Here is a 56552-nt window from a genome sequence, read left to right on the forward strand (position 1 = left end):
CACGGGCCGCCGGAATGATTGTGGTACTTGCAGTTACGGTTGGGGCAGTGGGGAGGCGTCCAACCGTTCGTCGGTCGATTGGTACGCATGACCCCGGATCCTTGCGAATCCGGGGCCATGAACAATCATCGAGGCAGAACCTACTACTTCAGTAGAACCGCACGCCGGATCTGTGTCCCTTCCTCCGTGACCAACCGCAGGAAGTAGACCCCGCTCGACAGGCGATCGGGTTGCCAGGTCAGGCGACGCTCGCCCGCGGGCATCACCTGATCGACCAACGTCGACACCCGGCGTCCGCGCGGATCGAACACATGGAGTTCGACACGCCCGGGTCGATCGAGCGAGAAGCTGATCTCGGTCGCCGGGTTGAAGGGGTTCGGCGCGGCGTGCAGCCCTCGATCGACACGCGTGGCATCGGCCGCGAACACGTTGCCGCTCTCGCAGGCCTTGGTCACTGCGTTCGAACCCGCGTCGTAACTCAGACTCGCGTGCGTGACGTCGGTCACCTCGAAGCACCACTCGCCCGAAGCGTTCCTGGTCTTGCCGGTCTCGAAGAAGACCGAGCCGTCGGACTGGGTCAGACCACTGAAGGTGCCTCCGACCGGACCGGTGAACACACCGGTCACTGTCGCGTTGGCCACCGGAGCCCCGCCGGAGTCCTGGATCACGACGGTGGCCTGACCGGCGTTGTTCGGTCCGGCGACCTTCCGGGTGACCGCGATCGTGGCCACCGACATGGTCCCGCCCACCGGCGCATCGGACACCGTCACGTAGTCGGTCTTCGTGATCGAATCGCTACCGATGTCGTTGCTGACGGTGAGCGACACGGTGTAGGTCCCCACGGCCTGGTAGGTGTGGCTCGGGTTGGCCTCGACCGAGGTCGTGCCGTCACCGAAGTCCCAGCTCCAACTGGTGGGTGTCCCCGTGCTCTCGTCGGCGAACTGCACCGTCAGCGGCACGGTTCCCGACGTCGGCGTGCCGCTGAAGGCAGCAACCGGAGCGGTCGGCGTGCTGCCGCCGATCTCGAAGACCAGGGCGTCGACGCTGATGGCGTCGAGGCTGGTCAGATCCCAGCTCCGGTCGGTGTCGACGACGCGCACGTAGACCGTCCCGCTGGTTCCGGCCGGCAGCGTGGCGCTGTAGTCGCTCGCGGCAGCACTGGCCACGGTGAACGCGGTGTTCCACGTGGCCTGGTCGGTCGACCAGGCGAACACGAAGTCGTCGTCGCCGGTCGAGCGTGAGGCCCGGGCCGTCAGCGTCACCTGGTCCCCCACGGGTAGATCGAAGCGCCACTGGTGCTCGGCCCAGCTCGTGACCTTGCGCGGATGATTGTCGCTGAGGGTCTCGGTGACGACCTCGGAGACGCCATCGGCGCTGTGGGTATCCAGATAGCTTCCGCTGACGGTCCCCAGCACGGGCAGGTCCTCGAGCGCCGTGGCCACGGTGGCCGAACCCGGCTCGGTCACGGTCACGTATTCGGTCTGCGTGACGGTGTCCGTGCCGACGTCGTTGCTCACGGTCAGCGACACGGTGTACGTGCCGACCACGTCGTAGGTGTACGACGGGTTCTGCACCGTGGACACGCTTCCGTCGCCGAAGTCCCAGCTCCAGCTGGTCGGAGCGCCCGACGACTGATCGGTGAAGTTCACCGTCAGGGGAGCGGTGCCGCTCGTGGTGTCGGACGAGAAGGCGGCCACGGGAGCGACGGGTTCGGAACCCGCACCCACGGCGGCCGCCGCGTCGACCATGCCGTACCCCGAGTAGCGGTCCCAACCGGTCACCGACTCGACGTTCACGATGTCCTGCGCGGTGCTGGTGAGCGCATCGCGCACCTGTAGCGGGGTCTTCGCAGGGTCGGCTGAGATCACGAGCGCGGCCACTCCTGCCGCGTAGGGCGTCGCGGCCGAGGTCCCGTTGAACCACATGTCGTAGTCGCCGGCCGCGTAGCCACCGGAACCACTGATATCGGTGGTCGGCAGGATCGTCGGAGCGATGACGTCGACGGCGCCGCGATCGTCGGGAGTCGTCGAGCCGTAGTTCGAGCCCCACCAACGCTCACCGTCACAGGTGTAGCCGTTGGGATCGGTGTTCACACCCGAGTTGACCTCGGTCCGGCTGCTGCTGCTCCGCTTGCGATCGCCACAGGGCGAGGCCGCCCCCACTCCGATCACGACGTCGTGGACGGCGGGATAGCTGATGGTGCTCGCGTTCTCGTTCCCGGTGGCGGCCAGGATCACCGACCCCGCGTCGTGGGCGTACTGCAGCGCGGTGTCGGTGGCCGGATCGCTGCTGATCGCGGCGCCCAGACTCATGCTGATGACGTCGGCACCGTTGTCGGCAGCCCAGTACAGGGCGTTCTGGATGTACGAAAAGTACATGGCGCCACTGCTGTCGGCGACCTTCACCGGCATCACACTGGAGCCACCGGCGATCCCCGCGACGCCCAGGCCGTTGTTCGCGATCGCCGCGGCCACGCCTGCGCAGGCAGTGCCGTGTCCAGGGCTCGAACTGTCGTCGTCGGGATTGCTGTCGTCGTCACCGAAGTCGTAGCCCGGCACGAGACGCAGGTCGGGATGGTTCACGTCGACACCACTGTCGAGGATCGCGACGACGACATCGGTGGCGCCGTAGACCTGTGGCTGATCCCACGCGAGCTCTGCGTTCGCATCGAAACCGACCGTTCCGACGGGTTCGCCGTTCTCGTGGCTGAAGGTCGCCCAGTCGTACGACAGCATCTGCGCCGTGTTGTCGTGTCCCCACTGGTCGGGATACATCGGATCGCTCGGGACGGCCGCGGGGAAGGCGCGCCAGTCCACGGTTGCGCGTTCCACGTCGACGGTCTCGCGCAGGTCTCGCGCGATCACCGCCGGATCGACACCACCATCGGTGTCGACGATCATCCATCGATCCACACCCAACTGCCGTGCCTTCTCCGCCCGCTGGGGCAGGGCGTAGGCCGCACGCACGCTCTGCACTCCGTGGCGACGGAACTTCTGGTCGAGCGCGAGGACACCGGTCGAACCGATCCCCGAGCCGCCGATCGAGCGACCGAGTGCCGAACGGACGGTCCGCGTGGCCTCGGGGGTGAGCCGGATCAGGACCCGATCCGGTGCGTAGGTGGTGACGTCGGACGCCTGTTGCGAGAAGCCCTGCTGCACCGGGGACCACGTGCGGGTCTGGGCACTGGCGAAGGTGCCGGCGCACAGGAGGGCGAGAGTGACGATCGTGATGCCGAATGCCGGGACGGGAGGAACCCGTTTCATGAACACTCCTCGGGACTGGATTGGCGAGATTCGCGCGAGGGGGCGGCGCACACCGGGGGACACGATCCGTTGCGGATCGATCGGCGCGATCGGGAGCGACACCGGCGATCGGCCCGACCGTACCATCCCGGACCAGCCGGAGCCACGGCGATGAGCCTCTCTCGAGAGCCGAACGGGAATCGAACGGCCGCACATCACATTTTCACAACGGATCTGCACGAGGCGCGGGCGCCACGGCCCGCCGCGGGATCACCCGTCGCGCCGTGACCTGGCGTCGGGGGTCGATTCCGCCTCGCCGCGTTCGGCCGGGATCTCCGGCGGAACGGTCCGGACCAGGTGCTCCTTGGTCCACACGCGGTGGCCCACGAACTCCGAGGCCCGCACCGGACAGTTCTCGACCGCGCACTCGGGGCACATGCGCGGCCGGCAGGGATCGACGTGCACGACGACGCTGCTACGCCGGCCCTCCGCGCGACCGATCTCCTGTTCGAGGGCCGTCGCCTCGGCGTAGCTCTGCTCGATGCTCCAGTAGCGCGGCAGGGCCATGTGCAGGTCCACGTGCATGACGTCCCCCGCCCACCACGCTCGCAATTCGTGGACGTCGATCCAGTGCGGGGGGCGGCTCTCCTGCAGTCGCTCGGACACGCGGTCGAGGACGTGGACATCGGCCTCGTCCATGAGCCGCCCCACCGACTCACGGATCAACCCGAACCCGGAGAAGAGGATCTGGCCGGCGATCAGGCACGCCACCAAAGGATCGACCCAGAGCCAACCCGTCGCGGACACGACGATCAGCGCGCCGATCGCCCCTGCACTGGTGATCACGTCGGCGAGCACGTGCCGACCGTCGGCCTCGAGAGCACGGCTGAAGTGGCGGCGACCCTGGCGCACCAGGAACAGTCCGAGGACCAGGTTCACCACGGCAGCTGCGAACACGAGCAGGAGACCGGAGTCGATCCGCTCCAGGACCGCGGGGTCGAAGAAACGCGGAACGGCGCTGATCAGGATCCCCACCGCGGCCAGGACGATGAGCGCTCCCTCGAAACCGGCGGAGAAGTCCTCGACCTTACCGTGACCGTAGGGGTGGTTCTCGTCGGCGGGGCGCGACGCGAACCAGACGCTGAACGCCGCCACGGCCGACGCCACGATGTTCACGATCGACTCGAGAGCATCGGAGAGGATCGCGGTCGACCCCGTGAGGTGCCAGGCCCAGAACTTCACCCCGAAGAGGACGACGGCCACCACGAGGGAGATCAACGATGCGCGGATCCGGGCCCGGATCCGGTGGTCGTGGGCGACGGTCAGGTCGTCAGTGCGCGCCGACACCGTCGATCCCTCCTCCGCGGCCGCGTCGCCTCTCGATCCGTTGCAGGCGGTGCAGGAGATCGGCCCGCCTCGCCGGCGCCGACGGGTCCAGCCGACGCCGATCGATCGCCGCCCGGAGTGCGCGCTGCACGACGTCTCGTGCCCGCTCGAGGTCGCCGAGTCGGTGCTCGCAGAGCTTGGCCCACTCCACGTGGGCGTCGACGTCCAGAGGTGCGGCCGCCACGATCGTCTCCCACTCCCGCGCCGCCTCGGCGAAGCGGCGCTGCCGCCGCAGGAGATGCGCCAGCATCCGGCGCGCGGCCAGGGCGACCGCCCGATCGGAGTCCTCGACCAGCCGGCACACGTGCACCCGGGCCTCGTCGGACTCCCCGCGGTGCGCGAGCAGCCGCGCGACGGCCATCCGGGCCGATCCCGGCAACCCCTCCGGCGGATCGTCGCCGACGCACCGGGCGAACCACGTGGCCAGCCGGGCGAGCCGATCGACGTCGCGTGCGTTGTGGTCGACCACCTCGCCGAGACCGGCGTCCAGACCATCGGCCAGGAGCGTCCGGTAGACCTCGGGAGCGTGCGAACCCGGAAGATCGTCGTCGCGATCGAGGCCGAGCAGATGATACTCGAGATCCACCTGGCGCACCCCGGCGAGCCACGTACGCAGGATCCGGCGTGCGGGATGGACCAGGTCGAGATGCGGTCGCTCGAGGACGTCGGCGTCGAGACGTTGCAGACGGAGGCGGGTCCGGAGCCTCGGAACGTCGAAGCTGCGACCGTTGTAGGTGACGATCAGATCGGCGTCGGCCAACTCTTCGACCAGCGCCGACAACAGGCTCTCCTCCCCCGCGGGCTCGGGCAGGAAGAGCTGCACCCGTCGTGCCCCTTCCGGAGACCAGTGGAGCAGGCCGATCAGGAAGACGAAGGTTCCCGTCCCCGACTCCAGGCCGGTGGTCTCGGTGTCGAGCACGACCCAGTGGTCGCCGAGGGGTTCCACGGCAGCCAGACGCCGGCAGGCCCGGGCCCCTACGACCTGGTGCGGCGGAGCCAGACCGTCGACGTCGGCCTCCATCCGGAGGTATCCGTCCGGCGCGGATCCGACCCACCGTGCCCCGCGGTCGAGCAATGCACGCAGCGGCTCGTTCCCACGTACGACACCGGCCACGGCCGTCCTCCGGGGCGGCCGGTCGAACTGGGCGAGGCGCTCGCGCAGGCTCTTCACGTCAGGATCCCGCGATCATCAACTGACGGTGGTCGTGATCCTCGTCGGCACGGGCCAGGGCGAGCAGGCGCGCGGTGCTGCTCTTCGCCCGATCGCCGGCCTCGAGCACGCTGCCCACGCAGCTCGGGCAGCCGTGCTCGCAGGCGCACGAATGCAGCCTCTCGTGCGCCGCCTCGAGCACGATCGGGTGCAGATCGAACAGCTTGCGGCTGAAGCCGACGCCGCCCGGGTAGGTGTCGTACACGAACAGCGTGGGACCACCGGTCATCGGCGACTTGATCATGGGCACGCTGCGAACGTCGGCGGGATCGGCCATGAGGAACAACGGTGCCACCTGCGCCACCAGGTTCGCCAGGCCCTTCAGGCCGTCGCCGAGGCTCAGGTCCTCGGCCCGCATCCGGTCCTCGAGTTCGGGCGGCAATTGCCACCAGTAGCTGGTCGTGTGGTGCTCGAGTTCGGGCAGGTGGATGCGCCCGGCGCCCAGGTTCTCGTGCGTGCCCAGCTTGATCTTCTTGAACATGGTGGCCTTCGTGATCAGGCCGATCTCGCCGTGGGCCCGCGCGCCGAGTCGCTCGGGCTCGCGCTCGAACTCGTCGAGGGCGTGGATCTCGCCCTTGCTCTGCGCGTCGGTGTAGTACTCGACCTTCACCTCGCGCACGTAGGCCTCCTTGCGTTCCCAGTCGAGCTGGTCGACGTGGTACTGGCGGCCCTGGTGCAGGTAGATGGCGTCGTCGTGCAGCAGGAGCTGCGCGCTCAGCAGATCGGTCTCGCCGATCACCTGCCGCTGCCGCGTGGTGTCGACGATCACCACGTTCTCCACCACCGCGCTGCGCAACGAGACGTCCTCGGCCGGATAGGTGTCGGCCATCCAGTGCCACTTGTCGCCGCTGCGGCTCAAGACCCGGTTGTCGGCCAGGTACTGCAGCATCTCGCCGGTGGCGTTGTTGTCGCCGAAGCGCTCGTCGTGGGCGAAGGGGATCTCGAAGGCCGCGCACTTCAGGTGGTTGAGCAGGATCGCCAGGTTGTCGGGATCGATGATCGCCTGCTCGGGCGTGGACTCGAGGAAGAACTCCGGATGCTCGATCACGTACTGGTCGATCGGCGCGCTGCTCGCGACGAGGATCGCCATGCTCTCGCTGCGCCGTCGACCCGCACGGCCGGCCTGCTGCCAGGTGCTGGCCACCGTCCCCGCGTAGCCGGCCATGATGCACACGTCGAGTTGGCCGATGTCGATCCCGAGCTCGAGTGCATTGGTGCTGGCCACGGCCAAGACCTTGCCGTCGCGCAGGCCCTTCTCGATCGCGCGCCGTTCGTTCGGCAGGTATCCGCCGCGGTAGGCGCGCACCCGATCGGCAGGGCGTTTGAGCTTCACCATCTGCTGCCGTAGATAGGTCAGGAGCAACTCCACCCGTACCCGACTGCGCCCGAAGAGGATCACCTGGACGCCGGTCTCCAGGAAGGGTCGCGCGATCCGCACCGCCTCTTTGATCACCGAACGCCGGATCCCGAGCTCGGCGTTCACCACTGGTGGGTTGTAGAAGACCAGGTGCCGCGTCCCCCGCGGCGCGCCGTTGTCGTCGACCAGCTTCGCCGGCCGGCCGAGCAGACGCGCCGCGTGCTCCTCGGGATTGGCGATCGTCGCGCTGCAGCAGATGAAGGTCGGATTGCTGCCGTAGAACGCACAGATCCGCTGCAGGCGACGGATCACGTTCGCCACGTGGCTGCCGAACACACCGCGGTAGTGATGCAACTCGTCGATCACCACGTAGCGCAGGTTCTCGAAGAGCTTCACCCACGCGGTGTGATGCGGAAGGATCCCCTGATGCAGCATGTCGGGATTGGTGACCACCACGTGCCCGCTGCTGCGGATCGTGCGCCGCGCCGCCGCCGGGGTGTCGCCGTCGAAGGTGTAGGTCTTGATGTCGGCCTCCATGGCCTCGATCAGGCCGTGGAGCTCGTTCATCTGGTCCTGGCTGAGCGCCTTCGTCGGGAACAGGTAGAGAGCCCGCGCTTCGGGGTCGCCGAGACAGCGTTGCAGGACCGGGAGGTTGTAGCAGAGCGTCTTCCCACTGGCCGTCGGCGTCACGACCACCGTGTCGCGGCCCGCCTCGGCCTGTTCGATGGCCCGGGCCTGATGGGTGTAGAGCGACGGAATCCCCCGCTCGACCAGAGCGCTCCGCAGGCGCGGATCGAGGGCTTCGGGGAAGTCGACGGTGCGCGCCGCCGCCGCGGGCACGGTGTGCCACAGGCGAACGTTGCGACCGAACGACTCGTCGGACCGCAACCACGAGATCAGCTGCTGGAGATTCACGGGTCCCCCTTCTCGGACCTACGTCCACGAAGCCGAAGCGCAGCTCGCGACGGCGGAAGGGGCGAATGCCGAGATGTGGATCCGGGAAGGCCGAGGGAGACGCCGGTTGCGATCAGTCTCGCTGGTTCGGGCCGTCCTTGCGCGGCTCCGTCGGATCACTCTCGATGTCGCCCTTGATCTCGCGGGTGGCCGACTTGAACTTGCGGATCGATCGACCGAGGGCATCGGCGATCTCCGGCAGCTTCTGCGGGCCGAAGATCAGCAGGATCACCCCGAAGATCAGCAGGGTCTCCTGCCAACCGAAGCTCGGGATGATCGCGAAGCCGGCCGAGGCCGCGTTCGTCGACACCTGCGACACCATTGCTGCCAACATCGTCATCGTCTCCTACCGCTTCGCGCGCCGGGGGGGAGGTCCGACGTCGAAGTGCCGAGGTCGTGGGCCGGGAGAACACGTCGGGGGCTCGCGACGGAGGCTTGGGTTCGACTCCTACGCCGACACGGTCCTAACGGATCCAGCGCAGGATCTGAGCCACGAGGAAGATGCCGATCACGCTCATCAGATTCACGTGAACGAACAGCCCGATCGTCACGTCGAACGCGACGAGATCGATCGGCATGGGCCCGAACCCGAAGCTCTCGTACTGGACGAAGAGCTCGTGGGCCACGCTGTCCTCGGGGACGAACAGACCGACTGCCTGCCCCAGAACGCTCCCCACCAGTATACCCACAAAGAAGGTGAGAGCCAGGAAGCCCGCTGATCTCCGCGCCAGGTCAGAACCTCCCGCTCGCCACCTGCCGGCCCGTCGAGTCCGAGATGCACGAGCGCACCTCGCCGGCTCGACCCCGGACGCGCGCGAACATAGCACCGATCCGGAGGGCGTCAACGGGCGAAGTCAGGACCGGAAACCTTCCGGAACAGGTCCAGCGATGCCCAGTCGCGGCCGAGCACCAGGCTGACGTCGGCGCGGGCGTCTTCGGTCCGTTCGAGGATCACCGTGCACGGCCCGAGCCGCTCGGCGAGACGCCGGCTCAGCGCCGGCTTGCCCCGGCGGTCGATCAGGAAGCTCGTTGCGAACTCGTGACCCGTCCACGTGTCCACTCCCACGACGTCCTGCCGGAGCTCCTGCAGCTGCCGCGCGGCGCGACGGGCGAGGCCGTTCTCGCCGCACGCGTTGAGGACCTCGACGCGCAGTGTCGGCACCGTCGTCGCCCCCCCCGACCGCAGGACGGCGAGTCCCATGGACAGCGCGCTGCCGGCGAGGGCCACGAGAAGGACGACCCGCAGGGCGTTCACGCGCGCTCGTCCCCCATCGCCTCGCGATCGCGACGGGCGCGTTCGAGGTCGTCGACGGTGTTCACGCCCTGCACCTCGCGCTCGTCTTCGCAAACGCTGGCGGCGACCACCTCGCCGTCGCCGACGAGCAGTTCGACGACGTCGGTCAGATAGTACTCGCCCTGCGCGTTGTCCCGGTCGAGCCGCGACAGGACCGACCAGAGGTGGCCGTTGTCGAAGCACCAGGTCCCGGTGTTGTACTCGCGGATCGTCCGTTGCTCGTCGGTTGCATCCTTGTGCTCGACGATGGCACGAACGCGTCCGTCGCCGTCGCGCACGATCCGGCCGTAGCCGGTCGGGTCCTCGGCGATCGCCGTGAGGACGGTCGCGGCCGCGTTCTTCTCACGCGTGGTCGCAACCAGATCACGGATCGTCGACGTGCGCAACAGCGGCACGTCGCCGCACAGCACGAGCGTCACGCCGTCATGTCCCTCGAGCTCGGGCCGGGCCATGTCCACGGCGTGCCCCGTGCCCAGTTGCTCGGCCTGCAGAGCGGTGGTCACGCCGGCGCCGACACTGATCGCCGCCACGTCGCCGGCCTGATGGCCCACGACGACGACCGTCTTCGCCGGCTCGAGCGGGGCAAGGGCCTCGAGAACGTGACGCAGCAGAGGCTTGCCGCCCAGTGGATGGAGAACCTTGGCGAGGTCGCTCTTCATGCGCGTGCCCTTGCCCGCGGCGAGAACGACGGCGTAGAGGTCTTGCATGGGTCTCCTGACCGGTTTCGGGTTCAGTCGGTCTCGGTCGCCCACCGGCGACGGACCGCCTCGGGCGTGTGCTCGTCGAGCAACGGAGCGCGACGCACGTCGTGCCCGTCGATCACGAAGCAATGGTTGTCGATCAATCGTGCCGCGCCGACGCGACCGGCCACCGCCAGCAACATGCGTCCGGTGGCCCGCTCCGGATGTATCAGGTCCGGAACGCGGCGCAACTCCGCGTAGTCGACGTCGACTCCGCGATCGCGCAGGTGCTCCGTCACGGCGCTCTCGACCGTGACGACCTCGCGTTCGCCCGTGCCGAGCACCTCCTCCCCGATCGCCAGGGCCTCGGACAGCGCACGGGCCGTGTGGCGCTCCTCGTCCTGCAGGTAGCGATTGCGGCTACTCATGGCCAGGCCATCGGTCTCGCGCCGTGTCGGCACGAAGGCCAGGTCGACGTCGAAGCGCAGGTCGGCGACCAACCGGTGCAGTACCATGCACTGCTGCGCGTCCTTCTCGCCGAACACCGCCACCTGCGGCCGGAGCACCACGAAGAGCTTCGTGCAGACCGTCGCAACGCCGACGAAGTGGCCCTCGCGGTGACGTCCGCACAGAGGCTCGGCCACGGGCCCGGCGACGACACGCGTGGAATCGCCGGGCGGATACATCTCGTCGACCACGGGAGCGAAGACACCGTGCACGCCGAGTTCGCCGAGACGCTCGACGTCACTCTCCAGGCGTCGCGGGTAGCGCTCGTAGTCCTCGCCGGGTGAGAACTGGGTCGGATTGACGAAGACACTCACGACGACCGGACCGATCGGCAGGCCGGCGCGGACCAGGTCCAGATGACCCTCGTGGAGATCGCCCATGGTGGGGACGAGGACGACGGGCGCGACGCCCTCGAGTCCGCGTCGGGCCTCGGCCACGGTCTGCCAGACCGCCGGGCGGTGCTCCCGGGGTGGCACCGTCTCACCCGTCACGTTCCGCCTCGTCGGCCTCGACCTCGGCCGCGCCCTCGTAGCTGTGGTCGAGCGTCGGGAAGGCCCCCGAACGGACCTCGTCGGCGAAAGCGCGCACCGCGCCCGTCAGGTCACCGAGGGCATCGGCATAACGCTTCACGAAACGCGGATGGAATGCATCGTCGAACCCGAGGAGGTCGTGGAAGACCAGCACCTGTCCGTCGCACTCGGGTCCTGCCCCGATCCCGATCGTGGGAATCGAGACCGCGGCCGTGATGTCGGCCGCCAGTGCGTGGGGGATGCACTCGAGGACCAGAACCGCTGCGCCCGCCTGCTCCACGGCCCGCGCGGCCTCGAACACCCGCAGCCCGGCGTCCTCGGCCCGGCCCTGGACCCGATAGCCGCCGAAGGCGTGGATGGACTGCGGGGTGAGCCCGACATGCCCCCACACCGGGACATCGGCCCCGACGATCGACTCGATGCTCGCCAGGCGCGCACCCGCACCCTCGACCTTGACCGCTTCGGCTCCGGCCTCCTGCACCAGACGGATCGCCGCGTCGAGTGCGGCGGCGGGTCCACGCTGGAAGGTTCCGAAGGGTAGGTCGGCCACGACGTGGGCACGCGGCTTCGCCCGAGTCACGCAGCGCGTGTGATAGACCACGTCGTCGAGCGTGACCGGTAGCGTGCTGTCGTGCCCCTGGACCACCATGCCCAGGCTGTCCCCCACGAGGATCGCGTCGACTCCCGCTCGGTCGACGATCCGCGCGCTCGCGTGGTCGTAGGCGGTGACCACCACGATGTGCTCACCGCGACTCCGCGCCTGCTTCAGATGATGGAGGGTGCGCTTGCTCATGTCCGCTCACGACCACGAGGGGGCGTAGTAACGCGTGCCCGTGAAGGGCTCGACGATGTTGTTCCGCAGGTCTTCGTAGTGGCGACGATTGCGGACGAAATCCAGATCGTTCGTATTGACGACGAGAAGGGGCGTCTCCGTGTAGTGGAAGAAGAAGTAGTTGTAGGCCTCGTTCAGGGTCTGGATGTACTCCGGATCCATGTTGCGCTCGAAGGCCCGACCGCGCCACGCGATGCGCCGCAGCAGGACCTCGGTGCTCGCCTGGAGGTAGACCACGACTTCCGGACGCGGGATCTTCTCGTCGAGGACATCGGCGATACGCTCGTACAACCGCAGCTCGTCCTCGTCGAGGGTGATGTTAGCGAAGATGCGATCCTTGGCAAAGAGGTAGTCCGCCACCACGCGCGGTCCGAACAGGTCCATCTGCGTGCGCGCCATCTGCTGCCGGTAGCGGCTCAGCAGGAAGAACATCTGGGTGACGAAGGCATGGCTGCGCCGGTCCTCGTAGAAGCGGCTCAGGAAAGGATTCTCCTCCACCACCTCGAGGTCGAGGTCGGCGCCGATCTCCTCGGCCAGCATGCGGGCGAGGCTCGTCTTGCCGGCCCCGATGACGCCCTCGATCGCGATGCTCCGCCACGGACAGTCCACGTCGCCTCCACTCCGGCGGTCAGACCTCAGGCACCGTCGCCGGGATCCGGCCCGAGTTCGACCTCGACCCGCTCGATCGACTGGCGGGCCACGTCCTCGCGTTCGAGCAGCGCGGCCAGGGGTTCGGACTCGCCCGGTATGGTGAGCGAAGGATCCAGATCGTACAACGGTTGCAGCACGAATCGCCGCTCGTGCATCCGCGGATGCGGCAGGGTCAGCCGCGGATCGGAGCTCCGCACCGCACCGTCGAGCAGCAGGTCGACGTCCAGGGGACGGGGTCGCATGTGACCGTTGACCGCGCGCCCCGCTCCCCGCTCGAGCCCCTGTCCGCGCCGGAGGATCTCGTCGGCGGCCGGCGCCCCGTGCAGTGCCACGCAGAGGTTGAGATGGAGTGGACCGGGCTCCGAGCCGACGTGCGTGGTCTCGTACACCGGACTCAGGTCCAGGCCCTCGACCTCCGGCCAGTTGGCGATCGCACGCACCGCGGCCCGCAGGTGGGCCGCACGGTCACCCTGGTTGCTGCCCAGACCCAGATGCACGATCCGATGCATCACCCGGCACCCCCTCGGGATCGCGTCATGTGGATCCTCACCGGCCCGGCGCCGATTCCCAGGGGAGGCGCGCACTTCTCCACCATGACGTGCGCCCGGCGGACCCGTTCGTCGGCCAGGGCGTCCTCCAGCAGGGCTCCGGCGAGGGCCTCGACGAGGTCCCACCGTTGCGACAGGACGCGCTCCCGTACGACGCGGTGCAGCCCGGCGTAGTCGAGAGTGGAATCCAGACCCCGGCCCGGTGCCATCGACAGATCCAGGTCGACGGTCAGCTCCACCCGGACGGGCTGGGTCCACTCGTTCTCCCCCGGCAGCACGCCGATCCGACAGGGCAGCGAAGGGAGACGGAGTTCGATCCGATCGTGGTTCTCGGTGCGCATCCGCGGGAAGCTACCAGCGAAGGGGCGACTTTCCAAGACCGGAGCCGACACGAAGGCGGCGGGCCCCTCCGGACCCGCCGCCCTCTCGAAGGATGTGCGCCGCCGGATCTCAGCGACCCTGACCGCTCTGCATGCGCTCGATCTCGATCAGCTGCTGCTGACGGTTGATCTCCTTGACGGCCAGCTCTCCCCAGTAGGGATCGTCCTTGGCCTCCTCGAACATCCGGATCGCCTCCCGGTAGTTCGCGTCGCGCTTCTCGAGGATCTTGCCCATGAGGAAGTACATGCTGTCCTTCTCGGGCACCTCGTCGGCCCAGTTGGCCAGAGCGTCCTGGGCCAGGGCCGCCGCCTTGTTCCACTGGTTCAGGTCCGAGTACAGGAATCCGAGACTGCTCGCCACGTCGTAGCGATCCGGCTGCAGATCCAGGGCCTCCTGGTAGGCATCGACCGCCTCTTCGAGCTTGCCGAGCTGCTGCAGGCTCTGACCCAGGTTCTTCCAGGCGGCCGCGCTCTCGGGTCGCTTGTCGAGGAAACCGCGGAAGGCGTCGGCGGCCTCCTGCCACTCCTGCCGATTGAAATGGTCGAGGGCGATCTTGAACATGCCCGTCGAGCCGCCACCGCCGAGCTCGTACCACTGCTTGGCCGAGATCGGCTCGCCGAGCGTCTCGAAGGCCTTGCCGATACGGTTGGCGATCTCCTGCTGCTTCGCCCCGGTCTCCATGGCGTAGAGCGCCTCGAGATGCTCGATCGCGTTGCGCAGATCATCGCTGTTGGTGTACGCGTACACGAGCCTCTCGTGCGCGTCCTTGTCGGCGGGATCGTGCGTGAGCACGGCCTCGTAGACCTTCTCGGCCTCCCGCCAGTTCCGGTTCTTGAGCAGGACGAAGCCGTAGGGCGCCAGGATCCGGTTCTCGACGCGCGCCAGGACGCCGTCGTACTTGCCCTCGATCAGCTTGGCGTACCAGTCGCCGGCTTCGGTGAAGGACTGCGTGCGCATCTTGGCCTGGGCCATGAGTTCGACGCTCTCCCAGTGTTCCGGGCAGGACTCGACGGCCTTCTCCAGCGAGGGGATCGCTTCGGCCCACTGGTTGGCCTGCACGAACTGGTAGGCGGTGCTGTAGCTCTGCTGAGCCGTGCTCAGCTCGCTCGGACTGCACTGGGCCTGCGCGGGGGCCGCGGCGAGCGTCGCGGCGACGACGACGGCGACGGCCGCCGTCACCCGGCGGAATTCGATGGTCATGGCGAGTCGGAACCTCCGGATTCGGATCGTGCGCGGAATCGGAACGATCCTCGGGAACACGGTGTCGGCATATCCTTCGGGGAACGCGGAACGCGGGAAGGTAGTGTCACGCCTCGCGATTCGTCAAACTCCGGCGTCGCCCGCGCACCGGATCGACGGTGCCCGCAACACCGGGTCGATCAGGACAACACCGTGGCAGCACGGAAGTTCCCGCGACCGGACCGTGGTCAGGTCTGGCCCAGCGCCTGCCGCATGTCCTGCACCACCACCATGAGCGCCGCCGGACCCAGCTGCTCGGGCGGGATCCGCTCGAGCTGGGCGAAGGCCTCGCGACCGGGACCGAGGCTCTCGAGCTTCTTCTGGGCCGATCCCGAGACGGGGAGCAGACGGAGGACCAGCCGGCTGAGCAGCTCGTGCAGCTCTCGGCGCAGCGCCCGGTAGGCCAGCGCGTCGTAGTAGGCGTCGGGCCGGAGTTCGTCGATCCAACGGATCACGTCGAAAAGACGCGAGGCACGACCCAGCGCGAAGTAGTCCGCCGCGACCGCCTTCGCCGAGCGCTTGCACTGGCCGGCGAGGTCGAGCACGACGAGCGCCCGCGGCAGGTAACGCACGTGCGCCAGCCGGGTGGCCATCTCGCCGGGGATCCCGGCCTCCGTGAACCGGAGCACGCGCTCCCGCACCCGCTCCAGCGAGACCTGGTCGAGCACCGACTCGACGTCGGACTCCAGTCCCAGGATCTTGCGGGAGTGCGGCCCGGTCTGACGCAGACCGGCCGTGATCTCGGCCTCGGACCAGTGCTCGAGCAGATGCCGGGTCCCGAGCCGCAGGGCGTGCTCGACGATCAACAGCGCCTCGTACAGGACCTCGACCTCGACCTTCCAGCCCAGGCTCCAGAGCTCGTCCTTGAAACGCCACAGATCGGCGGCTCGGCTCAGGAAGGAGTAGGCCTCGAAGGTCTGACGCGAGTTCGCACCGCAATCGGCGTGCATCTCGTGGAAGAACGTGCAGCCGGTGTGGTCGACGATCCGGTTCGTCAGTCGGGTGAGCGCGATCTCGCGGCGCAACGAGTGTTCGTCGACGGCCTTCGCGAAGCGCTTGCGGACCTTCGCGGGGAAGTAGTTCCGGAGCGCGGGGAGCAACCCCTCCATGTCGAGCTTCGGATCCTCGAGCAGCTCCTCGTAGAGCCGCATCTTCACGAAGCTGCTGAGCGTGGCCAGCTCGGGACGCGTGAGGGCTTCGCCCTCTGCCATGCGCCGGTCCATCTCGCGCACCGGCGGTAGGTCCACCTGCCGCCGCGACAACGAGAAGTAGCGGGCGATCTCGTCCATCACGCGGTCGAAGGGGGCCAGGTCGAAGCGGCTCCGCCGCTCGTCGAGCGACAGCATGCGTGCCTGGTCACCCTGGGCGACGAGAACGTCCTGGGTGACGGTGGGCTCGATGTCGGGCAGGAGCTGGTTTCGACTACGCATCGACAGACGGCCGGCCTGCACCTGTGTGGCGAACAGGATCTTCAGGTTGACCTCGTGGTCGCTGATGTTCACGCCGCCGGCATTGTCGATGAAGTCGGTGTTGATGCGCCCGCCGTTGCGCGCGAACTCGATCCGAGCTGCCTGGGTGAGGCCCAGATTGCCTCCTTCACCCACCGTCTTGCACTGCAGCTCCGACGCGTCGATCCGAACGGAGTCGTTCGCCGGGTCCGCCGCCTGGGCGTGGGACTCCTGGCTGGCCTTGACGTAGGTCCCGATCCCTCCGTTGTAGAGCAGGTCGACCGGCATGCGGAGGATCGTCCGCACCAGCTCCGACCCGCTCATCTCCGTCTCCTCGACGCCCAACATCCGCCGCACCGGGGCCGACAGGGGAATCCGCTTGGCGTGGCGGTCGAAGATGCCGCCGCCCTTGCTGATGACCGAGGTGTCGTAGGCGTCCCACCCCGAGCTCCTGGCCCGGAACAGCCGCTTGCGCTCCTTGAAGGACTTCTTCGGGTCCGGGTCGGGATCCAGGAAGATGTGCAGGTGATTGAAGGCCGCCTGGAGCTTGATCGTCGGGTGCTCGATGAGACCGTTGCCGAAGACGTCTCCACCCATGTCGCCGATCCCGGCCACGGTGAACTCGTCGGTCTCGGCATTGATCCCGGCCTCGCGCAGGATGTGGCGGACGGCCACCCAGGTTCCGCGCGCCGTGATCCCGATCGCCTTGTGGTCGTAGCCGTTGCTGCCACCGCTGGCGAAGGCATCGCCCAGCCAGAACGCCCGCTTCTCGCTGATCGCGTTCGCCCGGTCGCTGAGGTGCGCGGTCCCCTTGTCGGCGGCCACCACCAGGTAGGGATCGGGCTCGTCCCAGCAGACCACATCGCACGGGGGGACGATCTCCTCTTCGATCCGGTTGTCCGAGAGGTCGAGCAGCGACTGGATGAAGATCTCGTAGTGATCGTCGGCAGCGGCCCGGCGCGCGGCGGGATCGCTCGGCAGACGCTTCACCACGAAGCCCCCCTTCGCACCCAGGGGCACGATCACCACGTTCTTGACCATCTGCGTGGTCATCAGACCGAGGATCTCGGTGCGGAAGTCGTCGAGACGATCGCTCCAGCGCAATCCCCCGCGCGCGATCCGCCCGCCGCGGAGATGCACCCCCTCGAGGTTCGAATGGTGCACGTAGATCTCGCGCCAGGGACGACGGTCGGGCATCGAAGCCACCTGTGCGCAGTCGAACTTGTGCGCCACGCTCGGATACTCACGATCCCGGGCGTAGAAGCTGGTGCGCAGGGTCGCGTCGACGAGATTCACGAAGATCCGAAGCACGCGGTCCTCGTTGGAACTCTCCACGCGATCGACGGCTTCGATGATCTCGCCCAGCAGCGCGTCGGCGGTCTTCCGGCGGCGTGCCGAGGGCCTGGCCGGGACCCGGCCGTTGCGGGCCGGGCCGAACTTGGCTTCGAACAGCTCCACGATCCTGCGCACGATCGGTGCGTGCTTGACCAGGACCCGGTACACCGATCCCGGTGTGGTCATGTTGCCGAGCTGCTTGGCGTAGCCCTGGTAGCTGCGCAGGATCACCACCTGCCGCCAGTCGAGGCCGGCCGGGATCAGCACCCGGTTCAGGGCATCGTTGGCCATGTCCCCGCGGAAGACTGCACGCAGTGCGTCGAGAAAGGCCCCCTGTCGCTGCGGATCGTCCGCGAGCGCCGGGTCCGGGAGCTCGAACCGGAAGGTCTCGAGCGTCAGCGTCACGCCCTCGTCCAGACGTGCGTGGTTGGAGAAGCTGTTGACGACCCGCAGACCGAAGTTGTCGAGGATCGGCATGATGTCCGACAGCATCAGGTCGTGGTCGGAGTACAGCCGCAGCTTCATGGTGCCCTGCTCGACGTCTTCCTCGTCGCGGTACAGGGCCAGATCGAGTCCCGAGCCCCGCCGGATGGCCTCGAGGTTCAAGAGGTCGATGATCACCTGCGACGCCGCCGTCGAGAGCTGGTACCGGCCACTGAAGGCTCCGTGATACGTACCGTACAGGCGCATGGCCTCGTCGCGGGAGAGCGTGTCGAGCAATGCGTCGCGCAGCCGGTCCTCCCAGGTGGCCGACAGCGAGACGATCTCGGCCTCGACGTCCTTCATGGACGGCGCCTTCATGCGTCGTGGGCTGGTCAGATAGAAGTGGACGACGGCCACGCCGTAGCTGTGCAGGAGCACGCGGTGGTCGGCGTAGTTCGCCTCCAGGGTCCGCATGAGGTATTCCTGGATCCGCTCCCGGCGCTGGTCGTTGAACTGTGCCCGGGGCATCACCACGAACACGAAGGCCGTACGTTTCGAGGATCCGAGGGACAGGTACACCTCGAGCTTACGGGCACGATCGGCAGCCAACGTGCGCCGGATCAGCTCACGGATGTCGTTCGGGTCCGCTCCGAAGAGGTACTCCACCGGCAGCGAGTTGAAGGCGTTGACGATCGCCTTGTAATTGAAACTACCCGGTGTCACGTCCTCCTGCCGCACCACTTCGTTCAGCTTCTCGCGCAGGATGGGGACGATGCTCCCGCGCGATTGGATCGCCCGGTAGGTGAACAGGCCGTGGATCGCGACGGCTCCGGTCACCTCGCCGCGATCGCTGTGGGTCCGCACGAGGATCTCGTCGATCTTGCCGCTGCGGTGGAGCTCGCTCTCCTCCGAGGTCTTGCTGATGTGCACCAGGGGCCCACGCTTCGAGGTGCTCTTCAACCAACGCCTGGCATCGGGATAGGAATGCGAGAACGGATCCTCGCGGAGGCGCGACAGACCCAGTGCCTCGCCCGTGGGCTCGCCCCGGACATCGACGGGCGTCATGCCGAAGAAGACGAAGTGATCCTCGCTCAACCATTCGAGGAAGTGACGGACTTCGTCGAGCTCCTCGCGCCGGTCCGGCTGGACACTGCTCAGGAATTCCACCTGGTTCACCAGATCCTTGAGCTGGCGCAGCTGGCGGCGGAAATCTCGCGCCACGGCCTGCGCGCGCCGGAGGCGGTCCGTCACGTCCTGCTTCAGCGCGCGCCGACGCTTGGGATCTGCGATCGAGTCGACCTCGAACAAGGCCCAGCTCTCGAGCGTTCCGTCGTCGCCGACGCTGTCGCCCATGCGCGCGACCTTGCCCGCCGTGTCGCGCTCCACGGGAAGGACGACATTGACCTGCGAGTACAGCTCCAGGCCCAACTGGCGGAAGGCCAGGCGCACCGAATCGATGATGAAGGCCTGATCCGGCATGCAGGTGCACACCACGGTGTGCCCGCGGGAGCCTCCCTTCTTCCCCCCCATGACCTCGACGACGATCGTGTCGTCGCGCCGCGTACTGCCGCAGGCGAGCAAACGCTCGGTCAACTGCAACCAGAGGGTCCCGTCCTCCTGCAACAGGAAGTTCTCGTCCGCACGTTTGGCCACGGCCTGGGCCAGGTCGCGATAGGCCTGGGCGTCGACGTTCTTCGACGGCTCGTAGCTCTCGAGCGACGACTCGACCTCACGCACGAGGTCGTTGGCGGTTGGGGTGGTCATGGAATCCGTCCTGCGGTCCTAGAAGAGGGTTGCCTGCGCGTACTGGGCCCGGGTGATCCAGTCCAGGCGGAAGTTGCGATCGGTGTGGTCGCGCTCGCAGCGCGCCACGAGGAACGTCGCGCCGGTGCGGCGGATCCAGCCGCGGGGCGTGACCTCGTGCGTCTCGCTGCGACGCCCCTCGGGCTCGTACAGCAGGTTGACCCGCCCTCCGGAGACGAGGGCCTCCTCCAGGGGTCCCAGCTCGGGCGGCAACCACATCCACAGCCGCTCGTCGGGGCCGAAGGTGAGCACGCCGGAGGTCAGCGCGAAGAGCTCGTGCAACGGTCGGTCGGCCATCCCGCCCACCAGGCCGAGGAAGACGTTCATCAGGGTGACCGAGTCGGCCAGGGCACGATGGTAGGTCGGCGCGGGACAGTTCAGCGCCTTCGAGATCGTCTCGAGCTTGTGGTTCGGCAGGTCGTCGCGCAGAGCGCGCGAGATCTCGACGGTGTCGACCACCGGAACGCGCGGCATCTTCCGCGCCGACCGGTGTGCCTCGTGAGCCAGGAAGCCCACGTCGAACGCGGCATTGTGGGCCAGCACGACACTGTCCTCGATCAGATCGAGGAATCCGCCCACCGCGTCGGCGAAGAGCGGCTGGCCCTTCACGTCCGCGTCCTGGATCCCGTGCATGCGGATGGAGTCGGGCGGAATCGTCTGCTGGGGATCGATCAGGCTCTCGAAGCGATCGATCTCGCCGTCGAAGGAGAAGCGCACGCCCGAGAGTTCGATCACGCGCTCGGTCGAGGCCACGAGCCCGGTGGTCTCGGTGTCGAAGGCGACGAAGTGCAGGTCGGAGAGCGGGCGTGCGTGGTCGATCGTCGACGTGGCCAAGAGGGCTCCTTCTCCGAGGCGACGGCCGTCGCGCCGCACCTCGGGGCGACGGGAGGAACGGATGGAACCGCGACGGCCCACGCTCGCTCGCGGGAGGGGCGTGCGTCGTGGTCACGGCGGCATGATCGTGGGGCGTCGCCGACCCGGGGGTCCGCGGTGGCGGGCGGCAGTATAGGCGGGCGTCGCCGCGGAAACAACCGCCGACGCGGCCGATCCTTCAGACGTTTTCGTCCAGCCACGCCGGGTAGATCGCGTAGACCCGCTCGTCGTCGTGCCACGGCGACTCCGACTCGCCGGCGCGGTCGCGAGCGTCGGCCGTGTCGCGGCGTTCGTCGCCGAGGAGCTCGGCGAGACACACCACCGGGCGGCGCGGCGGGTCCACCAGTTCCTGCACCAGGTCGAACATCCCGTCGATGTCCCGGAAGGCGCCGAAGCCGGTGAGGAAGGGCAGCGGCCGCGCCGTCTCCGGGACCGTGGCGAGCACCGAACGCACGGCGCGGGTGACCTCCTCGGTGCGCACCCGTCGCGGGTCTCCGTCGTCGGTGAACTGCGGTTCGTCCACATCCACCACCGTCCGGGGACCGTAGGGACGCCCGACCGCGGCAAGGTTCCCCACCGCCAGCGCCAGCTGCAGACGTCGCGGCCACACCGGCGCGGGCTCGGGCTCCGAACGCAGCACGACCCCGGCCGATGCCTGGGCCTCGACGAGCAGGACCTCGGCCCCGCTCTCTCGCGCGAGCGCGTCGAGCCGTTCGGGGGCGAGACCTCCAGGACGATCGCCGTCACCCTCCCCCGTCCAGGCCACCCCGTGGGCATCGAGGGAACCGCGCACCGCCTCCTGGTCGGGCGCACACCGCTGCTCGCGCAACGCGAAGGGCACCGGATGCGCCGTGGTCTGGCTCACCAGCACCCTCGCTCCGCGCTCGCGGTAGACACGGAGCAGTCGCAGCAAGGTGGTGGTGCAGCCCCCACTCCCGGCCACGGCCACCACCGCATCACCGGCCGGGGGCAGCAACTGGTGCCAGGGACGGAGGAAGCGGAAGGAATCGTCGGCCATCGCGGGCCTCCGCGAGAAAGAGAGTGCGCGTGCCGTCGTCGGTGCCGCGTGTCCGGGTGCTACACTCACGGGTGCATCCGCGTCAAGACACCGTGCCCGCCGGGGCCGCTGCCACGAGGTCCACCGCCGTGTTCCGACCGGCCACCCTGTTGCTCTCGCTCGTCCTCGCCGCCGTCGGGGCCGACGCCGCGCCCCGTCCCGAGCCGCTCGGCAAGGGACCCTTCCTGGACGCCCTCGTGGCGCCGCCGGTCACCGCGTCCCGCACCTCGGTGCGGACCGAGACCTGGATGGACGTCCCCGCGACCGTCTTCCTGCCCGGCAAGGCCGATCCCTCCGAGTGGATGGCCACCGGCACCTGGGCCCGGATCACCCTCGACGGTTTCAGCTGGCAGTACGGCTACGACCCGCTGACGCAGACCTACGACATGATGGTCAGCGGCTACGTCGACGCCCAGACGGGGATCCTCGCCCAGGAGACGGTCGGGATCATGGCCATGCCCCTGCCCGAGGGTTTCCAGTCGGGGCAGGTCGAACGCGTCGAGGTCTGGTTCCGCGTGAAGGAGCACAACCTGTTTCCCTTCGAGATGGTCGGGATCACGGCCATGACCGACACCCAGACCCCGCGGTCGAACCTGAATTCGCTGCAGAGCCAGTTGTTGTACGAGGACGCACGGGGCTTCAGCGGAACCGCCTATGCGCTCGACCACTTCGACGCCGGCCCCCATGCGATCGACCTGGGACCGATCGCCGTCGAGGACCTCGAGGACCGCCTCGATTCCGACCGCTGGTTCGGTGTGGGTTTCGCGGCCGACGGATGGGACCTGTCCGGCAGCCTGGGCCAGCAGGTGTTCTGGCGTGTCGACGGCGGAGGAGCGCTGCCCGAGTCGAATCGTCCGTTCTTCCGCGTGGTCTACAACGCCCCGCCCGACGCGGCCGAGCCCGTCGCCCCGGTGACGGATGCCCTGCTGTCGACCACGCGTCCGCGCTTCGAGTGGACCGCGTCCACCGACCCCAACGACGACACCCCCATCACCTACCGGGTGCTGGTGGGAACCGATCCCCTGCTGACCGACCCCATCGTCTTCGACGCGGGCACCGAGACCACGGCCGAACCCCCGGTCGCGCTGGCTCCCGGCACCCTCTACTGGGCGGTCGAGGCCTCCGACCCCGCAGGCGCTCTGCGGCGCTCCACGGTGACGCGTTTCGCGATCACCACCGGTACCGATGCCCCTGCGACGACTCGTAACACGCCGTTGACGGCGGCTCCGAACCCCTTCAATCCGCGGACGTCGATCACGGCCACGTTGCCGGTCGCCGGCCAGTGGTCCTTGACGGTCTTCGATCCGCGCGGACGAAGGATCCGGTCGCTGGCCTCGGCCGAATTCCCGGCGGGCCGGCACGACTGGACGTGGAACGGTCTCGACGAGAGCGGCACGGCGGTGGGCAGTGGAGTGTACACGGCGGTTCTCCGCGGCCCGCGGAACCACCGGACGTCCACGAGGCTCACCCTCGTCCGCTGATCGACGGACGCGGGACGACCCTCACTCGATGTAGCCGAGGGATCGGAGCAGCTCCTCGTCGGCCTCCGTCATGGTCAGGTCGTCGCCGCGGAAGCGCGCGGCCAGGACCGCATTGGCCCGGTGGAGTTCGGCGAGCGGTTCGACGAAGCGGTCGAGGACCTCGGGGTGTCGGGTCAGCCCGAGGCCGCGATCGGCATAGGACCCGCCCACGCGCAGGATCCCCGACGGCTCGATTCCGAGCTCGGTCGACCAGCGATGGTGCAGACGCCACCCCTCGCGATCGGTCGCGGCGTGATCGGGCCCACTGCGGTGCAGCGACAACGAGCGTGGCGTCGGCCCCGCGGCCAGATCGTGACCCTGCGAGACCTCTTCCTCGGGGAGCCCGATCGCCCGCAGCAGGGTCGGCGCCAGGTCGACGGTCTCGGCCAGATCGGTGCGCACGGTGCCGGCCTCGCGCCGCCCGGGCCACTTGATCACGAGCGGGATCCGCAGGGTCTCCTCGATCAACAGCTCGTGCATGTAGTGATCGGCCTCGCCGAGGGCCTCGCCGTGATCGGCCACGACGACGATCGTCGCGTCCTCGTAGCGTCCCTCGGCTTTCAGGCGGTCGACGAAGAGACCCAAGGCGGCGTCGGTGTCGGCCACTCCGGCGTCGTACAGGCGACCGAGAGCCTCGCGTTGCGCCGGCGTGAACGGCCGCTCGCCGAGGTTCACCTGGTGGAGGGCTTCACTGGCCCCCACGAGGCGCGCCCACCCCCGGAACTGTTCGGCCGCACCGGGCGCGAAGCGTTCCAGCATCTCCGGCGATGCCTCGTAGGGGAGGTCTCCGGTGTCACTGTGGGGATCGTAGAAATGGAGGAACAGGAAACCCGGCCGGTCGGAGTCGGTCACCCACTTCGCGGCCCGGCGCGCGCGATCGGCCGCTTCGAGGTTGTTCTCTTCGTAGCGATCGAAACCGGCGCCGTACCCGAAGTCCGGGCTGAGCAGGAAACAGTCGTAGACCGAGGCCGCGGTCCGGTAGCCCTGATCGCGCATGCGCTCCGGAAGCGTCCACACCTCTCCGGCCAGGGCCCGGCCGAAGTCCAGGCCGTGCGCGTCGGGATAGAGTCCCGTGAGCATGCTCATGTGACTGGTGAGCGTCCACGGTTCCTGGCAGTACGCCCGCTCGAAGCGGACCGCGTCGGCGGCGAGGCGATCCAGGTTCGGCGTCAGGCCGCGCTCGTCACCGTAGGCACCGATGCGGTCGGGACGCATGGCGTCCAGCGAGATCAGGATGACGTCGCCCGTCGCCGGCGCCGGAGCGAACCAGTGCGCCGGAACGATCGAGACCGGCGCGAGCAGCAACAGCACGACACCGGCGGTCACGACCATCCCCCGCGGCGCACGGCGCGCCCTCGAGCGCGGCAGCAATCGCTCGAGGACGGCCATCAGGACGATGGCCAGCACGGCGCACCCGAGGGTCAAACCGATGTTGTTGTACCAGATCCGCGGCTCGACGAGCGCGGCGGGTACGAGGAGGTCGCCCACCTCCTCCCGACTCCGCCAGAGTCCGCCGTAGGTGAAGCGATTGAGGCGGTAACCGATCATCGCCCATGCGCCGACGGCGATCAGCACGCCCCACAGGCGGGCCAGCCGGACCGCGCCGTCCGGGCGCCGTCCCAGTCGCTGGAGTGGCAACAGGACCACCAGGATCACCGCAAGGGATCCCATGAGCGTGGTCGACGCGGCGTCGCGCCACGCGGCGACCGCGTTCGGCGTGATGGGCGCGAGCGGATAGCCGTGGAGACCGGAGGTCTCGACGGCCCGGATCACGAAGACGGCGATCGACGACATCGCGAGCAGGACGAGGGCCCAACCGGCGAGGTGGTGCAGACGATCGATGCGCGGACGGGTGGGGGCCACCGTGGACTCCCGGCGTTGTCGGGTCCCGTGGCGGCACGAGGACCTCGCGTGCTAACCTTGCGATCCACAGCGGAGCCGCGGTGATCGGCGGACCGCCCCAAAGTAGATGCGGGTCGCACGGTGCGCACCCGCGGAGACCGGTCCGTTCCCCCGCGCAGGCACACGACCATGTCCGTCGCCACCCATCTGCTCCGCTTCGCCAACCGTGTCCTACCGGCCCCGGATCTGCCCGGCGACGTCGACCCCGTGGCCTATGCGCGCTGGGAGTACGAGACCAGCCGGGCCACGCTGCGCCTGTGGGACGCGGCGGGCCCCCTCACGCACGGTGCCGCACTGGATGTCGGCTGCGGTCTCGGTGGCAAGACGCATCGGCTTCGCGAACACACGGGGAGCGCGGTCCGATGGACGGCCCTGGACATCGACATCGAGCACCTGAGGCAGGCCGGATCCTACTTCGAACACGCCGGTGTCGACGACGTCGAACGGATCGCAGGCGATGCCGCGCGTCTACCCTTCGACGATGCGACCTTCGATCGCATCGTCACCGCCGACGCGCTCGAACATCTGCCCGACCCCCGACGAGCGCTGTCGGAGTTCCGGCGTTGTCTGCGCCCCGACGGGCGCCTCGTCCTGCTGTTCAACCCCTGGGGCTCGCCGCGCGGGTCCCACCTCGGGGACCTGCTGCACCTGCCCTGGTGTCAGCTTCTCTTCTCCCGTGAGACCCTGGGACGGGCGACCCTGGCCGTCGCCGAGGAGCGCGCCCGGGAACTCCCTCCGGGCGACGCGGAGCGGCTGCGGTCTCACGGCCGTGAGCTCGTGGAACACTTCCACCATCACGTGCACCCCACGCGCATCGCGGACCTCCGGGCATGGGTCCGCGCCGACCGCACCTTCTCGATCGAGTCGGAGCTGCGCATCGGTCCCGGGCCGATCGGCACACCGGGCTGGCTGCAGGCGGGCTGGTGCGAGGAGTGGCTGAGCGCCACCTACGGGGCCGTCCTCGAACCCATGGCCGCGTCCGCGAGCAGCGCCTCCAACCGATCGAGCGTGTGCTCGAGTTCGTAGAAGGCGCGGACCCGGCGACGCCCCGCCTCGGCCAGGCGCCGGGCGAGATCGTCGTCGTCGTGGACCCGCTGGAGGGCATCGCGCAGGCCCTCCACGTCCCCACGGTCGACGAGCAGGGCGGTCGAGCCGTCCTCGTGCACCGAGACCACGCCTTCGGAGGCCCGCGCCACCACCAGGGGCAGTCCGGCCGCCATCGCCTCGAGCTGCACGAGGCCGAAGGCTTCGCTCGGCGCCTGGCTCGGCAGCACGAAGGCGCGGGCCGCCGCGTACAGGGCAGGGAGCGTCTCCGAGCTCACTTCTCCCAGGAAGCGGACCCGCTCGGCCAGACCCAGGACCTTGCTCAGGGTCTCCCACTCGGTGCGCATGGGACCTTCGCCGGCGATCACCAGGCGTACGTCGTTGCCCCTCAGGGCCTCCAGCAGGACGTCGATGCCCTTGTAGTAGACCAGGCGCCCCACGAAGAGCACGAAGCGGGGCCCGAGGTCGTCGATCCACTCCTGCACGCGGCCGGGCGCGGGCCTCGACCAGTGTTCCGTGTCCACACCCAGCGGCACCGCGTGGCACTTGTCGCGCCAGCGTGCCAACGTGCGGCTCTGCGCCGCCAGCGCTTCGCTGGTCACGTGGATCGATGCCGCCCGCCGCAGCACCCGGTCTCCGATCGGCGCGTACAACGCACCCAGCGCCCGCTGCCGAACGATGTCGCTGTGGTAGGTGACGACCAACGGCCGTGCGTCGCGTGCGAGGAGCCAGGCCACCGCACCGAGCGGGTGCGGAAGATGGAGATGCACCACGTCGGGGTCGAAGTCGCGCAGGGAGGTCCGGACCTCCGAGGGCAGGGACGGACACACGGGGACCGAGCGGATCGTGCCCCAGTTGCCCAGACGCCGGACCTCCACCCCATCGAGCGTCTCGAGGACCGCGTCCTCGCCGGTCGCCGCCACGATCGCCCGCACGCGGTGATTCCGGCGCACCAGTCCGACCGACAGGTCGTGCAGGACCGTCTCCATGCCCCCGCGCTGGGGCGGATAGAACTTCCCGATCTCGAGGACCTTCATGGCGCGGGCAGTCTAGGCGACCGACCGCATCTCGTCTGCTGCGGATGTGTCCTTGCTCGCGACCGTCCCGTGTCGCATTCTGCGCTCGGAGTCACCGGCCGGCGGCACCGCGGGTCGTCCGCGACCACCGACCGGAGTGCACGGGGAGCGCGGTGATGCAGGAACCCGGTCCGAAGGACCCGACGACGCGTGCGGACTACGAGAGCTCCTCGCTCGACCGGCAGGAGTACATCTCGGCGATCGTCCATCTCTACCGCGGGGAACTGGATCGCGCGACGGCCTGGCGCGTCCGCCTCGACAACACCACCAATTGGTCGATCATCACCACCGCCGCCCTGCTCACCTTCAGCTTCGACGGCCGCAATCACAGCCACTGGGTCCTGCTGGTCGGCATCTTGTTGTTGACCTCGTTCCTGAGCATCGAGGCCCGCCGCTTCCGCTTCTTCGACGTGTGGCGCTACCGAGTCCGGAAGATCGAGGAGAATTTCTACGGACCGATCCTCCGGCGCGAGGTGATCAGTCCCGACCGGGCCTGGGGTGACCGGGTGGCCGAGGATCTCCTGCATCCGGTCTTCAAGCTCTCCTATCGAGCGGCGCTACGTGCGCGCTTCACGCGCAACTACTGGGTCCTCTACGTGGTCCTGTTGGGCGGCTGGTGCCTGAAGGTCCTGCTCGAACCGACCGTCGTGACCTCGATCGAAGACCTCGAGGCGAACCTCTCCGGCGGGATCATTCCGTGGCAACTGCCGGTCGTCGTGGCCGGATCGGTCGCGGTCATGATGCTCGTGACCGTGCTGTTCTTCCCGAGAGCCCCACTGACCGAGGAGTCCTACTGGACGCAGGACCACGACGCCAAGGAAGTGGGCAACCTCGACGTGTGAGTTCAGCGGTGCGCCGGCAGCCGTGGTAGACCGATCGCCACGATCAGCCACAGGGTCGACGTCACCGCGAGGAACACGCCCAGCACGATCGGCTGGTGCAGCATGAAGCTCCCGATCAGCCCGCCGGCGAAAGATCCCGTGAACTGCGCCATGGCGTAGGTCCCAGCGGCCGTGCCTCGAGCCTCGTCCTTGGCCAGGCGGGTGAGCATGGCCGGCGCCGCGGGTTCGGCGACGGCCACGGCCACGATGGTCAGACCGATCGCCCCGGCCGTGGCCCAGAAGGTCGAGCCTCCGGCCAGGAGGAAAGCAGCCGCGCCCAACAGCGAGAGACTGCCGCCCATCACGGCGTGCTTCAACCGCCCCCACCGATCGGCGAAGAAGGCGCTGACCATCATCACGCTCAGGCCCACCGGGACCAACACCAGGTAGACCTTTCCGTGCTCCGCCCGGGGCACGAACTCGGCCAGCAGGCCGGGACCGACCACGAACATGGTCGTCACCTGCGAGTGCTGGAGGAAGGCACCGATGTCGAGTCGGAGCATCGGAGGGTGGTGAAGCACCTCGTCCAGATGACCGGGTGTCCACTCCAGGCTGGCGTCGTGGACGTGCCGCGGAGGCTTGGGGATCATGGTGACCACGTAGATCGCGGCGATCACGCTGAGCGCGGCGGTCAGCCAGAACAGGAAGGGTACGCCGAAGCGGGCGGCCAGGCCGGGTCCGGCGATCATCCCGATGGTGAAGGCCACGCCGACGGACATACCGAGGGCCGCCATGGCCCGGGTACGGATCGAGGGCCGGCTGACATCGGCGATCAGCGCGACCACGGCCGCCGACACCCCACCTGCGCCCTGGAGCGTGCGGCCGATCACCAGTTGCAGGGCGTTGTCGGAGAGGGCGGCCACGATGCTGCCCACGGCGAAGACCAGAAGGCCGCCGGCGATCACCCGCCGACGACCGTAACGGTCGCTCCAGATGCCGAAGGGAATCTGCAGTCCGGCCTGGGCGAGGCCGTAGGCACCCACCGAGAGTCCCACCAGCAACGGCGTGTGTCCCTCCAACTCGGCCGCGTGGAGGCTCAGCACGGGCAGCACCATGTACATGCCGAGCAAGCGCAGCAGGTAGATCCCGGAAAGACCGAGGATCGTGCGGCGCTCGTGGGGCTGGGCCTCGCCGTTGGTGGCCGGATTGGTCACGCTCGTCCGTCCCGCATCATCCCCACCGGCGCGCGGGCGGTTCAGTTCTTCGCCTCGTTCACGGCTTCGATCAACGCCGGCACGACCTCGTGCAGATCACCCACGATGCCGTACGCGGCCTCCTGGAAGATCGCGGCGTTCGGATCCTTATTGATCGCGACCACGCATCCGGCCCCGCGCATTCCCACGAGGTGCTGGATCGCCCCGCTGATCCCCAGCGCGATGTACAACTTCGGCGCCACGACCTGCCCCGAACTGCCGATCTGCCGCTCGTGTTCGACCCATTCGCTGTCACAGGGCGGACGCGACGCGCCCACCGCACCCCCGAGAGCCTCGGCGAGATCGAACACGACCTCGAACTTGTCGGGATCGCCCACGCCACGACCGCCGGCCACGATGATGTCGGCCGCGGTGAGGTCGACCTCGCCCGCCTCGGCGGCCTTGACCTCCACCACGTTGCGCGTCGTGACGTCGGTCAGGTCCACCGAGAAGTCCTCGATGGAGGCCGGACCGTCCGCAGGTTGCACCGGAAAGGCCCCCTGCTGGACGCTGCAGAAGATCATGTCGTCACCCGCGGGCACGGTCCGGGCGTCGAGCTTTCCGTTGATGACCTTGCGGATGAAGACGGGCTTGCCGCTCTCGACGGCGATGCCGGTCACGTCGGGCACGAGCGCTCCGTCGTGGGCCGCGGCCAGACGTGGGAAGAAGTCGATGGCCTGGTAGGAGTGCCCCACCAACACCACCTTCGGCTGCACGTCGGCGATCACCTGCTTCAGCGATCCGACGTAGGCCTCGGGCGTGTACTGGGCGAGCTTCGCGTCGTGCACGCGCAGCATCTTCGCGCCACCACATCCGGCGAGGTCGTCGGCCATGCCGGCGGTGTCGTCGCCGAGCAGCACGCTCACGACCTGACCGCCGAGATCGTTCGCCACCGAGCGCGCGGCGGTCATGGCTTCCTTGCTGATTCCCTTCAGAGCACCGTCCCGGTGCTCACCGATCACGAGAACGTCGTTGCTCACGTTCGTCAGACCTCCTGTTGGCACCGTGGGCTCAAAGGACCTTGGCTTCCTGGATCAACTTCTCGACGAGCATCTTGGCAGCTTCCTTCGGCTCGCCCTCGATCATCGTGGCCTGGCTCGACTTCACGGGGAAGCCGACGCTCTCGATCGAGACCTTCGGTGTGAGGTCGGACTCGTCCAGACCGAGGTCGGCCAGCGACATCTTCTTCTGGGGCTTCGCGCCGGCCTGCATGATGCCCTTGAGCGAGGCATAGCGGACGTCGTTGATGCCGCTCTGCACTCCGAGCACGACCGGTGTCGGAACTTCGACCGTCTCGACCAGGTTGTTGTCGAGCTCGTGGGTGACCTTCAGGCCTCCGGCGGTGGCCTCGATCTCGAGGACGATCTGCACGTGGTGCATCCCGAGGCGCTCGGCCAACATGGGACCGACCGCGTTGTAGCTCAGGTCGTCGGATTGCTGGCCGGTGAAGATCACGTCGAAGGACTCGTCCTTCGCGGCCGCGGCCAGGGCCTTGGAGATGGTCAGGGCGTCGGCGCGGGCCAGGTCGTCGCTCTGGACGTGGATCGCGCGGTCGCAGCCCATGGCCAGCGCCTCCTTCACGCCCTTGCTCGCCCGCTCGCCGCCGAGCGAGAGGACGACCACTTCGCCCTCGCCGCTCTCCTTCAGGCGAAGCGCGGCCTCGATCGCGTAGCGGTCGCACTCGCTGATCGCGTACGCCAGGCCGTCCTCGACGATCCACTCGTCGCCGCTCGCCAGGCGCAGGCGCGCGTCCTTCTCGGGGACCTGTTTCACACAGACCAGGATCTTCATGAACACCTCGGCTCGTGTTGGTCTCGGTTCGGGTGGGCCGCCGGGTTCGGCTGCGGTCCGGGGCAGCGGGCCGGCGAGCGGCGGCGTGAGAGTATCCGGTGAGAGATCGGGCGGCCAGCGATGATCCGGCCCGGACGATCCGCCCGCCCGCATCCGACGATGGTAAACGGGGCGAACGATTCCGCCAACGCGCGAGACGCTGGAAAAAGGCCCGTCATGGGTCTAGGTTGTGCCCTCCGCCTCGGCGTGGCCAGGAGCCCCGCCGCGTCGAACCCGGCGGCTGCGCCGACCCCCGACGTGGAGCGACCATGGTCTTCGATCAGTTCAAGCAGCACCTTCCCGACATCGATCCCGGCGAGACCCAGGAATGGCTCGAGGCGCTCGAATCGGTCGTGCGCGCCTCGGGCTCGCAGCGGGCGCAGTTCCTGCTGTACAAGGTCCTGAAGCAGGCCCGCCTGCTGAACGTCGGTCTGCCGCAGACCGTCACCACCCGGCCGATCAACACGATCAGCCCGGAGCAGGAGCCGTGGTTCCCCGGAGACGAGGACATGGAGCGCCGGATCCGCCGGCTGATCCGGTGGAACGCGGCGGTCATGGTGACCCGGGCCAACGAGCGCAATCCCGGCCTGGGCGGGCACATCTCCACCTACGCGTCGTCGGCCAGTCTCTACGAGGTCGGCTTCAACCACTTCTTCCGTGGTAAGGACTGGCCCGGCGGGATCGGCGACGCGGTGTACGTGCAGGGACACGGCGCGCCCGGCGTCTACGCCCGGGCCTTCCTCGAGGGCCGGCTGTCCGAGTCGCAGCTCGAGAACTTCCGGATGGAGTCGAAGGGCGGCGGGCTCTCGAGCTATCCCCATCCGCGGCTGATGCCGGACTTCTGGGAGTATCCCACCGTCTCCATGGGACTGGGCCCCATCAACGCCGTCTACCACGCTCGCTTCCTGCGGTACCTCCACAACCGCGGCCTGGCCGACACTTCCGACGCCCGCGTCTGGTGCTACCTGGGTGACGGCGAGACCGACGAGCCCGAGTCCCTGGCCGCCCTCACCCTCGCCAGCCGCGAGGGCCTCGACAATCTGGTCTTCGTGATCAACTGCAACCTGCAGCGCCTCGACGGACCCGTGCGGGGAAACGGCCAGATCGTGCAGGAGCTCGAGGCCCGTTTCCGCGGTGCGGGATGGAACGTGGTGAAGGTGCTGCTCGGCCGCGAGTGGGACGACCTGCTGGCCCGCGACCCCGAGGGGCTGCTGGTCGAGCGAATGCGCAACGTGCTCGACGGCGACTGGCAGCGGATGGCGGTCGAGGGCGGCGCGACCATCCGCGAGGAGTTCTTCGGAGCCGATCCGCGTTTGAAGAAGGTCGTCGAGCACCTGAGCGACGATCAGCTCGAGCGCCTGCGCATGGGCGGGCACGACTACCGCAAGCTGTACTCGGCGTACTGGTACGCCTGTGAGCACCGGAACGAGCCCACGGTGATCCTCGCGCGCACGGTGAAGGGCTGGACCCTGGGCGAGGGCTTCGAAGCGCGCAACGTGACCCATCAGATGAAGAAGCTGGGCGAGGACGAACTGAAGGTCTTCCGCGATCGGCTGGAGCTGCCGATCACCGACGAGCAGATCGAGAACGCGCCCTACTACCACCCGGGCGACGACAGCCCCGAGGTGCAGTACCTGCACGACCACCGGCGCAACCTGGGCGGCGCCCTGCCAGAGCGCCGCAAGCGCAACTGGCGGGTGGAACTGCCGTCCGACGATCTGTACGCGGAGTTCCGCAAGGGGACGGGACCGAAGGTCCCGGTGTCCACGACCATGGCCTTCGTCCGCCTGCTCCGTGCCATGATGAAGGACGACGCCCTCGGCGACCGGATCGTGCCGATCATCCCCGACGAGGCGCGGACCTTCGGCATGGAGTCGCTGTTCCGCGAGTTCAAGATCTACGCGGCCAACGGTCAACAGTACAAGCCGGTCGACTGGAACGTCCTGCTCAGCTACACCGAGGGCCAGGACGGCCAGATCCTCGAGGAGGGGATCACCGAAGCGGGATCCATGGCCAGCTTCACGGCGGCCGCCACGAGCTACGCCACCACCGGCGAGCCCATGGTTCCCTTCTACATCTTCTACTCGATGTTCGGGTTCCAGCGGGTGGGCGACAGCATCTGGAGTCTGGCCGACAGCCGTGGCCGCGGCTTCCTGCTGGGTGCGACCTACGGACGGACGACCCTGAACGGCGAGGGCCTGCAACACCAGGACGGGCACTCGTTGCTCACGGCGACGACCGTGCCGAACTGCCTGGCCTACGATCCGGCCTTCCACTTCGAGACGGCCACCATCGTGCGCGAGGGTCTTCGGCGCATGTACCAGAACGACGAGGACGTCTTCTACTACCTGACCCTGTACAACGAGAACTACGAGATGCCCGACATGCCCGAGGGCGTCGAAGACGGCATCCTGAAGGGTCTCTACCGGTTCCGTCCCAGCCCGCTCGACGACGACGATGCTCCCCGGGCGCACCTGCTGGGCAGCGGCGTGATCCTGCAGCAGGTCCTGGAGGCCCAGAGGATCCTGGCCGAGGACTACGGAGTGGCCGCCACGGTCTGGAGTGCTCCGAGCTTCTCGGAGCTGCGCCGCGATGCACTGACGGTGGAACGGGCGAACCGCCTGTCCCCGGATCGCGAGCCACAGGTGCCCTACGTGACGAGCTGCTTCGCCGACGAAGCGACGGGCACGCCGGTGGTCGCCGCGACCGATTCGATGAAGTCGGTGGCCGATCAGGTGGCTCGGTGGATCCCGCTCCCGTTCACAGCGCTCGGCACCGACGGCTTCGGCCGCAGCGACACCCGCGAGAACCTACGTCGCTTCTTCGAGAACGACACCGCCAACGTGGTCTACGCGACCCTGATCGAGCTCGCCCGGGTCGATCGCGTTCCGCTCGAGATCGCGCTGAAGGCGCGGGATCGATTCGAGATCGATCCGGACCGACCGGATCCGGCGCACACCGACGAGGTGCGACCGCGAGAACCCGCCTCGTCGAACGCCGGCGCGCGGAAGAAGAAGTCCGGCTCGTCGCGCGGGAAGCGGAAGACCACGTCGAAGGGTTGATCGGGGGCGGTCCCTGCCGGGGAATCAGCGCTGGGCGTCACCGGTCACAGCGCTGGTCCCGGCCTCGTCGCGCACCGAGCGGCCGGCGAGCCAGGTCTCCAGTCGCCGTTCGGCCACGTTCCGCATCGTGCGTCCCACCGACAGGTAGGCCCGCGAGGCGGGGAAGATCGACTCGTTGCGCACGAAGTCGAAGGCTCCGGTGCGCCCGCCTCCCGACCGGTTGTAGCCGAAGCCGAGCCCGACGTGGTCACGTCCGTCGCGGAACACGAAGAAGCCGGTGAGTTCCACGTCGTCGAGCTTGCCGCCCATGATGCGGTCGAGCCAGCCGTCGATGTCCATCTCGACCGAGCCCCGGCTCAGGACGAAGAGGTGGGCGTCCCGCACGTCGACGGTCAGCGTTCCCTCGTCACCGCGATCGAACTCGAAGTGCCGATCGCCGATCTCCCAGTGGAGCATCTCGATCACCGGTGCGAAGCGCATCTCGCCCGGATGGTAGCCCAGGATCGAGTAGGGAATGTCGAAGCGGGTGGTCTCGCCCATGGTGATCCGGACGAGGGCGTCGGCCCCGTCCTCGACCGGCCACCGTTCCATCGTGGCCACGGCGTCGTAGGGCATCTTCGACCCGCCCTCGGCGGTCACCAGCGAGTCGAACCACGCCGTGTCGACCGACCCGTACAGGTCGCGCTCGAGCACCGACAGCATGAAGGCGAAGACCGGGTCGAAGACGTCCTCGGAGAGCGTCGCGACCGTGGGCTCGTAGGATCCGTCGTCCTCGAGTTCGAAGACCGCGGCATCGGTGGACAGCGCCGCCAGGCCCAGGGCCAGGGCGACGACGATCGCGATCCGGTCAGGTGCGCGGAAGCGCATGCAGCAGTTCCTGGTTCGTCGCGTGTTTGGCGAGGAGTTTCAGCAGACCCTCCATGGCGCGGTCGGGCGGCATGGACGAGAGCACCCGGCGGACCTTGTGGATCAGCTCGAGCGTCTCGAGGTCGTACAGCTTCTCCTCCTTGCGGGTTCCCGACTTCGCGATGTCCAGGGCGGGGAAGATGCGCTTCTCGAACAACTGCCGCGACAGGACGATCTCGGTGTTCCCGGTTCCCTTGAACTCCTGGAAGATCACCTCGTCCATGCGCGAACCGGTGTCGACGAGCGCGGTACCGAGAATGGTGAGGCTCCCGCCGTTCTCGATGTTGCGCGCCGCCCCGAAGAGGCGCCGCGGGGTCTGCATGGCGTTCGCATCGAGACCGCCGGACAGGGTCCGGCCACTGTCGCCGCGCACCGTGTTGTAGGCCCGGGCCAGACGAGTGATCGAGTCGAGCAGCAGGACGACGTCCTTGCCCTCGAGAACCGGCTGTAGGATCTGCTCGACCGCGGCCTCGGTGGTGCGGACGTGGTCCTTGGCGACCTGATCACTGCTGGCCGCGATGACCTCGGCGTGACAGCTGCGCCGGAAGTGGGTGACCTCCTCGGGCCGCTCGTCCACGAGCAGGGCGAAGACCATGGCCTCGGGATGGTTCACCTCGAGCGAGCGCGCGATCTCGAGCAACAGAGTCGTCTTGCCGGCCTTCGGGGGCGCCACGATCAGACAGCGCTGCCCCTTGCCCAGCGGCGCGAGCATGTCGATCACGCGCGGCGTCAGCGCGCCGTCCTCGCGCGAGAGATGCCACCGCTCCTCGGGGTCGATGCTCGTCGTCTTGTGGAGCTGGTCGAACAGCCGTTGCAACCGCTGCTGACCACTCCCCGACCCTCCCCGGCGCGAACGTTTGCTCCGCGCGGGCCCGGGCCGTCGGCGCCCTCCACCGGAACGGCGCTGACCGTTGGAGTTCTGCGGACGCTTCTTCGAAGAGGACTGGGTCGGTGGCACCATGTCGTCGTCGAGCGCCGCCGACGTGTGGTCGACCGGTCCCCGGCGGATTCCCGACTTCTTGCGACGGGACCGCTTCTTCTTGTTGCTGCCACCCGAGCGGGAATCGCCGCCCCCGTTGGGACCGGGAGACATGGCGCTCTCCGGATCCGCCGCATTGGACGACCGGCGTCCGCGACGCGCGGCACCACGCCGCGGGCGCGACTTGGAACTGGAATTGGACATAGACCTACTCGATCGTGAATACCTGCTCCGCCGTGCGGGGCATCGAGAGCGATCACGAGTGCTTCTTCGTTCCGGATCGACGGACCGGTTCCCCGGTGTCGGGAGACGAACGAGCGAAGGAGAAGCCGACGTGATCGATGCGCCGTCGTGGCGCGTCCTCGACCGCTTCCGGTTGGGATCCGTTCGGACGAACCGAATGAGATACTGTGGCCGGAACGATCGGACCCGCTGGTGGCCGGGGGTCGACTCGGGCGCGAACCCGGAGATGGTCGGGTTCGTCCCGCATGGGGCAGTCCCCGGTGCTGTGCCGCGGGATTCGAGAGCGTGGCGACCGAGTCGCCTCGCGCTAACTCAAAGACCTACAGCAACCGGCCGAATTTGGCAACGTCGCAAATCGCCGGCCCCACGAACCGGGAGGAACCCGTGCCCCAGCGATCCACACCGAACACCTTGCACGATCCGGACCAGCGCCGTCGGGGACGCGCCGTCCTACGCGATGCCGATCCCGCCCTGGGCGATCTCGTGGAGCGTTTCGGCGACGTGTGGCCGCGGCGCCGGGTGCCCGTCTTCGAGCGCCTGTGCCGCATCGTGATCGATCAGCAGCTCTCGGTGAAGGCGGCGGCCACCATCGCGGAGCGGCTCCGCCGCACGGCCGGTGGCCGGTTGCGGGCCGATCGGCTGCACGGCCTGGACGACGCCGCTCTGCGCGGGGCCGGCCTCAGCCGTCAGAAGACGGCGGCCCTGCGCGACCTCGTCGAGCACGTGCGGTCGGGTCGACTGCGAACCGATCAGCTCTGGCGTCTGCCCGACGACGAGATCACCGAACGCCTGGGAGCCGTCCGGGGGTTCGGGCCCTGGTCGGTCGAGATGTTCCTCCTGTTCGGGCTCGGACGGGCCGACGTCTGGGCCACCGGAGACCTCGGGCTGCGGCGCGCCGTCCAGGAACTCGACGGCCACGCGGCGGCGCCCCACGCGCCGGCCATGATCGCCCGGGCCGAGCGTTGGCGTCCCTGGCGAGGGCTGGCCAGTCTCTACCTGTGGGCGTCCCTGGAACCGGTCCTCTGGTCGGAGCCGGCCGCAGACAGGAATCGTTCGCTCTGATATCCTCCGCGGCTCCGGTCGCCACTCGCGCGACCACCTCCCTCGCGCCCATCGACGTCGACCGAGGAGCCGTGTCCGTGTCCCAGTGTGCGCACCGCCGCGTGGCGGTCCCCTCCCTCCGTGCTGCCCACCTGGCGGCGATCGTTCCCCTGCTGCTGTGGCTCACGGCCTGCGGGGGCGCCCCGGAGTCTGCGACGGACGAGTCCGGGCTGCCCGCACGGATCCGAGCCGACGCCGCGACGCTCCGCGAGGCGGCCCTGCGATCCGATGTGGGCTACGAGACCCTGGCGCGCCTGTGCGACGAGCACGGTCACCGGCTGAGCGGGAGCGAACGGCTGGAGCGGGCCATCGACTGGATGGCCGGCGAGCTCCGCTCGATGGGGTTCCAGAACGTACGCAAGGAACCCGTCCAGGTCCCCGTCTGGATCCGTGGTGACGAGAGCCTGACGCTGCTCGAGCCCATGGAACTCGAAGTGCCGATGCTCGGTCTGGGCATGAGCGTGGGAACGCCGTCCGGCGGCCTGACCGGCGAGGTCGTCGTGGTCGAGGACTTCGACGAACTCGAAGCGCTGAGCGTGTCCGACGTCAGCGGCCGGATCGTGCTCTTCGACGCACCCTACCGCGGCTACGGGCGGACCGTCCCGTACCGCACCCAGGGCGCGATCGCCGCCGCGCAGCGCGGGGCCGTCGCCGCGCTGGTCCGTTCGATCGGCCCACCGGGACTCCGCACTCCGCACACCGGAACCATGCGCTACCGCGACGACACGCCGCGCATTCCGGCCGCGGCGATCGCGACCGAGGACTCGGACATGATCGCCCGCCTGGCCGACTCCGGGAACCGGGTCGTCGTCCGCCTGCAGATGTCCGCGCGCAACGAACCCGACGGCTTGTCGCACAATCTGGTCGCCGAGGTGGTCGGGCGCGAGACACCCGAAGAGGTGGTCGTCATCGGCGGCCACCTCGACAGCTGGGACGTGGGCACCGGGGCCCAGGACGACGGGGTGGGGTGTCTGATCGCCGTCGACGCCGCGCGGCTCATGCTCGAGACCGGTCTGATCCCCCGTCGCACGGTGCGGATCGTCCTGTGGACCAATGAGGAGAACGGCCTCCGGGGCGCGCGCGCCTATCGCGACGCCCACACCGACGAACTCGACCGGCACGTCGCCGCCATCGAGTCCGACAGCGGGAACGGCCTGGTGCAGGGTTTCCGTTTCGACTTCCGTCCTGCGGTCATGGGCTTCGATTCGGCCGAGGACGGCGGTGAGGCCTTCGAAGCCGGCCGGGATCGCATGATGGCCGTGACCCGGGACATCGCCGATCTGCTCGCCACGACCGGTGCCGACTCGGTCTTCGCCGCCGGTTCCGGTGCCGACGTTGGCCCACTGGCGGCACGCGGCGTTCCCGCCCTCGGTCTGCACCACGACACCAGCGAGTACTTCGTGATCCACCACACCGAGGCCGACACCTTCGACAAGATCGACCTCACGGACATGCAGAAGAACACCGCGGCGATGGCGGTCATGGCCTATGTCCTGGCCGAAATGGAGGGGACGCTGCGTCCCTGATCCGACGCGCCGCAGCGAAGGGCAACCGTGCGAACCCTTCGCTGCGATCGCGCCCGCCCGCGACGGAGTCGCGGGAACGGCTCAGTCCGCGTGGAGGATCACCACACGCACGTGACCGTCGAGCTCGGCGCGCAGGTCCGACCTCTGGACGAAGTCGATCTCGACCTGCTCACGGGGCAACTGCATGGCGTCGGCGAGGAAGTGCGCCACGGCGGTGGACCTCTTCTCGGCCAGAGCGAGCTCCTCGGCCTCGACCTCGACCCTCACCGGCGAGTACGGATGGGCACGGACCACGTCCGCGGCATGCGTGAGCCAATCCTCGCCACCGATCCGCAGGCGCGATTCGTGCCGCTGGAACAGTTCGCCCCCGCTGAACTCGAGCACCAGATCGTCCCCACGCGGATAGCGCAGGGCCGGTACGCGGAAACTCACACCTGCATGGTTGTAGGTGTTGGTGCCCTCGTCCTTCTGGGTGAAGACGTAGCTGTAGGGGTAACCGGGGCGAAGCATGCTGCCGTCGTCGCCGAAACCGTCCCACACGAGTTCGTCGGGAACGTCGTCGCCGCCCTCGAAGGTCCGGAAGGGTGCCCCGCGGAAGTCGGTGATCACCAGCTTCCATTCCTCGAGGTCGTGACCCGGTTCGGGCTCGGGGTAGAAACGGGCCACGGGCGTGCTCACGACCTCGGGCAGCCAGTAGTGCGGCGTCTGGTCGCTGGCGAGGTCCTCGATGTTGTTCAGATGCGGCTTGAGGCCGCTCACCGGGCTCATCTCCAGCGCCGCCTCGTCGGCCTCGCTCAGGAACGAGTCGATCATCGCGGCACTGAGTTCGAACTCGTAGCCCTGCTTCTCGACGTCCTGCCGGACCTCGTTCTGGGCCTCGACCACGACGTCGTCGAGCACCGCACCCGACTCGCCCTCCGCCGTGAAGGTCTCACCGGATTCCCCGGCCTCGACGGTCTCCTGCGCGTAGGCGAACGGACCGGACAACAGCAGGATCACCACAAGCAGACGGCCGAACATGATCGTCCTCACTTCAGACGGAACACGAAGGTGATCACGCCCCACTGCTCGACCTGGGCCGCGCCCGCGTCGAGGGGAGCGAATCGGAATTCCTCGATGGCCGACAGTGCGGCCTGGTTCAGGTCGGAGTGCGCCGACATCTGCTGGATGCGCGTGGAATCCTTCACGCGCCCGTCGGGCAGTACCGTGAAGTGCACGGCGACCACGCCCTCCCAGCCCATGCGCCGGGCCTTCGCCGTGTACTCCGGCGAAACGACCTTCACGATGTCACGGCCGGCGATCTGACCGGTGATGGTCATGCCCATGCCGTTCTTGTCGATCTTCTTCGGTGTGGCTTCGGCGATGCCGGTCTCGGCCGGCGCCGCACGGTCCGTCTCCACGGAGCGGTCGGGTGCGGGCGCGATACCACCACGGGAGCGCAATCCCCCGCCCCCACCGCCGGTCCCGTAGTCCAGGATCGTGCGACGACCACCGTTCTCCGAGGATCCGCGCGACGGCGGAGCGATGTCGTCCCCTCCACCCTCGGCGATTCCGCGCGACCCGCGCGAGGGCGTCAACGACCGACCCGGAGCGCGATAATCCGCGCTGTCTCGGGATCGGCTGCGCAAGTCGCCGCCGCCGGGGACTGCCGAGGACCCCGCGTCGGCGATGGCGCCGCCGCCCCGCCGCGACGACTCCGTCGACGGATCGATGTCTCCTCCGACGACGTCGAGGGTCGCCCGCCGGCTCTGGAGCTCTCCACCGGTGCGATCGAGATCCGGCGCCGGACCCGAGCGCGACGTCAGTTCGGGAGCGCTCGTGTCGGCCGCCTCCTGCGTGGCCCGGCCGCGGGTCTGCGGCACGTCGAGTGCGCGGGCGAGATCGTCGTCGCGGCTCTCGAGCTTCGGCTCGACCTCGACCTCCCGAGTCTGAATCGCGCTCGGCTGCGGCAGGTCGGGCTCGACCTCGGCGACCTCGGCCCGCGAGCGGACCGGGTCGGTCTTCGGCGCCGCGGGCGTCGGCTCCGGTGGATCCGGTTTCTCGGCCGATCGCGTCGAGATACCCTGCCCGGGATCGATCGAGGGCGGCGTCCGCTTGGCCAGGGTCTTCAACGCGACCTTCTCCTCGATGTCGTCCCCGAGGTGCGCCTCGATGTAGCTGATCTTGGTCAGCTCCGCAGCCACCTCCGGCATCTTCCCCGCGTTGTGCAGCCCCAGGGCGACGAGCAGCAGCAGTGCCGCGTGCACGACCATGCTCGTGGCCAGGCCGCCACGCGTGGAGCGGCTGCGATCGACGGCGGCCCGCATCATGGCGAGCCTCCCTCGTTCTCGTCTTCGGGCGAGGTGGCCAGCGAGATCTCACGCGGCTTCGCCTTTTCGATCTCGGCGATGACCTTCTCGACCTCGCCGTAGGGCAGGTCCTGGTCGGCGCGCACCACGGCGATCGCGGTCGGAGTCTCGAGGAGCAGGTCCTCCATCAGCGGCTGCACCTCGGCGAGCGCGATCGGCACGTCCGAGAAATAGATCTCGTCGATGCGATCCGTCTCGGGATCGAGCGTGCAGGAGATCTCGATCTTGTTCTCGTCCTCGTTCTCGACCGCCCGCGCCGTGGGGAGGTTCACGTCGACGGCTCCCTGGTCGAGCTTCGGGGAGATGATCATGAGCGTGAGGACGACGACCAGCGAGACGTTGATCACCGGGATCACGTCGGTCTTCGACTCTTCACGGGGGCCGCGGCGCTTTCGCATACCCATCAGCGACCCTCCTGCAGGTTGAGCAGGGCGAGGTCGCTCGCGCCACTCGCCTTGGCGATGTCCAGCACCGTCACGACCTGGCCAAGGCGGACCCGGTCGTCGGGTACCACGACCACCGTACGCTTCTCGCGCGCGGCCAGCTTCTGCGTGAGCGTGGCCTCGAGCTGATCGAGGGCGACGGGCTCGTCGTTGACCTTGATGCCGTCGGGGTGCACGGCCACCGTCAGCAATCCGACGCGCTCGCTGGCGGGCTGGTGCACGACGGTGGGGTTGCCCTTCTCCACCGGCTTGCTCTGCACCTCGATCCCGCTCCACAGCAGCGTGGGCAGCGTGACGAGGAAGACCACGATCAGAGTGGTCGTCACGTCGGCCAACGGCGTGATGTTCGCGTCCGTGATGCCGTCGGTACCGATGGCGTGCCTACTCATGGGCGATTCCTCACGATCCTTGGATCCGGGGCCTTCAGCTCAGGAACCCGGCCGGAACCGGCTCCTGCTGCGACGGCGTCGTGGAGTTCGAGGTCGATCGGGGTGCGGACCGGCGCGTGTTGCCGGCGGCGGCGGCCAGATGCACCAGCAGCTCCTCGCGCGCGTCCTCGAGATCGACCACACGCGTGCGGATCTTGCGGACGAAGACGTTGAAGCAGACGGTGGCGATGACCGCGACGATGATCCCGGCCGCGGTGGTCATGAGCGCCTCGGACACGCCCATGGCGACGACCTGGCTCCCCCCGCTGCCCGTGCGCGCGATCGCGGCGAAGGCGCGGATGATCCCGACCACGGTCCCGAACAGACCCAGCAGCGGAGCGATGTTCGACATCGTCCCGAGCACGCCTAGGTTGCGTTCCATCTCGACCTGCTCGACCTCGATCGCGGTGTTCATCCGCTCGGTGAGCTGGGTACGCCCGAGGCCGGCGTGGGCCAGGCCCTGGGCGAGGACGCGGCCGGCGGCGCTCTTGTCCTTCTTCGCCACGTCCACGGCACCGGCCAGGTTGGCCGCCTGGATCTTGTTCGCGATCTTCTTCAGGAGATCACGACTGTTCGCGCGGCTCTGCGCGAAGTAGAGGGCCCGCTCGAGGGCGAAGCCCAGGGTCACGATCGAGCAGACCAGCAACACCAGCATCGTGGGCGACGCGATGAAGAGGTCGACGATGGACATGTCACCGAACATGGTGGTTGCATCCTCCCTGTGGCCGATCAGCGACCGGCCGCCTGCATCTGCTGGAGGGCCTCGACGCGGGTCTGCGCCATGGCCGTCCACTCCGGATTCGTGGCCTTCGTGAGGATCCGCTCGTAGGCGGACAGAGCGGCCTGCCACTCGCCGCGGTCCTCGTGCAGCTCGCCCATCTCGGCCAGGCCGGCGATCGCGAAGGGATCGTCACCTCCACCCGAGGCGGCTTGCGCGAAGCTGTCGATGGCCCGGTCGATCCGGTCCGCTTTCAGGTGACATTCGCCCTGGCGGTAGCGGATCTCGCTCTCGCTGCCGTGACCGGCGGCGAGGGCCGTCTCGTAGGTCTCGATCGCCTCGTCCCACGCCCCGAGTTCGTCCTGATGCAGCGCGGCGACCTCGAGCCACAGGCCCTGGGCCTTGTCGTGGTCGGGGTAGTTGCCGAGGAACTCACGGTAGGTGGCGATCGCGGAGGTCCAGTCCTCGATCTGCTGGTAGCAGACCGCGCCGTTGAACAGAGCCAACGGAGCGTACTCGCCACCCGGGAAGGCATCGCGGAGAGCCTCGTACTCGTGCGCCGCCTCACCGAAACGCTCGAGGCGGTACAGCACGGTCCCGGCGCGGAACCGGGCCAACTCGGCGAGGTCGTGGTCGGGGTGCGTGAGCACGAAGTTCCGGAACCCGGCCAGCGCCGGTTCGTTCTGATCGAGACGGTAGTAGCTCTCGGCCAGATAGAACAACGCCTGCACCGCACTCTCGCTGTCGGGGTGGTCGAGCGTGACGCGCTCGAAGGACGCTGCCGCGCTCGCGTAGTCGCCGGCCGCGAAAGCGTCCTGGCCTTCGTTCCACAGGAGATCGGCGGCCATTGCGCTGTCGGGATTGCGCGCGAGATACTCGTTCATGTCGCGGCCACTGCGGTAGTAGGCCGACTGTACGCCCAGCTCGGCGTCGGCCACGCGCGGATCCCGAGGGAAGTCGGCCACGAAGCGCTCGAAGGCCTCGATCGCCGCGTCGTCCTCGCCCAGGTTGTAGGCGCAGTTGGCCAGGCCGAAGGCCGCGTCGGCGGCGTGCGCTCCGTCGGCGTCGTGCTGCTGCAGACGACGATAGCTCTGACGGGCGGCGGCGAAGTCCCCCAGACCGAACTGCGTATCGGCGATCCGGTACAGAGCCCGGGCCATACGATCCCCGTCGGGGAATCGGCGGACCTGCTCCTTCCAGGTGTCGACAGCCTGCTCGTAGTACTGCAGCCGGTAGTAGCAGTCCGCCGCGTTGGCGAGGGCGACCTCGGCCTCGGGTGCGTCTGGATTTCGCTCGAGGAACTCCTGGTACTCCCGCAGTGCGTCCTCGTATTCCCGCCGATTGAAGTGGATCGAGCCCACGGCCAGCGCGTTCGTTCCCTGTTCGGTGTCCGCATTGGCCAGGGCCCGCAGGAATCGCTCCTGCTCCTCCAGGGCCAGGTCGTACTCACCGATCTGGCTGTAGCTCGCCACCAGACCCTGCAACGACGACGCGGCCACGTTGCTCTTCGGGTAACCGCTCAGGACGAGACGGTACATCTGTGCGGAATCGCGATAGAGCCCCTGCTCGTAGTAGGCCTCGCCGAGCAGGTAGTAGGTCCGGGCCCGCCAGTGGCTCGGCGTGGGCAGAAGCTTCTGCGCGATGAACTTGTAGTTGGTGATCAGACGATCCGGCTGGCTCCCCTGCTGGTAGGCCAGTGCCGAGAGGAAGAGCGCCCGCTCTGCCACGTCGGTGTTCACGTGCTTGTCGAGAACGTTCTGGAACGAACGGATTGCGGATTTGCGGTCACCGAGCTCGAGATGTGCAAAGCCCTGCAGAACCCGGACCCGTGCGGCCAGCGGGTCGCCGGGAAAGCGCCGCAGGAACTCGTCGGCCAGGATCGTGGCCTGGCCGAAGTTCTCGTCCTCGGCGTAGGCGTAGACGATCTTGTGCATGGCCGCCGAGGCGACCTTGGTCTGTCCGAAGCGCTTGACCACGTCGGTCCACGAGAAGATCGCCTCGGCGCTGCGACCGAGCTGCATGTGACAATCGCCGATCAGGTAGCGCGAGTAGGCACTCACGAGATCGTCGGGGAAGGCCCGCGCCACTTCCTCGAGCTGTCGGATGCTCTCGTCGTACTCTCCCGACCGGTAGGTCACGCACGCGAGCTTGTAGCGGGCGTTCGGAACGAAGGGACTGTCGGGGTGGTCCTCGATGAAGCCCCGGTAGCTGCGCACGGCCACCGAGTTCTGACCCGACCGATAGAAGGCTTCGGCGATGCTGAACGCCGCGTCGTCCACCAGCGGACTCTCGGGGTGCTCGCGCAGGACCTGCCGGTAGCGCTGGATGGCCAGGATGTACTGACCCATCTCCTCGAGCGTCCGCCCCCAGTACAGCCGGCCCCGGTCGCTCGGCACGCCGGAGAAGTACTCGAGCGCGCGGTCGAAGTCCCCGTCGTGGTAGGCGAACAGACCCAGGGCGAACTTCACCTGGGGTCGCTGCTCGTACCCGGGCCGGGTCTCGAGGAGTTCTCGATAGGCCGCTTCGAGCTTCAGCCAGTTTCCGTCGGCGATGTACGCCAGACCGCTCTCGTAGAGGGCCTCGCCCACGAGGAAGCTGTCCTCGTAGTCGTCGAGAAGCATCTGGTAGCTGGTGATCGCGTCGTCGAAGCGTCCCAGGTTGAAGTGGCACTCGGCGGTGCGGAGCAACACGGCGGCCTTCATAACGTCGTCCCGACCACGCCGGTCCTCGACCTTGCGGTACTCGCGAAGAGCCCCTTCGAAGTCACCGGCCGCGAAGTAGCACTCGCCGAGCATGTACTGCGCGCGGGCCGCTCGATCGCTCTTGCCGTAGGTGTCGACGAAGAGCCGGTACTGGGCCATTGCGGCCGACTTGTCCTTGCCAGTGGCGAAGGCTTCGCCGGCGGACTCCCACAGGCCGTCCTCCGAGGGAACCCGCTGCTCGGTGTCGGCCACGGCGACCACCGGGAGCAGCACCGTGAGAAGGAACGTGAACACGAGGGCGGCGCGGTTCATCGATCTTCCTTTCGCCGCTGGGGCGAGCGTTCGGCGGCCTCGCTGCCGCTGATCTCCACGCGGATCGGCGAGCGGGTGCGGTCGCGGAAGCCGAGGACGTCGACGCCCACGTCGAAGTCCCACTCCTGGGTCATGTCGTCGAGAACGGTGATCCGGGCGGTGTAGCGGCCGTCGGGCACGAGTCGGCCGTCCTCGTCGGCACCCTCCCAGGTGATGCCCTCGGGCGGGCTCCCGTTGCCCCGCAGGCGACGGACGACCTCGTCGCGCTCGTTGCGGATCTCGAGCGTCCAGGCCTCGACCTCGCCCCGCACCGCGGTGTCGATGTCGAAGGTCACGTCGCGCTTGTCGCCACTGGGGCTGAAACGTGCCCGATCGCGCTTCATCTTGACGCCGTAGGGAACGCCGAAGCGGAAGGTGGCGCTGAGCACGTGCGTCGCGCCGAGGTCGTGGGTCAGGTAGCCGTAGTCGAACTGCCAGCTCTGCCAACGGAAAGCGGCACCGAAGGATCCCTGTTCCCGCGCCGCGTCGAAGCCTCCGCGGAGCGCGAAGTTGCGCACGGCCCAGGCCTCGATCCCGGCCTTCAGATCGGCTTCCATGTCGTCGGTCTTGACGACCTCGGTGCTCACGACGAAGCGGTTGCGCAGCAGATGGAGTGCCGTCCCCGCCCGGAAGGTGCGCGCCCAGGACTCGGGCTGCTCGTCGAGGGTGACCTCGGGCCGCACGGCGTTCTGGACCGCGAAGCCCAGACTGATGGTGCGATGAGGGCGCAGGTACACGCCGACGTCGGCGCCGAAGCCTCCGCCCGATGCGCCGGCGAGTGAGTGCGTGACCGACTTCAGGTGCACGCCGTAGGACAGACGACCGCTGCCCCGGGCGTAGGACAGGCCGAAGGCGCCCGCCGTCTCGTCGAAGGTCTCGCCCAGGTCCTCGTACAGCGTCGACCTCTCGAAGCCGCCGCTGCGGAGGAAGGCGCCCGTCAGCGCGAAGCTGCCGTATCCCTCGGTGGGGAGGCCGAGCGTCAGGAAACTGTACTGCGTGTCCTCGAACAACGTGGCGCCCATGGCCGTGAACTCCATGGTGCGCAGGCTCGCGTAGCCGGCCGGGTTCCAGTAGCTGGACGCCGCATCGTCGGCCAGCGCGGTGACCGCGTTGCCCAGTCCGAGCGCGCGAGCACTGCTGCCGTAGCGCAGGAAGCCGCCGGGCGCGCCGGCGTCGTCGGCCGCGCGGACCGGCGGCGTCGCCGCGAACACGAGGGCCGCCAGCGTCAGGATGGTGAGGATCGGGTGCGTATGGCTGCGGTGCATGGCGTCGAACCTCGTCACTTCACCACGGCGATCTTGCGCCGCAGGTCGTAGCCGTCGCCCTGGATGCGACAGATGTAGCCGCCGTTGGCCACCACCCGACCCTCACCATTGCGCCCGTCCCACGAGAACTGGGCGGTCGACTCGGCCTGTACGGCCATCTGCGCGGTGCGAACCACGCCGCCGTACAGGTCGTAGATGGTGATCGTCGCGGTGCCGTCACTGGTCGGCCGGAACAGGAGGATCGTCGGCTCTTCGCCGGCGCGGAAGGGATTCGGACGGTTGGTGATGCGCTTCTCGGTGGTCATGGCGGTGGTCGTGTACAACTCGACCGTCCGCACTTCCTCCACCGCTCCGGAGACCTCTTCGGCGAAGAATCGGAGCGTGTGCTGCCCGGGATCCCCTGCGCCGAGCTCTCCCAGCGTGAAGGGACCCGTGTAGATCTGCTGGGGCACCGGCGGGTCGCCCACGTCGACGTTGGCGAACACGGCCTGGATCCCCTGTGGGTCCTCGGTCCGCGGAACCAGCGTGATGCGGGTGTCCGACGAGACCAGCCAGCCGTCTCCGTAGGCCGTGGCCGGGGGATCGAAGACGAGATCCGTGCGTGGAGGGCCGATCACCTCGACGAGCAGTTCGTTGCTCGACAGTGCCGACAGCTCCGCCACGAGCCGCACGTCGTCGGTCGCGAAGGGTCGCGTCGTGAGGTCCACCCGCGCCAGGCCGGCGGCGTCGGTCGTCGCGTCCCAGGCCTCGGCCTGTGCCGTGCCCAACCACGCATCGCCCTCGAGGACGCGGAAGCGCACCGGTGCATCGGCGATGGCGTTGCCCGCACGATCGGTCACACGCGTGACCAGACCCACCGTCTCGTCGGGTCGGAGCGCACGGACGAGACGCCGACCCGGAACCTCCTCGGCACGCAACGACATCAGCTGCGGGGCCGAGGGAATCACGGTGATGACGGAGCTGAAGGCGCGATCGCCCTGCAGGTCCTCGAGCTCCAGATAGATCGGCTCGGCGCGGTCGTAGCACTGACCCGCGATCTCGTCGATCCCCTCGACCGTCGTCCCGAGGGTGTCGCAGAGCACGCCGGCCGGACTGAGCATCGTGTCCGGGCGGGCCTGATTGCCGCTGAACGCGCGCAACGTGTAGCTGCGGTCGTCCATGGTCACCCGCTGTCCGGTCACGATGTCGATCCGGCTCACCGACATGGTCCAGGGCTCGCCCGCGACCACGGTGTCGGGCACGTCGAAGGACCAGGTCACGCCGACCGGCTGTACCGTGATCGGATCGCTGAAGCTCTCACGACCACGAACGTCGCTCACGCGGATCACGATCTGCTCGCTCGTCGCGTAGCTCTGGCCCGCGATTACCGATTCGCCCGCCGTGAGCGTTCCGGTCTCGATTCCGAGACGGTCGCTCGCCGCACTGCGATCGGGCCGCAGGGCCTGGAGGCTGAACTCGTTGCCCGCGTTGATGCGCTCGCCGGTCTCGGGGTTCACCAGGCGAACCGTGACCGGGAAGGTCGCCGGTGGGCCCGCGGTGACGATCGCCGGATCGGGAACCACGATCTCGTACTCGGCTTCGTTCACAGGCACGTCCACGCGGCCCGTCCCGACCGCCGAGTTCGTGGCATCGGTCACGAAGACCGGGATCACGCCGGGATCTCCGAGCACGACCTCGAAGTCGCGGCTCCCGTTGACGAAGGCCGCGCCGTCGAGACCGGGATCCACGAGATCCAGCCCGCTCCCCGACGAAGTCAGGTGCAGTTCGCCGCTCTCCAGCTCGTCGACCAGGTTGTAGTACTGGTCGACCGCGCGCACGCGAACCGTGAAGGGCGCTTCCGCCTGTTGCGTGGCGACGGTGCCGATCTTGCCCGTCGGAGTGTTCGACCCGGGCACGGCCGTCTCACCCGGCGCCACGATCTGCAGACGCTTGTACCCGTCGGCCTGCAGCACGCAGACGTTCGACAGACCGGTGACGCCGGTCGTGTCGCTCACCGAGAGGAAGACGTCCTCGGACCGGGTGTAGGACTGGGCCACCGTCACGCGCCCCGCTTCGAGCTGCGCCTGACGTACTCCGAGCTCGCCCGTGCCCTCGACACCCGTGCTGGCGCTGAGGATCGACATCTGGACCATACGGTCCTGCGTCACCACCACCTGCCCGGTGTTGCCGTCGATCAGTTCGACGTCGGCCTGGAAGCTCGTGGGCGGACCCACGGTGGCGGTGTCCGGCAGCGTCACCCGGAAGTACAGCCCGCCGGTGTTCATCCGGATCACGTCGCTCACGGCTTCGCGCCCGAAGTCGTCACTCACGCGGATCCGGAAGTCCTCGACGGTGTCGTAGGTCTGGTCGGCGATCACCTGCACGCCGTTCACGAGCTGGCCCGCCTGTACCCCGAGCCCACCGTTCGCCACCGCCCCCGAAGGCAGGAGAGCCGTCAGGTAGAACCGTGTCTGGGCGGTCGGTACGACGTTGCCGGTGACCGGATCGATCAGACGTACGGTCACGCGGAACGGCGCCCCCGTCGACGCCGTGGGGTCGGCCTCGATCGCGTAGACGTAGGGCGGCTCCACCGGCACCGGCACCATCTGCGCGGGGCGCGTGACGTCGGCCTCGTCGTAGATCGTGACCTCGACCGTCCCCGGATCCGTCAGGAATCCGGTGAACGTGCGCTTGCCGCTGACGAAGGGCACGTTGTTGACGTCGGGATTGTTCGGCAGGGCGAAGCTGTTGTCGCTGGCGACGAGCCGCAGATCGCCGACGTTCGTCGTGTCGGCCAGGTTCCAGTACTGGTCAACCGCGCGTACGGTGATCGGGAAGGGCTGACCGCTGCGGTGAGCGTCGGGGGCTCCACTCTTGCCCGTGTCCTCGTACAGCGACACGCCCGGTTCCACCACTTCACCCGGGGCGACGACCTGCAGACGCTTGTAACCGTCCGACCGCAGAGCGAAGATCGGACTCGATCCGCCGAGCCCCGTGGAATCGGTCACGGTCAGGTAGACGTTCTCCGCGCGGGTATAGCTCTGCTCGAAGTTGATCGTGCCGCGATCGAGGCGTTGGGTCGTCGTGCCCAACACACCGGCTCCCGGTTGCCCCAGGGCGTCGTAGACGTCGACGGAGATCGGTCGGTCCTGTTCCACCCGGGTCTTGGTCTCGACGTCCTGGAGACGCACGCTGACCGGGAAGGTGGCGGGCGGACCGACGCGTGGTGTCTGCTCGGCATCCATCGTGACCACGTACTCCAGCCCGTTGGGCTGCATGCGGATCACGTTCGAGTAGGCGAGACGCCCCGATGCGTCGCTGATCTCGATGATGATGTCCTCGACCGTGTCGTAGGCCTGGTTCGGCACCGACACCGATCCGTTCTCGAGCTGGGCCTGGGTCACGAACAACTGCGCCGTCGCGGGCTCCAGGTTGCTCTTCAGGGCGCGCATCGTGACCAGGTTGTTGGCCGCGGCCAGCGGCACACCGTTCGTGTCGACGAGGGCGATCTCGAAGGTGGGGAAGACCTGTGGCGGACCGACCTGCGCCGTGGGCGGGGTGGTGATCCGGTAGGTCGCGCCCTGCTCCACCGGGACGGTCACCGACTGCCCCTGGACATCGACGTTGTCCAGCGTGACCGCGTTGAGGTTCACGTAGCCCGGGTTGATCAGGAAGACCGGGAAGGTGATCTCGCCGTTGACGAGCGATTGGCCGTTGTTCACGGGGTTGGTCTCGGACAGTGAGTTGTCGTCACTGGCGATCGAGATCCGGTCGGTGGAATTGTCCACCAGGTTCCAGAAGCGATCGACGGAGCGCACGCGGAAGTCGAACTCCACACTGGCCGTCTGCGGAGCCGGGCTCCCCGTTTTTCCGTCGGACTCCGGACCACCGGGATTCGGGACCTCGCCCGGCGCAATGACCATGAGCCGCTCGAAGGGCCCCGGCTGCACGCTCACCGTCGACGCGTCGTTGCGGGTCGGCGTGATGAGGTCGCTGACGGCCAGGGTCTGATCGGAGGCCGTCCGGAACAGGAGATCGAAGTCCTTGTCGCCGGCCGGATCCAGTGCCTGATCGTTGGCCGAGATCATCTGGAAGAAGTCGGAGCTCTCGAAGTGCACGGTGGGCGACGCAGCCACCGGATTCCACCACTCGTCGGTGGCGATCACGCGCGCCACGACCGGGTCTCCGGCCATCACCGGCAGCGGAGTCCCGACCTTCCCCGGAGTGATGCCCGGCGTGTGCGTCTCGCCGGGCAGGAGCACGACGAGGTCCTCGTAGGTCCCCGGGAACACGTCGAAGGTGTTGCTGCTGTCGGTGCTGGCGAAGACGTCCTCGCGGGCGAACAGCCGGACGTCCTGTCCCGCGCGCGTGATCCGGATCGGACCGCGCCACACGCCCTGGTAGTCGCCGGCGCCGAAGCCGTCGGCCATGCTCACCCGGACCGGCTGCAGGAGTCCGTCGCCGAGACTGACCGAGATCGTCACCGAATCGGTGTACGCGTCGATGTGATTGTTGAACTGGTCCCGCGCGACCACGGTCACGTTGGGCAGGTACGAACCCGCCTGGTGGTCGGGAATGGGATCGAGCCCGTCGTTCGGCGTGGGATTCGTGCGACTGTTGATTCCGATGTCGAAGTGGTCGATGGTCCCCGCCTTGACGGGGATCGTGGTCAGACCGAACACCCCGCTGTCGTCGTCGTCGATACGCACGGTCTGCTGGTTCGGGTCGGCCAGCGTCACCAGCGTGACTGCGAACTCGGCCTGATTGCTGTTCAGCGACTGCGGTGACACCGGCAACGCCGCCGCGGCGTCACTGCTGCTGAACGAGGCGCTGATCGGCAGCGCGGCGTCGAGATCGGTGATCGGGTTCCAGAACGAGTCGGTCGGGTAGACCGTCACGTCGAAGGGTACGCCCGCATCCTGCACCTGCGGCGTGCCCGTCTTCCCGTCGTTCTCGATCGTGTCGAAGATCCCCGGGTCGAGGTTCTCGCCCGGTGCCTCCACCACCATCCGCGCGTAGGGAGCCGGCGACACGTTCACCGTCGACGACAGATGGGCGTCGACGCCGCTCGCCGTTCCCGCCAGGTTCTGCGGCCCCGCCGTCCGTAGCACCGCGCGGACCGAGGTGGGGTTGTTCAGGGTGACCGTGTTGTTCGGATGGTCGGGCAGTTCGAAGTATCCGGTGGGCGACCCGACGGTCACGTTGCGCTGCCCGGGCACCAGATTGGCGTACTTGTCCACGGGAATGACGAGGACGTCGATCTCCTGACCGGCGACCACCGGCAGCGGCTCGCCGTTCAGGCCGCTGAAGTTCTCGTCGTTGCGGCCCCGCTCCCATTCTTCACCCGGCATCTCGAAGAGCACGCGGTCGAGGGGGCCGGCATTGACCTGGAAGGTCGCGCTGCGTTCGACCACACCGCCGTTGCTGTCGATCACGATCTGTGCGCTGAAGGCGCGCCTCGTGACCTGGACACTGGTGTTCAAGTAGCCGTTCTCGAAGGTCGCGTCGTCGATCAGGATCCAGTCGGGGTTCTCCTCGCCGATCTTCGCGCGAACGGTCACCTGACCGTTGAAGGGGAACAGGTTGTCGCTGCTGTCCTCGGCGCGGACACGGATCTGGAAGGGAATGGTCGTCACCTGGACGCGTGTGGTGTCCCAGATCGCGTAGTCGAAGACGAAGTGGTCGAGGCCCTCGGGATTGACCAGTACGTTGCTCTCGCTGCTCGCGCTGATCGGCCCGCTGGCGGTGACCGTGACCCGTCGCGTGCCGGCGGTGAACAATCGCACGCTCTCGTCGAGGTCCACGTTGCTGACCATGGGCCCACCCGGAGGCAGGACCACGCCGGCGGCCGGATCGTCGGAGCTCCACGAAAGGGTGGGATAGCTCCCCGGTTCCACCGGGTTCCAGTACTGGTCGGTGGCCCACACCGTCACCCCGTCGAAGGCATTGCCCGAGACCTGCGCCAGGGGCATGCCCGACTTCCCCGGACTCACGCCTGGCGTGAGCACCTCCCCGGGGAGCAACAGGACGACGGTGGCCAGGTCCTGGGGCCGCAGCGGGGTGACGACCGCACTGCCCGTGGCCACGGACATCTGACCCGGATACGTGCGCGTGTTGGCGACGGTCAGCGTGTTCTCGCGCGTGTTGGGGTCGGTCCCCAGGAAGACCACCTGGGTCGAGGCCTCGCCCAGCGCGAAGGCGCTTCCCTGCAGCGTGATCTGCGGGCCCGAGTCGAAGTTCCCGACCGCCGCGTCGAGCAGGACGTCGTCGCGGAAGTTCATGACCGGATCGCCCTCGGAGTCGCGCGCCTGCACGGTGACGTCGATGGCCTCGCCCACGCGCTTCTCGCCCGTGGGAACGGTCACGGTGAACGAGGTCACCGCGTCGTAGGCGTTGAGCTCGATCTCGGCCTGCGGGACCGAGACGTCGTTCAGGTCGCGCACACGCAGACGGACCGGCGTGCCCTCGGCCTGGATGATCACGTCGTCGAACTGTCGCTCGCCGTTGAGCAGGTACTGCGCGGCGGGAAGACTCGCCGGCACGTCGGCGGAGAGCTGCGCGTTGATGAAGTCGGCGTTCGTGTCGGTCGTGCCGTCGGCATTCACCGCCCGCACCCGCACACTGAACGGCACCCCCACGGTCGCGGCAGGGCGCCCTTCGACGATCTGGGGATTGAGAACCGTGATCTCGAGCCGCTCGAAGGCCAGGGCGTCGGTCGCCGAGATCAGGAGGCACGTTGCAGAAAGAAGGCCGGTGGCCAGAGCACGAAGTGCATTCTTCATCGCCGAGTCCCGGGAGACGGGTGTCCTGCACGAAGTCGGGCAGCTCCCGAGCGCGATCCGAGACGTTGTGTCGGGTTCCCCCGGCCCTGTCGCCTCGTGGCCCAGGATCCACCGCGCGACAACGCAAAGCACATGCCACGGTCTCTTCGCGGTTCGTTCGTCCTCGTCGTTCCCGGGAGTGCCCCGGGCCTCCACCGGCCCGCGAGCGGGGGGCCGCAAACCGGAGCCTCTGCCCCCCTGGAACCGGGTGCCTTTACACCGGGCCTCGCGACTGGCTACACTCGACGGACTCCGGAGACGGCATATCCAAAGGCACTCGTGCCCTCGGCCCGGCCGTCGCCCCGCCCGTACGACCAGAGCTCGACCCTCGATCGGCGGGGGCTCGCATCCCCCAGTTCGACATCCAGGAGGACCCGAGAGGATGACCAATCGCCAGGGGCTCTTGCCCCTTCTCACCGCGCTGGCCGTGATCGTGACCGCCACGGCTGCCCCCACGTCCTCTTCCGCTCGGCCCGCCGTCCCCGGCGAGCAGGCGCGCCCCGAGTCCCGGATCGTCGTCCCCGGCGCGGACGCCGTGCACCACGGCGGACCCCGACTCGGCCTGAGCAAGGCCGTGACCGACTCCTTCAACATCTATGGTGGAGTGCGGAGTGACGGCTCGAACGATCGCCTACCCGAAGGACAATTCCAGGACTTCATCCTGTTCCCGAAGGAGCAGGGCTGGACGGGTGTCGACCTGACCGAGCAACCTTCTTTCTGGAACATCTCCACGTTCAACGCCGAGAACCTCGACGCCACGACGGGCAATCGTGCGATGTGGTCGGGCATCCCCGCGGGCACGCCGGGCTTCCAGACCGCACCGGGCTACGGCAACAACTGGAACGACGGGCTTCTGTGGAGTGCACAGGCGAATCCCACGATCAACACGGACGTCCGCCTGACCTTCACGTTCAACTACGACCTCGAACCCGGGTACGACTTCTTCCTCGTCGAATACGACTCGGCCGGCGTCTGGGTCCCCATGGACACCTTCACCGGCTCGAACAAGAACGAACAGAACGAGTTCGTGTCGGCGGTCTCCTTCGACCGGACGGTGACCTTCACACCGTTGATGTACACGGGCCCGAGCGGCACCGACGTCCGGCTGCGCCTGCGCGTGTTCAGCGACGTCGCCTTCAGTGACGAGGACGGTCTGTACGTCTCCCGGGGCGCGGCACAGGTGGACAACATCGAGGTGAGCTTCAACGGGGCCGTGGTCTCGAACGAGGGCGACGACGGCCTCGCGACCTTCGAGTCCCTGAGCCCGGGCGTGGACGACACCGAGGGGTGGAATCCGGTCGCCGGTGCCTTCGCGGGCGACTTCGCCAAGGTCCTGATCCAACTCCGCGACATCGATCCCTGCCGGCAGAACCTCAGCCCCATGCTCTCGTTCATCGACGACGGCACGCCGCCGGCCAACTCTCCGACCGAGAGCACCGGGGGCAGCACGTCGCCGAACTGGACCTACGGCGTGATCGGTGGATTCACCGTGAACTACACCGGTGGCGTCAGCAACGGGCTGGTCCCGGTCTCGAACGAGTGGTGGTCGCCCGAGATCGCGTGGGACGACACCACGACGACGGAGGACGACGCCCTGCGCGGCGGCGCGCTGATCCGCTTCACGGTGTGGCAGCACCTGCCCCTCCCCAACGGGATCTTCTGGACCTGGCGGGTGCGCAGTCTGGCCGAGGGGGACTGGAGCCCCTGGCAGGACCGTGGCTTCGTGTACTTCGGCGACGGCGGCGGGACCTACCTGAACACCCAGTTCGACGTGACCGACCTCCTGCAGACCGACCCGGAGAAGGTGCAACTCGCACTCGGAATGGCCGATCTCGCCGACGCCTTCGGCTTCCCGGGCAGCGACGCCACCCCGTCGCCCGCCTTCGACAACGTGAGCGTGTGGCGCTACGACTCCCCCGGTCCGGCGTTCGCGGCCCGTGAGATCGAACTCTTCAACGACGGTTTCCCCAACGAGGGCAGCATCGACCTCACCGATCCGTCCGCGCTGTCGGTGCGCATGGACATGGCACTCGACGTCAACCCGGTGGGCAGTTCCATCGTGCCGGGGGACTCGATCGTGGTCGACGCGACGGCTTCGATCCCGGGTACCGCTCTGCAGACGACCCCGGTGCTCCGCTGGGTGCTCGAGGCGAATCCCTTCTTCGACACCGCTCGGCAGATCCCACCCGACGCCACGAACATGGGGCCGGGAGCACGTGGCTGGACCCGGTACATGGGTACCGTCCAGGGGGACAGCGCCCGGACCGCGGGCGGCGTCGCCGTTCCGGACAAGTTCTTCTTCGATCTCCCACACGACGGGCCGGCCAACGCGAATGCACCGCACCAGACCGACGAGCCGGCCATGTTCTACCCCGGGGACGTGATCCGCTACTTCGTCGAAGCGACCGACACCGCGGGCAACGTGGCGTCGATCCCGGCCGACACCACGGGCTTCCTCGGGAACCTGCGTGAGTACAATCGAGT

At 68.3% G+C, this 56552-nt stretch carries 39 protein-coding genes; 7 read left to right on the forward strand and 32 right to left on the reverse strand.

Features of this window, described 5'->3' with window-relative positions:
- Positions 1-143: 143 nt before the first annotated feature.
- The 17 genes from VKA86_11685 to VKA86_11765 form a co-directional block, all read right to left on the reverse strand.
- On the reverse strand, positions 144-3263 hold the full coding sequence (locus tag VKA86_11685; protein ID HKK71872.1) for a S8 family serine peptidase: 3120 nt from the start codon (positions 3261-3263) through the stop codon (positions 144-146).
- Positions 3264-3512: 249 nt separating this feature from the next.
- Positions 3513-4589: a cation diffusion facilitator family transporter gene (locus VKA86_11690; GenBank protein HKK71873.1), complete on the reverse strand. Its 1077-nt coding sequence runs from the start codon at positions 4587-4589 to the stop codon at positions 3513-3515.
- A complete protein-coding gene (locus tag VKA86_11695) occupies positions 4573-5799 on the reverse strand; it encodes a ribonuclease H-like domain-containing protein (GenBank protein HKK71874.1) in 1227 nt (408 codons plus the stop codon). Before VKA86_11695 ends, VKA86_11690 begins: the two co-directional genes overlap by 17 nt.
- Position 5800: 1 nt before the next feature.
- Positions 5801-8110, reverse strand: a complete 2310-nt coding sequence (locus tag VKA86_11700) for a DEAD/DEAH box helicase (protein HKK71875.1) — start codon at positions 8108-8110, stop codon at positions 5801-5803.
- 112 nt (positions 8111-8222) lie between these two features.
- A complete protein-coding gene (locus VKA86_11705) occupies positions 8223-8483 on the reverse strand; it encodes a twin-arginine translocase TatA/TatE family subunit (protein ID HKK71876.1) in 261 nt (86 codons plus the stop codon).
- Between the two features lie 130 nt (positions 8484-8613).
- Positions 8614-8826, reverse strand: a complete 213-nt coding sequence (locus VKA86_11710) for a DUF4321 domain-containing protein (GenBank protein ID HKK71877.1) — start codon at positions 8824-8826, stop codon at positions 8614-8616.
- Positions 8827-8990: 164 nt separating this feature from the next.
- A complete protein-coding gene (locus VKA86_11715; GenBank protein HKK71878.1) occupies positions 8991-9404 on the reverse strand; it encodes a LytR C-terminal domain-containing protein in 414 nt (137 codons plus the stop codon).
- Positions 9401-10150, reverse strand: coding sequence for an NTP transferase domain-containing protein (locus tag VKA86_11720; GenBank protein ID HKK71879.1), 750 nt, complete (start codon positions 10148-10150; stop codon positions 9401-9403). The genes VKA86_11715 and VKA86_11720 overlap by 4 nt, the downstream gene beginning before the upstream one ends.
- Positions 10151-10173: 23 nt before the next feature.
- Entirely contained in the window at positions 10174-11121 is a 948-nt protein-coding gene (gene panC / locus VKA86_11725) for a pantoate--beta-alanine ligase (protein ID HKK71880.1), read from the reverse strand.
- Positions 11111-11953: a 3-methyl-2-oxobutanoate hydroxymethyltransferase gene (gene panB / locus VKA86_11730; protein ID HKK71881.1), complete on the reverse strand. Its 843-nt coding sequence runs from the start codon at positions 11951-11953 to the stop codon at positions 11111-11113. The genes panC and panB overlap by 11 nt, the downstream gene beginning before the upstream one ends.
- A 6-nt stretch (positions 11954-11959) precedes the next feature.
- On the reverse strand, positions 11960-12601 hold the full coding sequence (locus tag VKA86_11735; protein ID HKK71882.1) for a deoxynucleoside kinase: 642 nt from the start codon (positions 12599-12601) through the stop codon (positions 11960-11962).
- A 26-nt stretch (positions 12602-12627) separates the two neighbouring features.
- Positions 12628-13152: a 2-amino-4-hydroxy-6-hydroxymethyldihydropteridine diphosphokinase gene (gene folK, locus VKA86_11740; GenBank protein ID HKK71883.1), complete on the reverse strand. Its 525-nt coding sequence runs from the start codon at positions 13150-13152 to the stop codon at positions 12628-12630.
- Entirely contained in the window at positions 13152-13532 is a 381-nt protein-coding gene (locus VKA86_11745) for a dihydroneopterin aldolase (protein ID HKK71884.1), read from the reverse strand. Before VKA86_11745 ends, folK begins: the two co-directional genes overlap by 1 nt.
- Before the next feature lie 109 nt (positions 13533-13641).
- Positions 13642-14772: a tetratricopeptide repeat protein gene (locus VKA86_11750; GenBank protein ID HKK71885.1), complete on the reverse strand. Its 1131-nt coding sequence runs from the start codon at positions 14770-14772 to the stop codon at positions 13642-13644.
- A gap of 227 nt (positions 14773-14999) precedes the next feature.
- A complete protein-coding gene (locus tag VKA86_11755; protein ID HKK71886.1) occupies positions 15000-19781 on the reverse strand; it encodes an NAD-glutamate dehydrogenase domain-containing protein in 4782 nt (1593 codons plus the stop codon).
- A gap of 18 nt (positions 19782-19799) precedes the next feature.
- Entirely contained in the window at positions 19800-20654 is an 855-nt protein-coding gene (locus tag VKA86_11760) for an exonuclease domain-containing protein (GenBank protein ID HKK71887.1), read from the reverse strand.
- A gap of 217 nt (positions 20655-20871) precedes the next feature.
- Positions 20872-21711, reverse strand: coding sequence for a hypothetical protein (locus VKA86_11765; protein ID HKK71888.1), 840 nt, complete (start codon positions 21709-21711; stop codon positions 20872-20874).
- A gap of 128 nt (positions 21712-21839) precedes the next feature.
- Between VKA86_11765 and VKA86_11770 the strand changes: the two genes are divergently transcribed.
- Positions 21840-23231, forward strand: a complete 1392-nt coding sequence (locus VKA86_11770; protein HKK71889.1) for a FlgD immunoglobulin-like domain containing protein — start codon at positions 21840-21842, stop codon at positions 23229-23231.
- Positions 23232-23252: 21 nt separating this feature from the next.
- Here the strand turns inward: VKA86_11770 and VKA86_11775 are convergent, their stop codons facing one another.
- Positions 23253-25133 carry a sulfatase gene (locus tag VKA86_11775; protein HKK71890.1) on the reverse strand — a complete coding sequence of 627 codons (1881 nt, stop codon included), beginning with the start codon at positions 25131-25133 and terminating at the stop codon, positions 23253-23255.
- A gap of 168 nt (positions 25134-25301) precedes the next feature.
- On the opposite strand from VKA86_11775, the gene VKA86_11780 reads away from it, so the two are divergent.
- A complete protein-coding gene (locus VKA86_11780; protein ID HKK71891.1) occupies positions 25302-26198 on the forward strand; it encodes a class I SAM-dependent methyltransferase in 897 nt (298 codons plus the stop codon).
- On the opposite strand, the gene VKA86_11785 is transcribed toward VKA86_11780, so the two are convergent.
- Positions 26120-27253 carry a glycosyltransferase gene (locus tag VKA86_11785; protein HKK71892.1) on the reverse strand — a complete coding sequence of 378 codons (1134 nt, stop codon included), beginning with the start codon at positions 27251-27253 and terminating at the stop codon, positions 26120-26122. The two genes, VKA86_11780 and VKA86_11785, sit on opposite strands and share 79 nt — an antisense overlap.
- Positions 27254-27408: 155 nt before the next feature.
- Between VKA86_11785 and VKA86_11790 the strand changes: the two genes are divergently transcribed.
- Positions 27409-28134: a DUF2270 domain-containing protein gene (locus VKA86_11790; protein ID HKK71893.1), complete on the forward strand. Its 726-nt coding sequence runs from the start codon at positions 27409-27411 to the stop codon at positions 28132-28134.
- A gap of 2 nt (positions 28135-28136) precedes the next feature.
- Here VKA86_11790 and VKA86_11795 read toward each other — a convergent pair whose 3' ends face one another.
- From VKA86_11795 to VKA86_11805, 3 genes are read right to left on the reverse strand one after another with little or no spacing between them, the layout of a single operon-like run.
- Positions 28137-29327 (reverse strand): MFS transporter, encoded by a 1191-nt coding sequence (locus tag VKA86_11795; protein ID HKK71894.1) that lies wholly within the window; start codon positions 29325-29327, stop codon positions 28137-28139.
- 41 nt (positions 29328-29368) lie between these two features.
- A complete protein-coding gene (locus VKA86_11800) occupies positions 29369-30346 on the reverse strand; it encodes an electron transfer flavoprotein subunit alpha/FixB family protein (GenBank protein ID HKK71895.1) in 978 nt (325 codons plus the stop codon).
- Between the two features lie 31 nt (positions 30347-30377).
- Positions 30378-31157 (reverse strand): electron transfer flavoprotein subunit beta/FixA family protein, encoded by a 780-nt coding sequence (locus tag VKA86_11805; protein HKK71896.1) that lies wholly within the window; start codon positions 31155-31157, stop codon positions 30378-30380.
- Positions 31158-31465: 308 nt separating this feature from the next.
- Between VKA86_11805 and aceE the strand changes: the two genes are divergently transcribed.
- Entirely contained in the window at positions 31466-34258 is a 2793-nt protein-coding gene (gene aceE / locus VKA86_11810) for a pyruvate dehydrogenase (acetyl-transferring), homodimeric type (GenBank protein ID HKK71897.1), read from the forward strand.
- A gap of 24 nt (positions 34259-34282) precedes the next feature.
- Here the strand turns inward: aceE and VKA86_11815 are convergent, their stop codons facing one another.
- Positions 34283-35125, reverse strand: a complete 843-nt coding sequence (locus tag VKA86_11815; GenBank protein ID HKK71898.1) for a hypothetical protein — start codon at positions 35123-35125, stop codon at positions 34283-34285.
- Positions 35106-36257 carry a transcription termination factor Rho gene (rho, locus tag VKA86_11820; GenBank protein HKK71899.1) on the reverse strand — a complete coding sequence of 384 codons (1152 nt, stop codon included), beginning with the start codon at positions 36255-36257 and terminating at the stop codon, positions 35106-35108. The genes VKA86_11815 and rho overlap by 20 nt, the downstream gene beginning before the upstream one ends.
- 513 nt (positions 36258-36770) lie before the next feature.
- Between rho and VKA86_11825 the strand changes: the two genes are divergently transcribed.
- Together VKA86_11825 and VKA86_11830 are read left to right on the forward strand one after the other, a co-directional pair.
- The gene (locus VKA86_11825) at positions 36771-37448 is read left to right on the forward strand and encodes a DNA-3-methyladenine glycosylase 2 family protein (GenBank protein ID HKK71900.1); all 678 of its coding nucleotides are present in this window, start codon (positions 36771-36773) and stop codon (positions 37446-37448) included.
- A gap of 71 nt (positions 37449-37519) precedes the next feature.
- The gene (locus VKA86_11830; GenBank protein HKK71901.1) at positions 37520-39013 is read left to right on the forward strand and encodes a M20/M25/M40 family metallo-hydrolase; all 1494 of its coding nucleotides are present in this window, start codon (positions 37520-37522) and stop codon (positions 39011-39013) included.
- Between the two features lie 81 nt (positions 39014-39094).
- On the opposite strand, the gene VKA86_11835 is transcribed toward VKA86_11830, so the two are convergent.
- The 8 genes from VKA86_11835 to VKA86_11870 are packed head-to-tail and all read right to left on the reverse strand — an operon-like array spanning position 39095 to position 54029.
- Positions 39095-40033 (reverse strand): hypothetical protein, encoded by a 939-nt coding sequence (locus VKA86_11835; GenBank protein HKK71902.1) that lies wholly within the window; start codon positions 40031-40033, stop codon positions 39095-39097.
- Positions 40034-40041: 8 nt separating this feature from the next.
- Positions 40042-41322, reverse strand: coding sequence for a TonB family protein (locus tag VKA86_11840; GenBank protein HKK71903.1), 1281 nt, complete (start codon positions 41320-41322; stop codon positions 40042-40044).
- A complete protein-coding gene (locus VKA86_11845; protein ID HKK71904.1) occupies positions 41319-41765 on the reverse strand; it encodes a biopolymer transporter ExbD in 447 nt (148 codons plus the stop codon). The genes VKA86_11840 and VKA86_11845 overlap by 4 nt, the downstream gene beginning before the upstream one ends.
- Positions 41765-42193 (reverse strand): biopolymer transporter ExbD, encoded by a 429-nt coding sequence (locus VKA86_11850; protein HKK71905.1) that lies wholly within the window; start codon positions 42191-42193, stop codon positions 41765-41767. The genes VKA86_11845 and VKA86_11850 overlap by 1 nt, the downstream gene beginning before the upstream one ends.
- A gap of 34 nt (positions 42194-42227) precedes the next feature.
- Positions 42228-42935 (reverse strand): MotA/TolQ/ExbB proton channel family protein, encoded by a 708-nt coding sequence (locus tag VKA86_11855; protein ID HKK71906.1) that lies wholly within the window; start codon positions 42933-42935, stop codon positions 42228-42230.
- 26 nt (positions 42936-42961) lie between these two features.
- The gene (locus VKA86_11860; protein ID HKK71907.1) at positions 42962-45964 is read right to left on the reverse strand and encodes a tetratricopeptide repeat protein; all 3003 of its coding nucleotides are present in this window, start codon (positions 45962-45964) and stop codon (positions 42962-42964) included.
- A complete protein-coding gene (locus VKA86_11865) occupies positions 45961-47268 on the reverse strand; it encodes a PorV/PorQ family protein (protein ID HKK71908.1) in 1308 nt (435 codons plus the stop codon). Before VKA86_11865 ends, VKA86_11860 begins: the two co-directional genes overlap by 4 nt.
- Positions 47269-47282: 14 nt before the next feature.
- Positions 47283-54029: a FlgD immunoglobulin-like domain containing protein gene (locus tag VKA86_11870; GenBank protein ID HKK71909.1), complete on the reverse strand. Its 6747-nt coding sequence runs from the start codon at positions 54027-54029 to the stop codon at positions 47283-47285.
- A gap of 421 nt (positions 54030-54450) precedes the next feature.
- On the opposite strand from VKA86_11870, the gene VKA86_11875 reads away from it, so the two are divergent.
- Positions 54451-56552, forward strand: a 2102-nt coding sequence (locus VKA86_11875) for a hypothetical protein (protein HKK71910.1), incomplete at its 3' end; no start/stop codon positions are given.

The organism is Candidatus Krumholzibacteriia bacterium, assembly GCA_035268685.1.
Taxonomy (GTDB): Bacteria; Krumholzibacteriota; Krumholzibacteriia; order JAJRXK01; family JAJRXK01; genus JAJRXK01.

Bases quoted from the DNA above. Each gene is read 5' to 3' on its own strand.
- VKA86_11815 (HKK71898.1), bottom strand. From the start codon at position 35,125: ATGCGCTTCCGCGCACCTGACCGGATCGCGATCGTCGTCGCCCTGGCC.
- VKA86_11855 (HKK71906.1), bottom strand. From the start codon at position 42,935: ATGTTCGGTGACATGTCCATCGTCGACCTCTTCATCGCGTCGCCCACG.
- rho (HKK71899.1), bottom strand. From the start codon at position 36,257: ATGTCTCCCGGTCCCAACGGGGGCGGCGATTCCCGCTCGGGTGGCAGC.
- VKA86_11865 (HKK71908.1), bottom strand. From the start codon at position 47,268: ATGCACCGCAGCCATACGCACCCGATCCTCACCATCCTGACGCTGGCG.
- VKA86_11780 (HKK71891.1), top strand. From the start codon at position 25,302: ATGTCCGTCGCCACCCATCTGCTCCGCTTCGCCAACCGTGTCCTACCG.
- VKA86_11745 (HKK71884.1), bottom strand. From the start codon at position 13,532: ATGCGCACCGAGAACCACGATCGGATCGAACTCCGTCTCCCTTCGCTG.
- VKA86_11870 (HKK71909.1), bottom strand. From the start codon at position 54,029: ATGAAGAATGCACTTCGTGCTCTGGCCACCGGCCTTCTTTCTGCAACG.
- VKA86_11790 (HKK71893.1), top strand. From the start codon at position 27,409: ATGCAGGAACCCGGTCCGAAGGACCCGACGACGCGTGCGGACTACGAG.
- VKA86_11840 (HKK71903.1), bottom strand. From the start codon at position 41,322: ATGATGCGGGCCGCCGTCGATCGCAGCCGCTCCACGCGTGGCGGCCTG.
- VKA86_11835 (HKK71902.1), bottom strand. From the start codon at position 40,033: ATGTTCGGCCGTCTGCTTGTGGTGATCCTGCTGTTGTCCGGTCCGTTC.
- folK (HKK71883.1), bottom strand. From the start codon at position 13,152: ATGCATCGGATCGTGCATCTGGGTCTGGGCAGCAACCAGGGTGACCGT.
- VKA86_11765 (HKK71888.1), bottom strand. From the start codon at position 21,711: ATGGCCGACGATTCCTTCCGCTTCCTCCGTCCCTGGCACCAGTTGCTG.
- aceE (HKK71897.1), top strand. From the start codon at position 31,466: ATGGTCTTCGATCAGTTCAAGCAGCACCTTCCCGACATCGATCCCGGC.
- VKA86_11685 (HKK71872.1), bottom strand. From the start codon at position 3,263: ATGAAACGGGTTCCTCCCGTCCCGGCATTCGGCATCACGATCGTCACT.
- VKA86_11705 (HKK71876.1), bottom strand. From the start codon at position 8,483: ATGTTGGCAGCAATGGTGTCGCAGGTGTCGACGAACGCGGCCTCGGCC.
- VKA86_11750 (HKK71885.1), bottom strand. From the start codon at position 14,772: ATGACCATCGAATTCCGCCGGGTGACGGCGGCCGTCGCCGTCGTCGTC.
- VKA86_11860 (HKK71907.1), bottom strand. From the start codon at position 45,964: ATGAACCGCGCCGCCCTCGTGTTCACGTTCCTTCTCACGGTGCTGCTC.
- VKA86_11805 (HKK71896.1), bottom strand. From the start codon at position 31,157: ATGAAGATCCTGGTCTGTGTGAAACAGGTCCCCGAGAAGGACGCGCGC.
- panB (HKK71881.1), bottom strand. From the start codon at position 11,953: ATGAGCAAGCGCACCCTCCATCATCTGAAGCAGGCGCGGAGTCGCGGT.
- VKA86_11785 (HKK71892.1), bottom strand. From the start codon at position 27,253: ATGAAGGTCCTCGAGATCGGGAAGTTCTATCCGCCCCAGCGCGGGGGC.
- VKA86_11850 (HKK71905.1), bottom strand. From the start codon at position 42,193: ATGAGTAGGCACGCCATCGGTACCGACGGCATCACGGACGCGAACATC.
- VKA86_11755 (HKK71886.1), bottom strand. From the start codon at position 19,781: ATGACCACCCCAACCGCCAACGACCTCGTGCGTGAGGTCGAGTCGTCG.
- VKA86_11845 (HKK71904.1), bottom strand. From the start codon at position 41,765: ATGGGTATGCGAAAGCGCCGCGGCCCCCGTGAAGAGTCGAAGACCGAC.
- VKA86_11720 (HKK71879.1), bottom strand. From the start codon at position 10,150: ATGCAAGACCTCTACGCCGTCGTTCTCGCCGCGGGCAAGGGCACGCGC.